This is a genomic window from Deinococcus maricopensis DSM 21211 (assembly GCF_000186385.1).
Taxonomy (GTDB): domain Bacteria; phylum Deinococcota; class Deinococci; order Deinococcales; family Deinococcaceae; genus Deinococcus_B; species Deinococcus_B maricopensis.
On record NC_014958.1, the window covers coordinates 3,113,538 to 3,171,208 of the forward strand.

Below are 57,671 nucleotides of genomic sequence, written 5' to 3' on the forward strand. Positions count from 1 at the left end.
GAGCCGCGTTTGCACACCGGGTACGGCGGGCACCCCGGATCGTTTACCGTCCCTACACGAAGTTCCGCGGCCTGGCCCGTCGGGTGAGGCGCGCAGCGCACGGCCCCCGGCGGGATGCCGGGGACCGTGCGCGGAAGTCAGGAGGTGGGGGCCGCGCGGGCGTTCAGGGGATGCGCGCCTGGAAGCAGGTGCGGCCCGCTTCGCCGACAGCGAGGGTCCCGAGAGCGACGTTCAGGCCCGCCGCGTCGAGCTGGCCGTTGTCGGCGTCGGCGAAGCTGGTGAGGTAGCTGGTGGTGCCGCCGCGCGTGAGCTGCACGCCGAAGCCTGCACCGCCCGCGGCTGCGTCGTACGCGCCGGGCAGCGCGGCGCTGCCGGTAGGGACCGGGTCGAGCACGGTGAAGTTCGGGAGGGCCGCGCCGCCCGCGTTGCGGAAGTCGATGCAGTACTCCAGCACGTCGTTCGGCTGGCCGGTGGCGGTCACGCCGAACGGGCCGGCGCGGGTGACGTTGCGGACCTGCTTGGTGAGCTGCGCGTACACGAGTTGCGCGCTGCTGCTGTCGGTGTTGTTGGCGGTGGTGCTTTCGCTCTGGGCGACGCTCACGGTGCCGGTGGTGGTGAGGGTGGTGACGCCGTTCGCGTTGATGAAGGTGGCGTTCGGGGCGGTGAGCGTGAGGGTGAGCGTGCGGGTTTCAGTGGGCGCGAGCGCGCCGAGCGTCCAGGTGACGGTGCCGCCGCTGACGCTGCCGCCAGCGCTGGCGCTCACGAAGGTGGTGCCGGCGGGCAGAGGCACAGTGACGGTCGTGCCGGTGACGTTGGTGCCGCCGTTCGTGACCACGAGCGTGTACGTGACCGGCTGTCCGGGCGAGGCGAATGCCGGGCCGGTGAGGCTGAGGGCCACGTCCGTGTTGGCGGGCACGCTGACGGTGATGGTGGCGGGCGCGCTGACCTGCCCGAGGTTGTCGCGGACGGTGTAGCCGGTGGTGAGGGTGCCGCTGGTGAAGCCGGCGGCGGGCGTGAAGGTGACCGTGCCGTCCGCGTTGGCGCTCAGGGTGCCGACGCCCGGGGTGGTGAGGGTTTTACCGTCCGGGCTGAGCGTGCTGCCCGCCGGGGGGTTCACGAACACGACGCTCGCCGGGTCGACCGTGCCGGGGGCCGTGTCAGTGTCGTTCGCGGTGACGCTGAACGTCACGGGCACGCCCGGGTTGGTGCTGGCCACGTCGTTCTGCGCGACGGGCGGGGCGTCCACCGGGATGGTGTACGTGGCGGGCGCGCTGGTGGCGCCGTTGTCGTCGGTGACGGTGAACTGGAAGGCGGCGTTGCCGCTGAAGGTGGCGGCCGGGTCGAAGGTGAGCTGCCCGGGCGCGCACGAGGTCGGGACGGTGGTGATGGGCGTTCCGCCGCATGCGAGGGTGCCGCTGCCGGCGGGCGGGAGGGTGGTGACCGTGAAGGTCGTGATGGTGCCGTCCGGGTCGGTGCCGCTCAGGCCGGGCGTGAGGGCGGTCGGGCCGGCGCTGGCCGGCAGCGTGGCGTTCGTGGCGGCGGTCGCGGTCGGCGTCTGGTTCGTGACGGTGACGGTGAGCGTCGCGGCGTTGCTGCGGTTCCCGGCCGTATCGGCGACGGTATACGTGGCCGTGGCCGTGCCCGCGAAGCCCGCGGCAGGCGCGAACGTGACGGTGCCGTTGGCGTTGGCGGTGAAGGTGCCGCCCGTGACGCTCAGCGTCGTCTGCTGCCCAGCGGTGCCGGGGTCGAGGTCGACGGTGGCGGGCGCGATGGGCAGCGTGCCGGGCGTATCGTTCGTCGCGCCGGGCAGCGTGACGGACGTGCCTTTGGGGGTGCTGGCGGCGTCGTTCGTGGCGGTCGGCGCGGTGATGCTGCTGACCGTGATGGTGAGCGTCGCGGGGTTGCTGATGGTGCCGGCGGCGTCGGTGACGGTGTAACTGACGGGCGTGGTGGTGCCCGTGAAGCCGAGCGCGGGCGTGAAGGTGACGCTGCCGTCCGGCTGGACCTGGTAGGTGCCCTGCGCGTTCGTGAGGGTCTTGCCGCCGTTCGTGACGGTGCTGCCGGCGGGGGCGTTCACGAACACGACGCTGCCGGGCTGCAGGCCGGTGCCGACGTCATTGTTCAAGACGGGCACGTTGACGCTCGCGCTCGGCGCAGTGCTGGCCGTGTCATTCACGGCGCGCGGGGTGACGGTCACGGTGATGGTGGCGGCGTTGCTGGTGAAGCCCTGGTTGTCCTGCACGGTGTACGTGCGCGTGACGATGCCGCTGAAGCCCGCGACGGGCGTGAACGTGACCTGCCCGGCGGTGTTGACGGTGAAGGTGCCCTGGTTCGGGACGGTGAAGGTCGTGTCGAGGGCGGCGGTGCTGGGGTTGAGGTCGACGGTGGCGGCATTGACCGTGCCGGGCGCCGTGTCGGTGTCGTTGGCGGTGACGCTAAACGTCACGGGGCTGCCGGCGGGCGTGCTGGCCGCGTCGTTGTTCGCGACGGGCGGCTGGTTCACGGGCGTGACGTTCGGGTCGTTCGCCGTGGCCGTACCGGGGTCGTCGGTGAGCGTGGTCTGCGTGCCGACGTCACTGTAGGTGGTCGTCCCCTGCGCGCTGACGCTGGTGGTGCCGGTGCCGACGACCACGCGGAAGCGCACGACGGCTTCGCGGTCCAGGACGCCGGGCGTCGTGTCGGGGCTGAGCACGCCAGCGGTCTGGCCAGGGGTGTTCACGCTGCCTGCCGTCGTGAACGGCATGGCGCCGCCCGCGTCGGTGACGGCGGTGCCGTTCAGGGTGGTGGTGCCAGGCACGTACGTCGTGCCGGCGGGGATGGCTTCCTGGAAGGTCGTCTGTCCAGCAGCGATGTTGCCGCTGTTGCGAATCACGACGGTGTATTCGAGGGTGTCGCCCGGGCGGACGTCGGTGCCGGTGCTGCCGGCGACTTTCGTGACGGTCTGCGTGGCCGTGACGGTGCGCGTGAAGGTCGGGTACGTGCACGACGCGAGGTCGGTGCTGCCGGGCGTGACGTCCGTGCCGATCTGCGTGACGGTGAGGTTCGCGAGGTCCACCTGAATCAGGCGGCCCGTGCCGCTGCGGCCGAAGATGCCGTTGGGCGTGGCGGCGAACCCGCCGAACACAGTGTTGATGACGGTGGCGTTCGTGATGCGCCCGAGGTACTGGGCGGTACTGGTGGACGCGAACAGTTCGTAGAGGTCCACGTACGTGGAGTTCGCGGCGGTGCTGAGCAGGTACAGCCGTCCGAGGCTGTCGACGATGAAGTCGCCGCTCCCGCCGAACGCGGGCGCGCCGGCTGAAGTGATGGTCAGGGTGCGCGGGCCGCTCGTGACGGGGTACGGCGCGGTGGTGCTGAAGGTGTAGAAGGACCCGGCGCCGTCCATGGCGTAGCCGGTGCCGTCCGGACCGATGGCCATGCGCACCAGGCGGCCGGCGGTGGCGCCGGCGGTGAAGGCGCCGCCCTGCGTCCATGTGCCGGTGGCGGGATCGAGGACCTGCAGGGTGCGGTCAGAGTCGCGCGCCGCGAAGAACCGTCCGCCGTACACGGCGAGCGTGGCGCTGGCGCTGGCGGTGGTGCCCTGGTCGGGGATGGTGCCGATCAGGCTGCCGACCGTGTTCGTTTCGGTGACGCTGCGCAGTTCGCGGCCGGTGCCGAACGTGCCGTACAGGGTACTGCACTGCACCGTCGCGGTGACGGTGGTGGAGGTGCTGGCGCTGTTGTTGGTGGTGCTGCTCTCGGTGAAGCCGCCGGGGGCGGTCACGGTGGCGGTGTTGGTGAGGCTGCCGGTGCTGGTGGCCGTGCCGGTGATGGTGAAGGTGACGTAGTTGGTGTCGGCGGTGGCGGCGCTGCCCGTGTCGGTCGTGAGGGCGCCGAGCGTGGCGCTGATGGTGTTGCCGGTGCCGCTGGTGGTGGCGCCGCACGAGGCGCTGCCGGTGGCCGCGCACGTCCACGTGACGTTCGTAAGGGCGGCGGGAACAGTGTCGGTGAAGGTGGCGCCCGTGACGTCGCTGCCGTTGTTCCACACGCGGACGGTGTACGTGACGGTGCCGTCGAGGTTCGCGGTGGCCGGGCCGGTCTGGCTGACGGCGAGGTCCACGGGCGTGCCGGTGTTCGTGAAGGTGCACGTGAGGTCGTCACCGAAGGTGGGCGTGACCGTGAAGCTCACGCCGGCACCGCCGGGCAGGGTGGTCGAGGATCCGCCTGTGGCGTTGGTGCAGGTCATGGTGCTGGCGTACGCCGACAGGGTGCTGCCGCTGCCCGCCGCGAGCGCTTCACTGAGGGTGTAGGTGGTGCCGCTCGCCACGGTGACCGCGCCGGTGGTGGCGGTGGTGTTCGTGCCGGTGGTGGTGGCGCTCGCGACCGTCGTGCCGCCGCTGCTGATCTGCACGGTGAACTGGTCGTTGGTGTTTACGCGCCCCGGCGCGGCGATGGTCTTGTTGAGCGTGAGGGTGGGCTGGCGGCGCACCGTGATCGTCGTGGGGCTCACGGCGGCCGTCTGCGTCTGGGGGACGCTGCCGGCGGGCGGCGCGGCGAACCCGGTCGCGCCTGTAACGGAGGGCGGGAAGGCGGTGGTGGCGTCCACGTTGTCGCTGAGGACGTTCGTGGCGCCGCTGCCACTGCCACTCGCCTGGTTGCTGAGGACGGTGTTGTCGCTGGTGACGGCGCCGACCACCACGGGGATGTCAACGCTGATGGTGCCGTTCGCGGGGAGCGTCTGCCCGGCGGCGAGCAGGGTGGTGTTCGCGCCGGTGCCGGTGTAGGCGGTATTGCGTGCGGCGGCGGTGACGGTGCCGTTGAGGCGGACGGTCTGCGCGCCAGCGGTGGTGGTCACGCCGCTCGGGAGGGCGTCGGTGATCTGAAAGCCGGTGCTGGCGGTGTTGCCGGTGTTCACGTACGTGACGGTGTACGTGACAGTGTCGCCGGGGGTGATGGCGCCGTTGCCGTCCGCGTCGGTGGTGAGGCGGGCGCTCTTGAAGCCGTTGACGTCCGTTTGCAGGACCACCGAGTCAGCGACGTAGAAGTCAAAGGCCGTGAGGCGCTCGCAGGTGGCGCCACTGCAGGCGGTGCCGCCAGTGTTCGCGCCGTACACGAGGCGGACGCTGGCGGCGTTCGTGTAGGTGGCGCTCGCCTTGTAGATCGGGTCGGTGCTGATGCCGCTGACGCCGGTGGTGCCGGACTGGTACGCGACCCCGCCGTCCACGGCCGCGCGTGAGGTGAGGGTGGTGCCGCTGGACAGGGCAGTCGTGGCGGGCGCCACGTACTCCACGAATTCCCGCAGAGGGTTGGCGGCGTCCGTGTCGAAGCTGGTCACGTGGAACGTGCCGGGCAGGGCGGCGTTGCCGGCGCCCACTGCGGGCACGGCAGCGCCGCGCGCGATGAAGTCGATGGTGAATTCCGCCCAGCCGGTGCCGGTGCCCGCCGACGAGACGTCCACGGTCGGCGAGAAGAAGTCCTGCGCGGACGCCGCCGGCGCCGTCCCCGTGAGGGTCGGCGCGGGGTTGTCGAGGTCGGAGTTCGGCGCGGCGACGCTGGAGTTGTTGATGGCCGCGTTCGTGAGCTTGCTGATGGTGATGATGGCGTCGCGCTGGTACGGGCCGGTGCCGGCACCCACGACGACGCTGTTGAAACGGCAGCGGCTGTTCAGGGCGGTGGCGCAGGTGCTGCCCGTGGTGACGTCCACGCCGCCGGCGAAGCTGAGGTTGAAGGTGACGGCGTGCGCGGGTGCCCACGTGAGGCCGAGCAGGGCCGCGAGGGTGAGCAGGGTGCGGATCAGGGCCGGGGTTGTCCGGGTCGCGGGGTGCACGGCGCTCCTTTCAGGGGGTGTGGGCATCATTTACCGACGCTTTCGTCGAGGGTGAGGTCGAGGCGCAGGTACGCGCCGGGGCGGGTGTAGGTGTTGCCGAGGCCGTCGAAGCCGAGCAGGTTGTACCCGACGGTGAACCACGTGCCGGGCAGGACGCGCGCGGTGCCTTCCACGCCGAAGCCGTATTGGGCGCTCTGCAGGCCGGGCTGCAGGAGCGCGCGGCCCCACGCGCCGACGCCGAGGTCATCGGTGACGTAGTACGTGGCGCCCAGGGTGGGCTGGTACGTGAAGCTGTTCGGGTCGTTCGGGCGGGCGCGCAGGTCCAGGCCGCCGCGCACGGCGTAGCGGGGTTGGTGGTACTCGGCGGCGGCGCCGGCGAGCAGTTCGGGCTGCCCGGCGCTGAGGCTGCCGGTCTGGTAGCGGGCGTACGCGAGGGCATTGAGGGGGCCGTTGCGGTACGCGGCGCCGAGCGCGAAGCGGGCGCCGACGCGTGCGCCGAACTCGGCGGTGCCGTCGGCGGTGAGGGTCAGGTTCCGGGTGAGGCTGCCAGTCACGCCGCCGCGCACGACGGTGGTGAGGGCGCCGGCGCGCCAAGCGAGGTCGGTGCCGAGCGTGGCGCTGAGCGTGTCGGACTTGTAGCGGAGGTCGGCGCCGCCGCTCGCTTCGAACGCGCCAGCGTTGAGGTCGCGGATCAGGGCGGCGCGCACGCCGACACTGAACTGGTTGTTCAGCGGCAATTCGGTGGTCACGCCGAAGCGGGCGCGGTTCCCGGCGCCGCTCGCGGTGGGCAGGTCGTACGCGACGCTGAAGTTCGTGTTGCCGAGGCGGCTGTCGAGGCTGACGGTGGCGGTGTGGCCGGTGCGCCAGTTGACAGTGTCGCGCACGGCGAGCGCGACACTGTCCGTGAGGGCCACGCGGGCGGTGAAGTCCGTGGTGGGGTCGAGGGTGCCGGTGATCGGCTGGGTGTGCACGACGTCCACGTCGAGGGGGTTGCGGTGGTAGCCGGCGGACACGATGGCGCCCAGGCCACTCTGCGTGCCGTAGGCGTACTTCAGGCCGGCGCCGACGCTGAACGGTTTCAGGCGCACCTCGGCGCGGGCGCTGACGTTGCCGCTGTACAGGCCCGGCTGGTCGCGGTGCTCGGCGTCGGCGATCAGGGCGACGTTTGGGGTGACACGCAGGCGCGCGGCGGCGTTCAGGGCCAGGCCGGGCGTGAAGGGGTTTAACCCGGCGTACGTAGCGCTCTGGTAGCGGGCGCGGGCGCTCGCGGTGAAGGCGTCCGTGCGGTAGTCGAGGTCGGCGCTGGCCTGCACGCCGCCTGCGTACGCGACGCGGACGTCGGCGTTGAGCGGGCCGGTGTTCACGGTGCCGCGCACGCCGGTGGTGAGCTGCCCGTCGAGACTGACGGCGGCAATACCGAGCGTGTAGCCGGCGCCCACCTGCTGGAGCTGCACACCGAACGCCAGGTCGCGGTTGCTACCGGCGTTGAGGAGGCGGTACGACACCTGCAGTTCCACGTCGTTGAGGTCCGCGTCGATCCGGTCGAGGGCGCGGGTGAGGGTCAGGACGCCCGTTTCCGTGTCGAGGGTGTAGTCGACGAGGCGCACGAGGGTGCGGCGCGCGAGTTCCTTGCCGGTGCCGCGTTCCAGCGTGACGACCTCGACGGTTTCACTGCCGGGCGCGACGGGGAAGCGCGTGAGGCGCGCGAGGCGCGTGCCGTTCGGCGTGAGGCGGTCGCGGACGCGGTCCTCGGGCACGAGCGCCACGAAGCCGGACACGCTGGGGTTGGTTTTGCTGCGCGCGGTGAGGGCCGTGAGGCGTTCGCCGAGCGGGAGGACCTCGATGGGCACGGTCGTCTGGCGGTACTGCACGCGGAACGCCGGGTGGTCGAAGTCGAACGCGAACGGGTCGAGGCCCTGCAGGGGGACCTGTTCGGTGCTGGCGTCACCGAACACGGGCGCGCGGGTGTTCGGGTCGCTGTCGGTGGGGAGGCCGTCCTTGTCGGCGGCGACGTACAGCTTCCCGCCCGCGAGGGGCGTTTCCAGGTACGCGCGCGCCTGCGTGCGCACGTCCACGCCGTCACCGGGGAAGCCGAGCGTGACGCTGACGACGCCCACGCCGACCCGCCCGTCATCGGGGCGGACGTCGAAGGTGCGGCGTTCCACGCGGCCCGCGATGAGCGTGTCGATGGTGAGGGTGGTGGGGGACGCCTGCGGCGCGAGGACCAGTTCGCCCTCGCCGTCCACGAGGCGCACCTGGTAGCCGGCCTCGCCGGGGTTCGCGTCGGGCGTGCGGGGCTCCAGGCTGGGGCGGAGCGTGAGGAACGGCTGGGCGGTGCCGACGCCGCGTTCGTCGAGCGCGCGGACGCGCAGGCGCAGCGGCGTGCTGCCGTCGGCGACGACGCTGACGGGCGTGATGTCCACGCGCGCGGTCGGGCCGGCGTACGTGACGGTGACGGTGTCGCGGCCGAGCGCGAGGGCGTTCTCGCCGACGCGCAGGGGCACGGCGACGTACGTGAGGCGTTGCGTGCCGCGCGCGGGGTCGTTGACGCGGCCGCCGAGGCGCGCTTCGGGGATGGGTTCGCCGTTGATGGTGGGCGTGAGTGTCGCGCCAATGGGGCCTTCCACGACGACGGTGACGCGGTCGCGGTCGCGGTACACAGTGCCGCTGAGCGGCAGTTTCAGCGCGCCGGCGTTCTCGGTGGCGGCGGGCGTGGCGGGGCGGGCGGTGGCACCCGCGTAATCCCCGGCGTCGAAGGTGCCCTGGAGGGTCTCGGCGCGCTCGCGGGGGTACAGGGCGCGCAGCGCCGGCTGTTGCAGGGCGGGCAGGGCGCCCGTGTGGGTGACGTCGTACGTGAGGGTGCCGCGGCGCTGCCCGGGCACCGTCCAGTACGCGCGGCCGGACGTGCCGATGATCGGGTCGGGCAGGGCGGCGCCGTTCAGGCGGCTGCTGCCGGGCACGTACGTCGCGCCGGTCGGGAAGGTGTGCGCGAGGATCAGCGTGGTCGCTTCGGCGGGGGCGTCGAAGGGCAGGCGGATCTCGCTGGTGCGGGTGGCGTCCGGTGCGGGGCGCGCGGCGGGCGTCGGTGTGGGCGTCGCGGCGACGGGCGCGGGCGGCGCCTGCACGGGGAGGGTGCCGGCGACGGCCTGCGGGGCGCCGCACCCTTCGGCGCGCAGGGTGGCGCTGAGGGGCACGTCGGTGGTGGCGCTCACGCGGGCGCGGTACGTGAACGCACGCGTTTCGCCGGGCGCGAGCGTGCCGGTGAAGCTGGTGGGCTCCAGGGGGGTGAGGCCGGGCGCGGGCGCGTCCGCGAGGGCGAACGGCACGGGCGCGCTGCCGGTGTTGGTGGCGCTGAGCGTGACCGTCACCTCGCTGCCGGGCGCGGCGGCGCTCAGGGGCGCGCGGCGCAGCTGGACGGTCGTGGCGTCCGCGCGGACGGTGACGTTCGCGGCGGCCTGTTTCGCCCAGGGGTCAAGGGTGGCGTTCGCGCTGAGCGGGCCTGGGCGCTGCGCGCGGACCTCCACGCGGGTGACGGCGGGCGTCGCGGCGCTCACGGTGGTGGGCGCCGCCGACTCGGCGGTGGGCGTGACGCCGTCTGGCAGGGCGAGGCGCAGGTTCACGGGGAGGTCGCCGGCGTACGCGGTGCGGGCGGTGGCGGTGAACGTGACGACGTCGCCGACGCACACCTCCTGCCGGTCCGCAGTGACGTTCAGGGTCACGTCCGGTTTCACCTGCACGCGCACCTGGCCGGTGCCGCCGCGCGGGACGGTCACGGTGGCGGCGCTCGCGGCGACGGTCGCGCCCGCCACGGGCGCGACGCGCACCGGGTACGTGCCGGCGTTCACGGCCTGCGTGGCGCTGCCGTCCACGTGCAGGGTCGCGTCGCCGACGCGCACGTCGGCGACGGTGGGGACCGCACCGCCCGGCAGGAGCAGTTCGGCGTCCACGCGCAGGGTGCCGGTGGTGTCTACGCGCGTGAGGGTGAGGTCGGCGGCGCTGCCCGCGCGGGTGAGCGTGAACGCGACGGTGTTGCTGTACTGCCGGGCGGTGGTGGGCTGGCGCAGCTCCACGCTGTACGCGCCGGGCGTGCTCGGCAGGGGGATCTCGACCCAGCCGAGCTGCGCACTGACCGGAATGGGCGTGGTGCGCCCGTCGGGGCCGCGCAGTCGCGCTTCGAGTTCGGTGGGGCCGTCACCGTCGTACAGGCGCAGGACGTCGCCGGCGCCGTCGGTGGTGACGTTCACGACCGGCACCCAGTCGCGCGCGTGGACGTTCACGGCCACGCGGTTAGCGCGCACCGCCGCCTGCACGCCGGTCAGGCGCAGTGCGAAGGTGTTCTTGCCGTTACCGGCGGTGACGGCTTCCAAGTGGTAGGTGCCGGCGGGGAGGTCCTGGTCGATCAGGGTGCGCCAGCTGTGCGCGCCGGCCGGGAAGGTGGCGCGCGTGACGACGTTGCCAGCAGCGTCAATGACGGCGAACGTCGTTTCGACGGGGCCGGCGTCGTAGCGTTCGTCGCCGAAGTACGTGTCGCTGCGGTAGTCCTGCGGGTCGAATTCGGCGCTGTACAGTTCCAGCCGGACGCGGCCGGCGATGGGGACGTCGAGGGTGAGTTGTTGGTCGCCGACGCTCCACAGCAGGCGGTTGCCGACGCTGGTGAGGGGCAGGCTGGTGCTGAGTTCCTGCGCGGACGCGGGAGCGCCCGCGAGGAGCAGCGCGGTGAGCAGGGTCAGGGCGGACTTCACGTCAGTACCTCCAGGAGACCGTCGGGTCGGTGGTGGCGGCGCGCGGCTCGCCGGTCCACGTGAAGCGGTAGGTGAGGGTGGTCTCCCCCGCGCTCAGGTCACGGGTGAGGGTGTTCTGGCCGCTCTGGAGGGTCGCGCCGGCGGGCAGGGGGTCTTGCAGCGTGAAGCCCGGCAGGGCCTGCGTGGCGCGCAGCGTGAGGCGCACGGTGTACACGCCGCTGGCGAACGTCAGGTCCTTCTGCACGGTGAGCGGTCCGGTCGTGAGGGTGGTGCGGCGCAGCGCCTCGATGTCGCCGGCGAGCGGCGCGAGCGGGAAGTCCACGGCGGTGAGGCCACGGGCGTACACGGTGCGTGTGCCGGGCAGGTCGCCGTCTTCGGGCAGGTCGAGCGGGGCGTACGGGACGCTGTTCGGGTCGAGGCGCAGGGCCTGCGCGCCGATGGGCACGCCGCGGAAGTGGTAGCGGCCGTCGCGGTCCGTGAGGGCGATGCGGCCCCCGGCGAGGATTACGCGGGCGCGTTCGAGGGGGAGGTCCACGTCCTGCTGGTACACGCCGTCGCGGTTGCGGTCGACGTAGACGACGCCCACGAGGTCCGTGAGGGGCGCGAAGCCCTGCGGGGTGAGGCGGGTGCGGGCGGTGGCGCGGTTGCTGGCGAGGCCGGTGGCGTTCCCGCCGGCACCCTGGACGACGACGGTGTTCACGAGGTCCTCGGTGGCCTCGGCGGTGACGCGCGTGGCGTACGTGAGGCGCACGTCGCTGCTGGCCGGCAGCGTGCCGACCCGCCAGATCAGGTCACGGCCGCGCACTTCCGGGTCGGGGAACGGCTGGCCCTGCAGGGTGGTCGTGCCGGGAATGTAGGTGAGTCCGGCGGGCAGGGTGTCGGTGATGATGGCGTCCGTGACGGCGGTGGTCGGGGAGGTGTTGCGGATGGTGAGGGTGTAGTTTAGGCGGTCGCCGTAGTTGGCGGTGGCGCTGTCCACGTCCTTCTGGAGGATCAGGCGCGCGCTCCACACGGGCGTGACGACTTCGTTGCTGGTCGTGGGCGCGGGCGTTTCGGCGCTGGTGAGCGTGAAGGTGTTGCGGAGGGCGGCGCCGTCGGGGGTGCCGGCGGCGACCTTCACCGCGAGTGTGAAGCTGACGGTGGTGTTCGCGCCGATGCTGGCGCGCGTCCAGGTGACGGTGCGGCCCGCGAGGGTGCCGCCGTCGCTGGCGCTCACGAACTGCACGGCCGGGTCGAGGTCATCGCGGACGGTGACGTTCGTGAGGGCGCGCGGGTACGGGTTGCGGACGGTGAGGGTGTACGTGACCGTGTCGCCCGCGCCGACGGTGCCGGTGGCGTCCGCAGTTTTGGTGAGTTCCGGCAGGCCGCTCACGACGTTCGGGAGCAGGTCGGTGGTGGCGTTCGTGGTGCCGCGCGCGCCGGTGGCGGTGATGGTCGCGCTGATGGGCGCGGCGGTGGTGGGGGTGTAGCACACGCGCACGGTGATGCTCGCGCCCGGCGCGAGGCGCACGGGCTGCGCGAGCGGCTGGCCGTCCGCGCCGAGCAGGGTCGTGGTGGCCGCGCCGGAAGTGAGGGCGACCTGGAGCGTGAAGTCGTCGGTGACGTCGCCGGTGTTCTGCAGGGTGTGGTCGAGGCAGGTGGCCTGCCCGACCAGCGCGAACGGGGCGGTGCTGGTGTCGGCGGACGTCCCTTCGGGCGCGGTGGGGTTGCCGACCGGGCCGAGGGCGACGGCGGGGCTGTACTGCACGCGCAGGTCCGCGGTGACGGGGACGTCCTGCGGGCCGCCCGTGAGGGTGGCGGTGTTGGTGATGGTGCGCCCCTCGGCGCTCGGCGCGGCGCGGAGGCTGAAGGTGAGGGTGGCGGTCGCGCCGGGCGCGAGGCTGGCGGTGCGCAGGCGGATGCCGGTCACGGGCGCCGTCTCGGTGGTGGTCCACGTGACGCCGTCCGACGTGAATTCGGCGGTGCCGCCCGTGGCGACCGCGCTGCCGGTCACGTAGGTGAGGCCCTGCGCCGCGAGCGGCCCGAGCGGGTCCGTGAAGGTCAGTTCGCGGGCCGCGCCGGTGCCGTCGTTGCGGGCGGTGAGGGTGACGGTGGTGGTCGCGCCGGGCGCGATGGTGGCGGGCGTGAAGGTCTTCGTGCCGCTCAGCGCGGGCGGCTCGCCGACGCTGACGCGCGCGACGTTGTTCGCGTCGCGGCTGGTGCCGTCCGTGCAGGCGGCGACGAGGTTCACGAATGCGTCGCCGCGCGCGGCGGTCGTGGTGTCCGCGATAAGCAGCAGGTTGGCGCTGGCGTCCGCGTCGAGGGTGACGGTGGTGACGTCGCTCTCGTTCGCGTCGGGCGTGCCGTTCCCGTTGGCGTCGACGACGACGCGTAGGGCGGGGGTGTGCGCGCTGCCGCTCTCGACGGTGCCGCTCACATTGAAGGTGCTGGGGGTGTTGCCGACGTTCACGGCGCGGTACGGGAACACGGCGCGTTCGCCGGGGAGCACGGTCGCGGCCTGACCGGGCGCGGCCACCGTGCCGTCCGGCGTGACGCTCACGGCACACACGGGCTGCACGGTGGCCTGCACGATGTTGGAGACGCTCACGACGGGCGGACCGCCGGGCGTGAAGGGATCGGCCTGCCCGCTGGCCTGGTTGGTGATGCTGGTGCCGGCGGGCGTGCCGACCGCGCCTGCGAGGGCGCTGAGCGCGAGCGCCAGCGTGGCGATGAAGTGGGGAACCCGGCTCACGTTGCCTCCTGTGGGGTCGGGGCTGGCCTGTGGGGAAGGGCGGCAGAAAACGGTATTGGGGCGTCTGGCATTGTGGAGTCTGTGTTATGGGGCGCCCCGCGGGGCGGGGCGCCGGGAAAAAGCCTGCGTTACTTCACGGTGACAGTGAACGTGACGTTGATCTGGGCGCCCTGCGGGAGGACGTCGCCGGCGTCCATGGTGGCGTTGCCGTTGCTGTCCACGCCGACGTCCACGCGGGTGACGCTGGTGGCGGGCAGCCCGGCGGGCAGGGTGGGGCTGGTCTGCCACGCGCCGCCGTTGAAGCGGTACAGGACCGTGCCGGGCGCGGTGGTGGTGGCGCCCACCGCCGCGAAGGTGGTGTACGTGAACAGGTTGGTGTTCGCGCCGTTCGTTTCCGTGAGCACGAAGTTGTTCACGGCGGTGTTGAAGCCGTTCACGGCGTTCACGGTGTACACGAGGTTCCCGCCGGGCTGCGCGCCGGAGGCGTTCACGCTCTTGCTGATGGCGACCACGCCGGTCGGGGCGATGCTGAGGGTGTCGTTGGGGTCGGTGCGGACGATGCCGCTGGTGACGCCCGTGGCGGTCTGCGTGACCGGCAGGGGCGTGTTGACGCCGCCGGTGTTGGTGGAGGCCGCGTTCGCGGGAACGTTCACGACGCCGTACACCTTCAGTTCGGTGCCGGGGTTAACGGTCGGCGTGATGAAGGCGCCGCTGCCGTCCTGCGTGAGCAGCGTGTCGGGCGCGCCGTCGCCGTTGGTGTCGAGGTAGTACTGGACGCTCACGGGGGTGCTGCCGCCACCCACGAGCGGCACGGTGACGGTGCCGGTCAGGCGGTAGCTTTCCGGGTACCCGCCGAGGTTGGCGAGGTCCATGGGATAGATGCCCTGGCTGTCGGTGATGTCGCCGGGCTGCAGCGTGCCGGGCGCGCCGGGCACGGTGATCTGGTCCACGATGGGCTGCGGGGACGTGCCGAGCGCGGGCGTGGCGTCGCCGAAGCTCAGAGCCGGCGGGAACACGCGGTCGATGGCGGTGTCCTCGGGGGTGGTGTCGGCGTCGCTGGTGGAGTCCACGCCGACCGTGACCACGATGGGCAGGGCGGGGCTGGTGATGGCCGTGGGGGTGTCGGTATCGGGGTACGTGACGACCACGCGGAAGTTCACGGTCTGGCCGGGCGCGACGTTCTGCAGCACCGGGAAGCCGTTCACGATGGGCAGCGGGTTGCCGGCCTCGTCGAGGAACGTGACGGTCACGCCGGCGGGCAGGTTGGTGGGGGGCAGCAGGTTGAAGCTGTCGGTCTGCGCGCTGCCGTTGGTGACGCTGTTCAGGAACGTCACGCGGTCATTGGCCGTGTCGGGGTCGGCGGGCGGGTACGCGTTCTGCTCGTCGCCGATCACTTCGATGCGGGTGGGCGCGGCGGGCACGAGCGGGTTGGGGTCGGTGTAGGTGGGGGGCGTGGCGGGGTTGGGCGGGGTGGGGTCCTGCTGGCCGGGCGTGGCGGGGTCGGCGTCGACGGGGTCCACGCTGGCGGTCGGCGTGAACACCAGCACGCGGTTGAAGTTGTCCGCGTCGGTGAGCAGGCCGGTGCCGGTGGTGGGGTTCGGGATGGGCGTGGTGGGGGTGGCGGTCCCGCCGGGCGTGAAGTTCGGGTCGTACTGGCCGCTCGCGTTGGGTGACGCGCCGAAGAACGTGCCGGGCGTGGCGTTCGCGGGGACGGTGTACACCTGCAGGATGCGCACGGTCTGGTCGGGTTGGAGCAGGCCGGTGTCGGGCACGCCGTTGCCGTCGGTGTCGGTGAGGGGCGTGTCGGTGCCGGGGGTGAACAGGCCGTCGGCGTTCACGTCGAGGTAGTACGTGGGGGCCTGCACGGTCGTGTCGGTGCGGTTGAGGGTCCGCAGGTCCACGAGGACGGGGGTGTTGCCGGTGTTGGTGACGGTGTACCCGAACGCCTGCTGGCTGCCGGGCAGGACGCCCACGCGGTCGTACTGCGGGATGGGCGCGTCCTGGTCGGGCTGGCCGGGCGTGCCGAGGTCGTTGGGCGTGACCGTGAAGTCCGGGCGGGGCAGCACGGTGGCCTGCACGGTGTTGGAGGTGGCGGTGCCGCTTGGGCCGCCGGGGTTGGCCGGGTCCGTGAAGGTCGCGGTGGCGGTGTTGGTGATGGTGGTGCCGGCGGGCGTGCCGGCAGCGAGGGCCTGGGCGGCGGCGAGTGCGACCATGAGGGCGAGGGTGCGGGTACGGTTCACGGGTCCTCCTGAGGGGCGAGTGGCGGGCAGCGGCGGGCGGAGTTACTTGACGGTGATGCGGTAGCTGAGCTGGACGCTCTGGCCGGCGGTGAGCGCGGGGAGCGTCCAGCGGACGTCGGTGTATTCGTTGGGGTTGACGGTGACTTCACGCGTGACGGACTGGCCGTTTTCGGTGACGGTGATGCGGCGCTTGAGCGGGGCCGTGCCGAACGTCTTGGCGTTGTCGAAGCTGAACTGCGCGGTGGCGCCTTCGGCGTTGCGGAGCGCGCCGGCGTATACGGCGTTCTTGGGGACGGGCAGGCGAACGACGGCGCCGCGCAGGGTGCGCGTGCTGGTGTTCGTGACGGTGAGCGTCTGCTGGACGAGCGCGCCGGGCAGCACGCTGCGGGGGTTGGGCGTGAGGCGCTCCTCGGTGCGGCCGTTCTGGGTGACGGTCGTGACCAGGCTGGTGCTGAGCACGAGCTTGAGCGGGGAGGGCGTCTGGGCGGCGGCGAACGCGAGCAGCAGGGGCAGCGTGGCGAGCAGGCGACGGTTCACGTGAACTCCTTGGCGTGAGTGGTGCGAGACGACGGGCTCAGCGGAATGGGGCACGGCCCTCAGAATTGAGGGTAGGCCCCTTCATCAACAACCGGTTTTTTGTCATGAAGTGGCTTGCATGGAGCAACGCTCAACGTCTCATGAGCTACGATGAAGGCTTCGGCGCAAAAAGCCCGCAAAAGCGTAGGAGGCACTACACTCCTCACGTCCTCATGTCTGACCAGTTGGCGGCCCCGTGAAGACACGTCTTCATCGCTTGACGCGGGCGCATCAGGCATCACAAAGTCCGCGCCGGGATTGCGGCATCCTGAAACGCAGACCCGGAGGTGCAAGCATGCGCGTCACCCGTTACAGCCGTTTCGAGGGCGAACTCGACCAGATCGAAAGCGCCGAACTGATGCAGATGATTCAGGAAGCCCTGCTCGGCCAGGGCCTGAACGACCCGTACGACCCGGACCCGGACGCGCGCCCCAGCATGGACGACCTGTTCGACGCGATCCTCGAAGCGCTCGTCGAGCGCAACATGATCCCCGAAGAACTGCTCGCCGAAGCCATGAACGCCGAAGGAGACATCCGTGAGACGACCCTCGGGCAGCAGATCGAACGGGCCATCGAACGCCTCCAGCAGGACGGCTTCATCCGCCGCGAAGGCGAGGAAGGCGGGCAGGGCGGTGCCGGCGCGAGCGGCGAAAGCCGCTTCCAACTGACCGACAAGAGCGTCGACTTCCTCGGCTACAACAGCCTTCGGGAACTCATGGGCGGTCTGGGCCGCAGCAGCGCCGGCAACCACGACACCCGCGACTACGCCAGCGGCATCGACGTGAGCGGCGAACTGAAGAACTACGAGTTCGGCGATACCCTGAACCTCGACACCACCGCCACGCTCAGCAACGTCATCACCAAAGGTTTCGAGAACGCCAGCGAAGACGACCTGGTGATCCGGCAGGCGGAGTACAGCAGCAGCGCCGCGACGGTCGTGCTGCTGGACTGCTCGCACAGCATGATCCTGTACGGCGAGGACCGCTTCACGCCGGCGAAGCAGGTCGCGCTCGCGCTCGCGCACCTGATCCGCACCAGCTACCCCGGCGACAGCCTGCGCTTCGTGCTGTTCCACGACTCCGCCGAGGAAGTGCCGCTCGGGCGCCTCGCGCAGGCGCAGATCGGCCCGTACCACACGAACACGGCCGGAGGCCTGCGACTCGCGCAGCAGCTGCTGAAACGCGAGAACAAGGACATGAAGCAGATCGTCATGATCACCGACGGCAAACCATCGGCACTGACCCTGCCGGATGGACGCATCTACAAGAACAGTTACGGCCTGGACCCGTACGTGCTGGGCGCGACGCTGCGGGAAGTCGCGAACTGCCGCCGCAGCGGCATTCAGATCAACACGTTCATGCTCGCGCGCGACGCGGAACTGATCGGGTTCGTGCGGCGCGTGACCGAGATGACGCGCGGCAAAGCGTACTTCACGACGCCGTACAACATCGGGCAGTACGTGCTGATGGACTACATGCAGAACAAGACCAAGGTTGTGAACTGACCCAGAGGCCAAGGGGGCCCCGACGCGCGTCGGGACCCCCTTGGCCTGCTGCGGTTACTGCAGCTGCAGTTGCGCCTGCAATTTCTTGCCGGTGGCTTTGGGGTCGTAACCGCACGCGAACGGCGTGGGGCGCACGATGCCGGGCGCGACCAGGTTGACTTCGCTCTGGAGGTACCAGCCGCCCGCGTTGGGGTTCTCGCCGGTGGCCTGCACAAGGCGCGAGGCGTTGAACTCCGGGGTGATGTTCAGGGTCTGTTTCCCCCCGGACTGAGCGTTCGCGTTCTTCTCGATTTCGCTGATCTGCTGGTGGATTTCGTCTTTGCAGTCCTCAATGAAGCGGTACTTGCTGATGCCGTTGCGTTCGGCATTGCTGTACAGCGGGTTGGCTTTGGTGATGGCGATGGTGCCGGCGGTCGCACCGACGAACGAGGCGAGCAGCACGAACCACAGGACGGGGCGGCCCCGGCCACCGCCGCTGCGTTGGGGTTTGGGTCTGGGGTCGGTCATGGCCCGTTCAGGATAACGCGCGCCGGGCTGGCGGTGCTGTAACCCCGGCAGTTTGCCCTTGCATTCCTATGGCCATAGACATACGATGCCATCAGGCAAAGGAAACCGATGCCGGAAGGGACGCCCATGGACCATAGCGACGCCAACCTCCTCAAAGGCCACCTCGACCTGCTGCTCCTCGCCACCCTCGAACGCGACCCCAAATACGGCGGCCAGATCATCGCCGACATCCAGGCGCAAACCAACGGCCACTTCACCCTCCGCGAAGGCAGCCTCTACCCCGCCCTGCACCGCCTCGAAAAACACGGCTGGATCGCCGGCACCTTCCAGACCCTCCCGCGCGGCGGCAGCCCCGTCAAGGTCTACCACCTCACCCCCACCGGCCAGCACGCCCTGCGCGACAAACGCGAACAGTACGAACGCTTCAGCGCCGCCGTGCGCGGCATCCTCGGAGGCCCCGCATGAACGCCGACACGTACATCCGCCGCGCCACCCTCACCCTCACCGGCCGCGCCCGCCGCGACGCCGCCACCGAACTCCGCGGCGCCATCGACGACAAACTCCACCGCTACGCCCTGCTCGGCCTGAACGAACACGACGCCCTCACCCGCACCCTCGCGGACCTCGGCGACCCCCGCGCCCTCAGCGCCCAGTACGCCCACGTGCACACCCTCCCCGCCGTCACCCGCGCCCTCGCGCTCGGCGCCCTCCTCACCGCCACCACGCTCACGCTTGGTGCCGTCGCCCAGAACACCGTCCTGCACCCGGTGCCCTACCAGAACCAAAACATCGACTGCGACTACAGTGACGCGGCCCTCGCGCAGCGGCCCGCCGCCGAAGCCGCCCGCATCCGCGCCGCCTTCCAGCAACAGGGCGGACGCGCCACCGTCGAAGCCACCTGCCGAACGTACCGCGAACACAGCCACCAGTACCTCCGCTTCACCGACGTCACCCGCGCCCTGCACGCCACCGGCCTGCACATCCAGCAGGACGCCACCAGCCTGACCATCCAGAACGCCACCGTGGCCGCCGAACGCTTCGGCGACGAAGCGTACCTCCACACCGACGCCCTTATCTTCGCCCTGCTGAACGGCACCGACCTCCCCATCAGCATCAGCGGCGACCGCACACCTACCCTGCAGGTCGGCCAGGCCACCCTCGTGCTCGGGACCCCCGATGCGCCCGTCTTCACCAGTGACCTCTACAGCATGGCCATCAGCACCACCCTGCAACGCGCGCTCCAGGCCGCCGGGCTCGACGCCGCTGCCCATTTCACCACCGCCAACGACGAAGGCGCCATGGGCGCCCCACCGCGACTCCAGGTTCAGACGCCCAAAGACGGCCAGTACGTCGTCATCACGGCATACGCTCAAGCCACGCCCGTCTGCCACTGCACCTTCACCGCCCGCGTCCGCACTGCACGGTCCAAGCAGTTCACGCTCCTCAGCGGCCCAACCGCCACCCAGCCCCACCGCGTGGTGAGCACCTTCACGGACCTCGTACGCGCGCAGCGCGCCGGTCAGCAGGCCCTGCTGGTTCTGCAACTCAACCCCAGCAGCGACCTACGCACCGTCATCAGCACCGCCGCGGACTATCCCCTGCCCGCCGCGCAGGTGAAACTCAGCGTTCAGCCGGCACCGCAACGTCCGGCGTGAACTCCCGCACGCGCTCCAGCAGATCCGTCGCCGTCAACTGCAACCGCACCGGCGTGACACTCACGCACCCATCCTGAATGGCGCCATAATCCGTGTCATCCGCGTACTCCGCCTTCGGCGTACCACTCACCCAGTAGTACTCCCGGCCTTCCGGGTCCTGCCGCGTCAGCACCGTGTCCTCATATCGGTGATCACTCAGACGCGTCACCCGCACCCCCCGGAACGGCGTCGGCGGGAAGTTCACGTTCAGCAACGTCCGCGGCGGCAGCCCCCCACACTCCAGGACCTGCCGCGTCAGGCGCGCCGCGTACTGCGCGCTCTCCTCAAACGCGTACTCCCCGCCCGGCCCGCTCAACTGACTGAACGCAATCGCCGGCAACCCCAAGGACACCCCCTCGATCGCTGCAGCGACCGTCCCCGAGTGCGTCAGGTCGTCTCCCAGGTTCGGCCCGAGGTTGATGCCGCTCACCACGATGTCCGGCCGGCCCCGAAGGTTCACACCCAGCACCACGCAGTCCGCCGGCGTGCCGTCCACCCGGAACGCCGGGATATCCCCGAACCCGGCCGCCTTCGTGTGCTTGAAGCGCAACGGTCGGCGGAACGTGATTCCATGCCCGACGCCACTCTGCTCGACATCGGGCGCCACGACCGTCACATCTGCGAACTCCGCGATCGCGAACGCCAGCGCCTTGATGCCCGGCGCAAAAATACCATCGTCGTTCGCAATCAGAACTTTGGGGCGTGCGGGAAGGTTCGACATGCGGTTCAGCCTACCGCAGCGTTGCCAGAAGCAGTGCAGAACTCAACGGTTGATTGGTTGTTGCACCGTCCTTGGGCTTACTTGTCGGGTAGGCCGAGGATCTTCGACAAACTGCTCAGGAGCTATCAGGTGTTGTTGAAGCTTCTGGCCACTTAAGTTGAGCTGCGTAACGCATTTAAATCTGCTCTATCGTATGCTCCCGAATTTATTTTCAGGAATCATCTCTGAGAGTAAATGTCGAATTTTGTGTTCATCGTTTTTCTGCGCAGCAGAACGTAATGCTTGCACGTTATCGATGATCTGATACTCGTTGACCTGCGCCAGTCGAGCACTGAATATTTCGCTGTGCGTCGTGGCGTCTGCGCCTTCGCTCGTGGTCAGTAACTCCTCATAAAGTTTCTCGCCCGGACGGATACCGCTGTAGACCACGTCGACATTCCACGCACCGCTCAGTCGGATCACGTCATGGGCCAGGTCCGCGATCTTGACTGGCTCACCCATATCCAGGACGTACACTTTTCCGTTTTCCGCCAGGCCACCTGCCTGCAAGACCAGCCGCGCGGCTTCTGGAATGGTCATGAAGTACCTCACCATCTCGGGGTGGGTGACGGTAATGGGTCCGCCAGCACGGATCTGCGCCATAAAGGTCGGCACGACACTCCCTCGGCTGCCCAGAACGTTCCCGAACCTCACCGAAACGAACGCCTGGGCGTCCCGCGCGCGCGCCGCCCCTGCGGAAACGACCATTTCGGCCACGCGCTTGGACGCTCCCATCACGCTGGTCGGGTTGACGGCCTTATCCGTCGAGATGTTCACCAGACGGCTCACACCGAACTCCAGGCACAGGTCGACGACGTTCTGCGTACCGATGACGTTGTTCAGGATGGCTTCGGAAGGCGCTTCCTCCATCAGAGGCACATGCTTGTGCGCTGCGGCGTGGAAGACGACTTCGGGGCGGTAGCGTTCGAATACGGCGCGGAGGCGCGCGGCGTCACGGACGTCCCCAATCAGGCCGACCTGCTCAATTTCGGGCCATGTCCGCAGCAGCTCCTGTTGAATCGAGAAGATGCTGTTTTCACCACGTCCGAACAGCAAAACGGTCGAGGGACCGAAAACGGCCAGTTGGCGGATGATCTCGGAACCGATACTGCCGCCCGCGCCGGTCACCAGAATCACCCGTCCTTTGAGGTAACTGGCGATTTCTGCGGTGTTGAGCCGGACGGGTGGGCGGCGCAGGAGATCTTCGAGGTTGACGTCGCGGATCTGGCTGATGGTGACGTCACTGCTGAGAATCTCGAACATGCCGGGAATAATGCGGTAGCGCAGACCGGTATCGCGCGCCAGACTGACCACGCGGCGGACGAACTGACCGTCCGCGGAGGGCACGGCAATGAGGATCTCCTGCGCCTGCTCGCGTTTGGCGACGGTGACAAGGTCGTCTATGGGGCCGAAAACTGGGAGGCCCACCACGCGCCCCCGGATTTTTCGGGGTTCGTCGTCCAAGAAACCGATGGGTTCGAGGCCCGCTTCCGGGTGGCGCTGCATCTCGCGCGCAATCAGGCTGCCGGCGTCGCCCGCGCCGACAATCAGGACCCGTTGGCGTTGAGGTGCCGCCTGCAGGCGGACGCGCTCGCTGGTCAAGCGTGCGACCAACCGGATTCCCCCCATCAAGAGCAGGCCGAGCACGCCGGCCATCACGGGCACACTCCGGGGAAGTTGGAGCCAGGTCTGAAGAATGAACCCTAGGGCGAACATCACCAGGGTGGCGAGAGTGACGGCGCGGCCCAGAAGCTGCAGGTCCAGGATGCCGACGCGCTGCCATGATTGCCGGTGGAGGCTGTAGTACGTTTCCAGAGCGGCCATGACCAGCAAGCTGAGCAGCAGGTACCCGAGGACGTTGCTGGGCACGCCGCGACTCAGGAGTTCCGGCTTGCGGAATCCGTAGGCCAGCAGTCCAGCGGCGCTCCAGAGGGCGAGATCGATCAGGAACTTACTGGTGGTCGGCTTCATTTGGTTCCGGTCCCTTGGATGATGGAGCGTAACGTCATGGTGACAATCCGGAGGTCCATGGTGAGGCTCAGGCTTTCAAGATATTCGGCGTCGCGCTTGACCTTTTCGGCATCTGTGAGGTCGTCGCGGCCGGTGACCTGAGCATACCCGGTGATGCCGGGCGCCAGCGCGTCGACGCCGGCGGCTTCACGGAGGGTCAGGACGGGGGTTTGCGTCATCAGGGCGGGGCGGGGTCCAATCAGGCTCATTTCGCCCTTGAGAACGTTCAGGAGTTGCGGCAGCTCATCCAGGCTGGTGCGTCGCAGGAATGCACCAATGCGGGTGATGGGGTTCAGGCCGGACCGCTCCATGTCTTCCGTGGAGAGGTTGGGCGTGCCGGTGCGCATGGTGCGGAACTTGTAGATGACGAAAGCGCGATGCTTGCGCCCCGCCCGTTCTTGGAGGAACAGGATCGGTCCGGGCGAATCGAGACGGATCAGCACGCCGATCAGCACGAGCAGCGGGCTGATCAGCAGCAGCACCAGGGCGGCCACCAGGCGTTCCATGGGTGAGCGGACGCGCAAGTAGAGCTTCTGCGTCCATGTCAGCTGCCGTGAAGTGCGCGGCGTCGGTGGGGTGCGCAGGCTCGCGCCGGTTCGACCGAGCGCCTGCCAGACGGGAAAGGGCGGGGTCCAGCCCAGAAGGTGCCGGGCCTTGTCACTGCTGACCTGCAGGGAACCCAGCAGGCGCGCGGTGACTGCCGGACGCCGAACCACCTGGCCAGCGAGACGCAGCAGGGCTGGTGGCACGGCCGGAAGCCAGGGTTGTCGCCCCTGGGCTTCCGCGAGACCGCGGGTCAGTTCCGCTGTCGAGAGGTCCTGACCGTCCGTGGCGAAAAACACCTGTCCCGGCGCGGCTGGATGACTGAGTGTCAGGATGATGAGGTCCACCAGGTTCTCGACGTACACCAGGCTTCGGCGGTTGCGAACGGCGCCGAGAGGCAGGGGGACGCCCCGGCCGGCGGCCCGCGCGAGGGCCATGAAGTTGGCTTTGACGCCCGGTCCGTAGACCAGCGGCGGGCGAAGCACCACCACCTGCAGGCCAGTGGCGGCAGAAAGTTCGAAGAGGGCCTGCTCCGCTTCCAATTTACTGACGCCGTAGGGGTCGACGGGCGCCGGAGGCGTCTGTTCCGTGAACGGTTCGGCGCTGGACTCGCCGTTCACCTTAACGGAGCTGAGGTACACGAAGCGCTGGAGGCCCTGCTGTGCTGCGGCAGCAGCGAGCGAGCGCGGCGCGTCCCGGTTCACGGCGCGGTAGGCCGCGAGGGGGTCCGGGTGCGTGTCGTTCATGACGTGTACGCGCGCAGCGAGGTAAATGACCCGGTCCACACCGACCAGGAGCGGTTCCCAGTTCAGCCCGGCTTGCGTGAGGTCGGGAAGCGGAACAAAGTGGACTCCTTCGGGGAGGCCGTCGGGACGACGGGCGGCGGCGTGCACACGCTCGCCGCGCCGCACGAGCTCCTGGCAGAGGGCGCGGCCCACGAACCCGCTGGCACCCACGACGAGGACTGCTCCTGTCATTTCGTGCTCCGGAGGGCCATCAGCGTCTCTTCGAGTTGCGTGAGCAGCTGCTCGCGCTCGAAGTGCGCCTCGAAATAGGCGCGCCCCTGTTGCCCCATCGTTTCGCGGGCTTCGCTGGGCAGCGCCTGAAGCGTCCGGACCGCCTCAGCCAGGGCGGCGCCGTCCTGCGGTGGGCAGGTCACCCCAGCGTGCGCTTCCCGGACGATCTCCGCGCCTTCACCGGCCAGGGACGCCAGGATCGGCCGTCCGCACGCAAGGTAGGACTGGATTTTCGCAGGAACCGTCAGCGCGAACAGATCGTCGCGGGTCAGGGACACCAGCAGGGCGTCTGCTTGCGCGAAGAACTGGGGCATCTCCTGCGCGGGGTGGCTTCCCAGGAAGTACACCCGGGTCAGCCCACGCTCTCTGGCCTGGGCTTCGAGTTGTTGACGAACGCTGCCGTCGCCCACGAAAACCCAGTTCACGTTCTGGTCCCGCAGGCGTTCGGCCGCGTCCAGAACAGTAAAGAGGTCCTGAGCGACACCCATGTTGCCCGCGAACATGACCGTAAAGCCTTCCGGGATGCCCTGCGCCTGTGCCCAGCGTGGGTCACGTGGGCGCGGTGCGTAGAAGCTCTCCGCGTACTGCGGGTAGTAGCTGATGCGTTCAGCGGGTACACCCAGACGCTGCACGCGCGGAATGAACGCGCGGGACGTCACCAGAATCTGGTCGCACGCCTTGTAGATGCCGCGCACCATCCACTCGACAGCCTTGAGAGCCACGGGGTTCTTCACGAACCCCGTGGCCGACAGGCTCTCCGGCCAGAGGTCCTGAATGTAGAACGCGATCGGCCGGCCACTCAGGCGTTTCAGGGTCATGGCCGGGAACCCCACTGTCATCGGGGAGGGTTCATAGACGAAGATGGCGTCGTACCGGTCACGTGCCAGGCGTGCGCCCAGCACGCTGCCGGACAGCGCGAACGACAGGTAGTTCAGCATCAACCTGGCGCCGCTGCCCTGTCCGCGGGCCAGCATGGGCACACGGAGGACGCGGATGCCTCCGAACTGCTCCTCGACCACCTGCCGTCCGGTGTACCCGTGCGTGAATCTGCCGGATGGGTAATTGGGGTGCCCGGTGAGGACCGTGATGCGGTGCCCGCGTTGGTGCAGGCCCTCCACGAGGTCATTGATTCGGAAGTTTTCTGGCCAGAAGTACTGCGTGACGATGAGCAGGTGCATTACATGTCTTTCCGCCAGACCACGCGGTTCACGTAGTCCGTGTAACTCAGGATCAGCCGCACGACCTTGTCGGAAACGTTCGGCATGGCGTAGTCCTCCACCAGCCGCAGCAACCGGTCGTCACCGCGAGGCTGGCGTTCCAGGATGGTCAGCCCCTGCAGGACGCGTTCCACCTGCAGCCCCGTCATCATGACGGCCGCCTCTTCCATTCCTTCAGGCCGCTCATGGGCCTCGCGGATGTTGAGGGCCGGGAAATTGAGGATGCTCGATTCCTCCGTGATCGTGCCCGAGTCTGAGAGCACCGCCCGGGCGTGCATCTGAAGGTGAACGTAGTCGTGGAAGCCGAGCGGCTTCAGCAACTCCACGTTTTCGTGGAAGCTCAGGCCAGCCGCATCAATGCGTTTCTGGGTGCGCGGGTGCGTGGAGACAATCACGCGCTGGCCGAAGTGGTCAGCCACGGCGTTCAGGGTCTCGTGGAGCCGGCGCAGGTTCTTGTCGGAATCGACGTTCTCTTCGCGGTGCGCACTCACCACGAAGTACGCTCCGGGATGCAGACCCAGCCGCGTCAGCACGTCAGATGCGTCGATCTGAGGGCGGTAGTGGTGCAGGACCTCGAACATCGGGCTGCCCGTCTTGATGACGCGCGCAGGATCCAGACCTTCGCGCAGCAGGTATTCGCGGGCAATCGAGCTGTACGTCAGGTTGATGTCGCTGGTGTGGTCGACGATCTTCCGGTTGGTTTCCTCCGGGACGCGCTGGTCGAAGCAGCGGTTCCCGGCCTCCATATGAAAGATGGGGATCTTGCGCCGTTTGGCGTTGATGGCCGCCAGGCAGCTGTTGGTGTCCCCGAGGATGAGCAGGGCGTCCGGCTGCTCCTGCGCCAGCACCGGATCCATGCGGATCAGGATCTGACCGATCGTTTCAGCGGCGCTGCTGCCCGCCGCTTCCAGGAAATGATCCGGTTGCCGCACACCCAGATCATTGAAGAAGACGCCGTTGAGTTCATAGTCGTAGTTCTGCCCCGTGTGAACCAGCACATGATCGGTGTACTCATCCAGACGAGCGAGCACTCGGGAAAGACGGATGATTTCCGGGCGGGTACCGACGACGGTCATGACTTTCAGGCGGCGGGTTGGGGGCAGGGTCATGCAGGCTCCACAAGTTCAGGGTAGGTGTCCGGGTGCTGAGGGTCGAAAAGCTCGTGGGTCCAGAACAACGTGGTCAGCACGCCGGAGCCGACGTTGGTGATGTTATGGGTGTGCAGCGTTGGGATGTCGATGTACACGGGGGTGTCCCCACGCACGCGGAAGGTCTGCACTTCAGCGCGGGTAACATGCCGGAGCTTGATTTCGGCTTCTCCGCCTGTAACCAGGAAACGCTCGATCTTGCGCGTGTGGTAGTGGTTGCCGCGGGTGATGCCCGGGTGCGTGGTCGACAAGAACGCCTGCCCGCCATTCGGACTCTTGATGGCTTCGAACAGGCTGCCGCGCGCATCCGTGTGGAGCGTCAGGGCCACAGGGTAACGCTGCGGGTACAAGTACGACCGGTACGTGTTGAACAGGTCCCGGTCGAAGTCCTGCCGTACGTCAGGGATGATGTGCGCTGCGTACAGGCTGTGGAACTGCTGCAGGCGGGCGAGCAGATCCCCGACGGTCAGCTGTTCTCCGGTGACACGCACGTCTCCGGTGGTCCCCTCCAGGATCAGGTGATGCAGTTGGCGCGCCACCTCCTGCGCATGAATCTGTTCGACGACAGCGTCCGCGTTGACGCTCGGGGATTCGCCGTTGGCCACCTGAAAGCAGAAGGTCGAAACGACCGAATTGTAAAACGGCTTCCCGCCCTCCCCGAAGACCCCCGGCAGGATCAGGTTGGTAAAGGGCGCTCCGGTTCGCTCTGCCCATGCGCGCAGCACGCTCGTCGCGTGACGCTTCGAGACCCCATATGCGCTGTCACGTTCAATATGCGTAGACGACGAAAACAGCAGGTGCGGTCGCGCACGCTCCGCGGTCAGAGCCGCGATCAATTGCTCGCAGAGCAGCACGTTGGTGCTGGCGATGTCCGCGTCCTCTCCCCTGTTCATCCCGGCGAGGTGAATGATGGCGTCGCACCCCCGCACGAAAGTCTGCAGTGTTTCAGCCGTGCCAAACACCTCGCGCCCGCCTGCCACCACCTCGGTGTCAGGCTGCCCCTTCAGATAAGCGTGGAGGTGAGTACCAAGCAGCCCACGCGCGCCCGTAATGCCGATGCGTTTCAACGTGCGCCCTGGAAGTTGGCCAGCTCACGTTGCACGTCCGGCAGGCTCAACAGCAGTTCCTCCACCTGCGCCACGCTGAGACGCTCGGTGTTGTGCGACGTGTAATCATCCACCAACGCCTCTTCCGGTTCGCCCTCCGTGAAGTACTTGGCGTAGTTGAGGTCGCGGTCGTCCATCGTGATCCGCAGGTAGTCACCCATGTCCTGCGACTTCACAAGTTCACCGGAAGTCGCGAGCGTCTCGAAGAGCTTTTCGGCGTGACGGGTGCCGATGATCTCGATGGGCACGTCCGAACGGAAGATGTTCTTGAGCGCCTGCGCCAGGTCCGCCACGGTGGAGGCGGGGGCCTTGCGAACGAAGATGTCGCCCTGCTGCGCGTGTTCGAAGGCAAACAGCACCAAGTCGATCGCGCTTCGCAGCGAAAGAAGGAAACGTGTCATGTTGGGGTCCGTGACGGTCAGAGGGCGCCCCTGCTTGATCTGCTCAATAAACAGTGGGATGACGGAACCGCGGGAGTACATCACGTTCCCGTAACGGACCGTGGAGATCATGGTGTCACCCTCGCCCAGTCGGCGGGCAGCAGCGGTCGCGACCTTTTCCATCAGGCCTTTGGTCATGCCCATGGCGTTCACCGGGAACACGGCCTTGTCCGTGCTCAGGCACACCAGGGAAGCCACGCGGTGGGCGATGGCCGCTTCGATCACGTTGTGGCTGCCCACGATGTTGGTCATGACCGCTTGCATGGGGAAGAACTCACACGACGGCACCTGCTTGAGCGCGGCCGCGTGGAAGACCAGATCGACCCCGGCCATGGCCTGATCAATGCTTTGTCGGTCCCGAATGTCCCCGATATAGAACTTGACTTTGGGGTTTTTCATGCGGACACGCATCTGTTCCTGCTTGAGCTCATCACGGCTGAAGACGCGGACCTCCGCGACGCCGGAGTCCTTGACCAATTGAAGCAGCTCATTTCCGAAAGAGCCGGTACCGCCCGTAATCAGAATGGTTTTACCTGTCAAATTTTGCATGTTGCTTCCTCTTGGAGAGTGGTCAGTTCAGTTGTGGGACGGTGCAGGGCGTGCGGGAAGAGGTGGAGGTTGCTGGCGCGGACGAGGGGATCATGGGCGGTGCGGCGCGCGTACGCCACGCAGCGGTCCCGGCGGGCCTGCAGGGCGTCGTCCGGGGTGGCCAGCAGGGCCTCGAGGGCGCGCAGGAACTGTTCAGGGTGGTGCAGGTCGCACACCCAGCCCACCCCCTCGGCGTCCAGGTCCTGCCACGGCGTCTGGTCACTCAGCACCACCGGGCAGCCGGCGCCCAGCGCCTCCAGAATCACGTGCCCGAAGTTCTCCCCCTGCGTCGGAAACAGGAACCCGTCGTACTGCCCGAACACCGTGTGGACCTCGGCGTGGTCGACCACGCCCCGGTAGGTGACCTGCACGTGCTCGGGCAGGTGCCGCATCGCTGCGCGGCAGGCTTCCCAGTACGCGCGGTCCTCCAGCGGGCCGTACACGTCGAGCGCCAACGGGGTGGGCCACTGCGCCAGCAGCTTCAGCAGGTACAGCAGGTTTTTCATGGGCGTGATGCGCGACAGGAACACCAAGCGCGGCACGGCGCCCCGCGTGAAGCGGGGCGCGCGGGTGTCGTCCACCGCGTCCGGAATATCTGGGGCGATCTGAACGTGGACGGGCCCGAGCTGTCGGCGGATGTCGCACTCCTCCAGGAAGGCGGACGCCTGGAAGACGTCCACGACTCGATCGAGGCGCAGGCGGCGGAAGAACGTCAGGTACAGCTGCTTCTTGGCGCGTTTGAGCTGCAGGGCGCCCGGGGAGAACTCGCCGCGTGGGGCGAGCACCACCTTCAGGGGGGGGCGCGTGCGGCGCAGGTACAGCAGCAGGCGGATCACCGTAGGCGAGAAGAAGCTGTTCAGGTACAGGTACTGCGCGCCCAGGTCCAGCGCGCGCTGCACGATGTGGGCGGCGGTGAAGTGCGCGTCGTCCAGGTAGAGGTTGTGGGAGTGGGGCGTCTGGATCAGGGTGTTGGGGGTGAGGTCGGCGTAGACCTGCCCGTCGATGTCCTTGTTGCGGGTGATGACGAGGAAGTCCAGCTCGCCGCTCAGGGCGGCGGTCATGTTCGCCAGGGTGGTGACGGGGCCGCCGGCGAGTCGGCCGGGCAGGTAGGCGTCCATGACGGCGGCGATCCGCCCGGGGGCCGGTGGGGTGTGCGGAGGTGGGGGCAGCGGGTGGGAGCTCGTCATGCGGCGTGCTCCAAGCTTACTGAGGCGGGCCCTTCACGCGACCTTCTGGTTTCGTTTAGACGCAGCGCCGCCACCACCAGCACCCACTGCAAAAGGCCTGTTCCACCCATGCTGAACATCGTCATCTCTCCAAGGTTGCTGCTCAGAAAATACGCAAGGAGCGGTAACCCCATGTAATTTCTGCTGCGTATTGCATAAACGGCCAAGGCAAAGAACATGAGAATCAAGGCCGTCGTACCTACGATCCCCTGTTCCTCAAGAGCAGCCGAGAGCCATACCCCTTTCTCGAGCGCAATTCCAATAGGGACATCGATGACCGGGACGTAAGTGATTTTTGCACTGGCAACATCAGATGGGACCCCAAATCCGATTCCCAGTACAGGATGTTCGCGGAAGTTCGCCAGGCTACGGTCCACCAGGAATCCGCGGGAAGTTTGTGCAGCATCCAGAAAATTGGACGCATTGGATCTCTTAAAGATGAAACTTTCCAGAGCAGCGCCGTTATGTGACCCAATGACCGTGCCAATAATGACAGTTAATGCCATTAAAAGGCGAAGTCCGAATTTTTTCGGGCTTCGGAAAATGACCACTAGCCATGTGGTGACTGCGGCGATCGCGAAGCTCAGTAATGCTGTCCGGGCTTCGGACAGGATGATGCTGCCCAGCAAACCACCTAATGTCAGAATGGATAAGACTGGCGGCAGGGCTGTCATACCTGTCCACCAGCGGTACAAGAGCCAAGTGGCGCCCAGAGCCATCCATATTCCGAAGACTTGAGGCTGATTAGTAAGCCCCTGAAAACCAAGACCGTTGACATTAAAGCCAATGGCTGGAACAAATAAAGCAGGAAGGCTAAATAATAGATAAAAGGGTATAAAACGATCCACCCTCCCAGCAAATCCTTTCCAGTCCACTCGTGGCGTGTTAAATAGATTCCAAACTGTTAAAGAAAAGAGTAAGGCTTTGAAGAAAGATATGGTTGGTAGAGCTGAAACCATAACAACATTAAAAAAGAGCAGTGCTCCACAAGCAAAAATTGTCCAACCCACCCACATATCTGTCAGCCTGAGTTTTGGCCAGAGCAGCAGTAAGCCCAGTAGCAGGGGCAGATACCGCAGAAAACCCATGATGTCCACTTGAAACACCGCAGGGTTAGCCAATGTCAGCAGGACTGTGCCCGCCAGCCCATCAGGGAGGCGTTTATTGCACAGCAGGATGACCAAACACACCACCGAGAGAAAAACCCCACCCGGAAAAATTGAGGCAGCCAGAGCGAGCGGCAGGAGCAGGTCGAGCAGCGACACACTTAGAGCAGCGCGACGTGGCGCAGCAAAAATCATAAATTCACTTTACTCGCCGCGGTCGGCATCCCTTTGGAAGGGATGCCGACCGCGTCAAGAAGGCGCTGAGCTGCCGCTTGGCCAGACCAGTGCATGCGGATGTGTTGAGCAATAGTTTCACGCTCCACCTCTGAGGGTGGTCCACTGACGATCTGCTTTTCGAGTGCAGCGCGCAGACTCGGTACGTCAGGGGCCACCACCTGACCACAATGCACGTTGCCCTGCAACATATCTTTCGCGCCGGTCAGCGTCGTACAGATAACTGGAGTTCCCTGAAAGAGAGCTTCATTGACGACAACGCCCCAGCCCTCGTCTGCTGTGTTAGGAAGGACCAAGGCAGTAGCGTTCGCCATGCGTTGTGCAATTGCATAGGGCGGTTCAAAATTCTCAAAAGTTACTCGATCAGCAATGCCGTTTTGAAGGGCTTGCGCCTCCCACCTTGCTCGCTCAGGGCCTTCTGTTATGAATGTCGCGTGCCAGGGAAGAAATCTGAGATGACTCAGGGTTTCCAGCAGGAGAGAACCCCCTTTATACGGTACAGACCGTCCCACAAACAGAAGTTCGACTTCCACCCGAGGTCGCTGAAGAGGAATCCGTGGAGGTTCCACAAAGTAGGCGAAAGGGGTAAGCAGATTGGGAGAATAACCAACGCGGCGGTACCATTGCACGCCGAGATCTCCTATAGCCAGAATGCGCTGGATATTGCTTCTATACCGTGCTCGCAGCAGATAGTGCTTGAGGAGCCTGAGATATTTGGCTTTGCCGTGGCCATTCCAGTCTCCGGCTTCTGCCATAACTACTACTTTTATGCCTTGCTCGCGGCATAGCTCGATGGCGATTGTTCCCGTCTTATTGCTACGAAGCCCGGAGAAAATATGTATGGAGGTGTCTCGCTGTTGCGAAATTAAAAGGTCGATCAATGCTGGAGAAGGCTGAGTGTAAACCGTAACGTTTTGGTAGTTCGGTGCATTCCAATGCATGTTACGTCGCTGTTCGGATAGCTCATTTTGATCAAGGACCAGTTCAACAGTGTGCCCGCCTGGGTGGCGCGATAAAGCGTCCAAAAGTGCATATTGATGTGGGCTGTGAAACTGCTGCCAGAAAACGAACCTCATGACCAATACTCTAAGGGCTGATGTGCCTACTCCGCTGACTGGCGGTTTTCCTGATGGTCAGCTGCTTGGCAGGGCCTGCTCAGACCAATAAGTATTATTAAGGAGAAATGTGTATTATGAAAAAAAATATTATGGTTCTCATACAGGACGCCACCCTCCTCAGAGGGACTGAGCGAGCAGCAATCTCGCTGGCAAACGCTCTCGCTGATTTCGGCCACACTGTGTCGGTGATCAGTGTCTTTTCAAACGACCAAACTCTGGCGTATCCTCTAAGCGACGGTGTAGAGGTACGCCACTTGGGTATCAAGCGCGAGGTTCAAGGGAGCCACTTAAAACGCGTCTTCAAGCTCATAGGGGTTATTAGGGCACTGCACCCACTCTTTCCTAGAAGAGCGATAGTGATTGCCTCGGAGGACATGCTTGCCCTCGCAGCGCTTTTTGCCAGGCAAAGCTCCTCATTACAGATAATTGCTTGGGAACATCTTCTCCATTGGGATACTGCACGTCTCGTCCTTCTCTTGCGCAAATTATTCTTTCGCTTTATGTCAGCCGTGGTCGTCCTTAATAGAGATGACATGACTTACTTTAAAGGCATAGGCGTCAAAAATGTTTATATCATCCCTAATATAAACTCTTTTCCCGATATTATCAAAACAAGCGCTGTTCATCGGCGCTTGATCGCTGTCGGAGCACATGTACAAGATAAAGGCTTCGCACGCCTTATACAGCATGCTGCGCCAGTACTTCGTAATTATCCGGATTGGAAACTCACCATTGTTGGTCGGGATGTCCCCGGTTCCGAGCTGACGGAAATCGTCAAGGCAGAAGGTGTACACAATCAAACTGAGCTTCTTGGCCCAACTCGTGATATTTCTGCAATTTATTTACAGTCTTCCATTTGCGTGGTCACTTCTTACCGAGAAAGTTTCAGCCTCGTTATTACAGAAGCCAAATCCCGGGGACTGCCCACTCTCGCTTACGATTGTCCAGCGGGGCCCCGAGAGTTGATCTCCGATGGGATTGACGGTTACCTCGTCAATGACGGCGACGTTCTTACTTTTAGAAACAGACTTCACACCCTAATATCTGATCAAAATCTACGCAATGAAATGAGTCAAGCAGCCGCTCTTTCCGCCGAAAACTATACGGCTAAGCAGGTATATCAGCTATGGAAACCACTGCTTTAAAAAACAAACACGTAATTTAAGCAAGAGAGCTAAAAGATCCATACCGTCATACGCCTGATTCAATAAATAATATTTTTAAATGACTCCGCAAAAAACACTTTAAATCCAGCTTGAATCTGTTATTAACACTTAAGCAACTGCCGTTGGTTTAGCGGCTTGTCGACGTCGCCAGAACCACCATGCAGCGACAGCCAAAGCAAAGAGGTCAAGGACGGCCAAAACGAGACTCCACCGTAGGGAAGGAGCAACCCAGAGGTGCACGCCTACAAGCACAACAGCGCCCAGAGTGACCAGCCATAACCGCCCCGGGAGTGCTATACCGACGTTCTGACGAAAAGCATAAACACTGCCGAACAAGTAAACGGCGTAAGCACCTACGTACGCCCATCCCACGGCTGTAAAATCGCCTGTTCGGGAGAAAAGCCACAGCAGGACGAGGTATATGACGCTCCACAGCAGTTCGAGCAGGAACATATACAACTTCGCCTGCCGTGCCAGCAACGTGAACCCGATGGCCCAGGCCGCCAGCTTGAAGATGTCACCCATGAATTGCTGTCTGGCCAGAAGGGCCGCTGGCCTGAACTCTGGACTGTAGAGCAGTGTGACAACGTACTCGCTGCAGAGTACCAAAAGGCAAATGGCCGGCAGGGCGAGCGTCACGGTGAGGGTGATCTGTTGACTGACCATCCGGGTCAGTTCAGCAGGACTGGACTGTTCAGCTGCTTTGCTGATGCGCGGAAAAAATTCTGTGGACATGGCCGTGAGCAGCACGCCCAGGTACAACATGGTGAGGGCCCAGGCGGCCTGGTACTGGCCGAGGGCGACGCTGCCGAACCTCTGTTCGATGTACCATCTGGCGCCGTATTGACCGAGGGTGGCCAGGCCGGCTCCCGCAGAGAACACCACCCCCAGACTGAGCATGGCGCGCAGTTGCGTCCGTAAGGCGTCTGCAGAGATGCCTGTAGCGGGGGCGCGGTGGGGGCGCTGCATCAGGACCGCCATGACCGTGGTGATGAGCAGCGGGGCGAGCAGGGCTGTGTAGAGCCCCCAGTTTGGCATCAGCCAGAGCACGAGCAAGGTACAGATGGTCCCCAGCACGGCGCCGAGACCATTGACCCACGCGATGGTGTGTAACTGTCCGAGGCCGTTGAGGACCGCGATCTGGCCTGCCGAAGTGATGGTGAGCATGACTGCGAGGGCGGTTGCCCAGCGGTCCGGGCCCGTCGGTGTAATGCCGAAGTATGGCGCCAGCATCGCCGTCAGAATGCCGGCGAGCACACCGAGGATGGCGGTGCCGACCGTCAGGCTGCGTTGCGCGGCACCAGCGTCCGGGGTGTGCTGCGTGACCGTCACGCGCTGAACGCCACTGGTGGAGAGGCCCAGTCCACCCAGCGTCGCGGCAGCTCCTGCGAGCGTCATGAGCAGACCAAGATGCCCGACACCCACCGCGCCGATCTCGAGCGCGAGCATCTTCTGCCGTACCATGCCGGCCACGATGGTGATCAGGGATGAGGAGAGCAGGACGGCGAGAACACGAACGATGTTTTTCAAGTCAACCCAGACGGCCAAAGGCGTTGACCGCTTCGATAACCTGGTCTTCTTGCTCTGCTGTCAGGTGTGGCCCGATCGGCAGGCTCAGGACGGAGCGGTGGATGCTTTCAGCAATGGGGAAGCGACCCTCCGGCCAGCCCAGGCTCGCGTACGCGCCTTGTCGGTGGGGTGGGATGGGGTAGTGGATCAGGGTCTGAATGCCCCGGTCCGCCAGAAACTGTTGCAGTTCGTCCCGGCGCTGATGCTGAATCACGTAGAGGTGCCAGACAGGTTCCGCGGCGGGATGAACGGCGGGCGTCTGGACGCCTTCCAGATGGGCGGTGTACTTTTCAGCCGTCGCGCGTCGCTGCTGATTCCAGTCGTCCAGGTGGCGCAGCTTGACGCGCAGGAATGCGGCCTGCAGTTCATCCAGGCGGCTGTTGACGCCGGCCACCTCGTGGATGTACTTGGTTTTGGAGCCGTAGTTCCGGAGGGCGCGCAGGCGTTCGGCAAGTTCATCGTCGTTCGTCGTGATGGCCCCGGCATCGCCCAGAGCGCCCAGGTTCTTGCCGGGGTAGAAGCTCCAGCAGGCCGCATTGGTGCGGGCGCCGACGCGCTGACCGGCGTAACGTGCGCCCTGTGCCTGCGCGGCGTCCTCGATGACAAACAGGCCGTGCCTTGCGGCCAACGCCTGAATTTCCGTCAGTTCGGCTGGCTGGCCATAGAGGTGGACGGGAACGATGGCCTTCGTTTTGTCAGTGATGGCGGCTTCGATCTGTTGGGCGGTGATGTTGTACGTGGATGGGTCAGGTTCCACGGGAACGATGGTGGCGCCTGCATAGGAGACGGCCAGCCACGTAGCGATGAACGTGTTACTCGGAACGATGACCTCGTCGCCCGCACCAACGCCCAGGGCCTTGAGCGTCAGGGTGATCGCGTCCAGGCCGTTGCCCACGCCGATGCAGTGCTGCGCGTCCACGTACGCGGCGTACTCCTGCTCAAAACGTTCGACTTCCGGTCCACCAATGTACCAGCCGCTCTTGATGACGCGCGCACTGGCCTCCATCAGGTCCGGTTGGATCAAAGCGTTGATTTTTTCAAGGTCAAGGAAAGGAATCTTCACTGTTTAATCTCCATAGGTCTGCCTGAATTCGTCGTAATCCCTGATGTAGTCCTCCTCGGAAAAGTGCATGGAGGCCAGCACGAAGCACACGGCACCTTCGGAAAAGTTGGTCAGGTCACGCCACAACCCTGGCGGTACGTAGAGTCCCTGATCAGGCCGGTCGAGGCGGAACGTCTTTTTCTGGCGGCCATCATCGAACTCGATTTCGAAGGAGCCAGCCAGGCAGATGAACACCTGCTGCAGGGCTTTGTGCGCATGTGCGCCGCGACTCTCTCCTGCGGTCACGTCATAAAGGTAGTAGCAGCGTTTGATGTCGAAGGGGATGTGTTCGCCCACCTCGACGAAGCTCACACTTCCGCGGTGGTCGGTGCGGCGGGGAATGGGGAAGGTATAGACCAAACTGAGGCTCATGCCTCGCTGTCCTCTGCCGGGCGACGCTCACGGATTTTCGCGGGCATGCCGAAGACCAGCGCGCCGTCAGGCACCACTTTCGTGACCACGGCGCCCGCCGCGACCGTGGCGTTTCTGCCGACCTTCACGTTCGGCAGCAGCATGGCTCCGCCACCAATAGACGCGCCGGCCTGAATGTGCGGCCCGATGATCTCGCCTGGGCGGTAGCTGCGAAGAGACATCTTGTTGTCGTTCATGGTGCCGACCATGGTGCTGATGAACACGTCATCTTCAACGACGGCGTTGCCCGTGACGTGCGTAAGGTCCATGACCTTCACACGGTCGCCTATCGTGGTGTTGTAGTTCACCGTAACGTACCGGCTGATGATGCAGGAGTTCCCCACGCGGCACTGCTCGCGAATCGACGCGCCGTCGCCGATCAGGGTGCCTTCCCCGATGGTAACGTCGTAAAAAATGACCGCATGCGGACCGATGGATGTGCCGGCACCGATGCGGATGTGGCGCTCGTAGACGGGCTGCCGGGCCGTCGCACCAGCACCTTTGGGTGGCTTCCCGATTACGGCGCCATGCCAGACTTCCACATCGTCCTCAAGGACCACGCCCGCACCGATAAACGCGTGCGGATGGATCACGACGTTTCGGCCGAGGCGCGCGCCTTCTTCTACGACGGCAAAAGGGCCGATGGTGGTTCCTTCGCCGATCTGGCTGCTCTCGACGTGGGCTTTGGGGGAGATCTGCGTATTTGCTTGGTTCATAGGTCCTCCAGTCAGGAACACTGACGTAGCACAGGGGGATGGCCTTACACCTGATGACTGACCAGGGACAGCAGGTATTCCCCGTACTGGTTCTTGGCCAGCGACCGGGCCTGCTCGGCCAGTTGTTCAGTCGAGATCCATCCACTGCGCCAGGCGATCTCTTCGGGGCTGGCGACCTTCAGCCCCTGACGTCGTTCAATCGTCTGAATGAACAGGCTGGCTTCCAGCATGCTTTCGTGGGTGCCTGTATCCAGCCAGGCGAAGCCACGGCGCATCCTTTGGACGCTCAGCAGCCCTTCGCGGAGGTAGGCGGCGTTCAACTCGGTGATTTCCAGTTCCCCACGAGCGGACGGCTTCAAGGTCCGCACGACATCAACCACGTGCGGATCGTAGTAGTACAGTCCGGTGATTGCAAAGTCCGACTTGGGCTGAGTGGGTTTTTCCTCCAGGGAGATCGCGCGTCCTTCGGGATCGAACTCCACGACGCCGTAGCGCTCAGGGTCGCTGACCTGATAGGCGAACACCGTGGCGCCGGTCCGCGTCCGGTCAGCCTGTTCCAGCAGGTCCACCAGGCCGTGACCGTAGAAGATGTTATCGCCGAGAATCAGGGCGCTGTGGTGCCCCCGGATGAAGTCTTCACCAATCAGAAACGCCTGAGCGAGCCCTTCGGGCTGTGGCTGCACGGCGTACTCCAGCTGCAGCCCCCACTGGCGTCCATCGCCGAGCAGTTGCTGGAACCGCGGCGTGTCCTGCGGCGTCGAGATGATCAGGATTTCCCGCATGCCGCCCAGCATCAGGGTCGTCAGCGGGTAGTAGATCATGGGCTTGTCGTAGATGGGCAGCAGTTGCTTGGAGACGGCCAGCGTGGCCGGGTACAACCGGGTACCGCTTCCACCAGCCAGGATGATGCCGCGCCGGTTCGTTTGCAGGCTCATGCCGTGTGTCCTGCCAGGCGGTCACGGTACTGGCGCTCGTAGTATTCCCGGAACGCGCCGCTGCGGATCGGTTCCCACCACCAGCGGTTCTCGGCGTACCAGCGGGCCGCTTCGGCGACGGCCTGTCGGGGGTGGAACGCTGGCGTCCAGCCCAGATTCCGCATTTTGCTGATGTTCATGGAGTAGCGCCGGTCGTGGCCTGGACGGTCCTGCACGTGGCGGATGAGGCTGGGGTTCCCGTTCAATTCCTGAAGGACGATGTCAACCATTTCCAGGTTGGTCATTTCCTCGCCAGTGCCGACGTTGTAGACCTCGCCGGGCTGACCACGAAGCAGGACGGCTTCGATCCCGGAGCAGTGGTCAATGACGTGGGTGTAGTCACGCATCTGCAGACCGTCTCCGTATACGGGCAGGGGTTCGCCCAACAGGACATTCGTGGAGAACAGCGGCACGGCTTTTTCCGGGTACTGAAAGGGACCGACGTTGTTGGAGCCCCGCGTAATCGTGACTGGCAGGCCATACGTGATGTGGTAGGCCTGCACCAGCTGGTCAGCGGCAGCTTTGCTCGCGGCGTAGGGGCTGCGGGGAAGCAGGGGATCTTCCTCCGTGCTCTGATGTTGGTCCTCGATATGCCCGTAGACCTCATCGGTGCTGATGTGGTGGAACCTGATTCCGAGTTCGCGGGCGACTTCGAGCAGGACGTGCGTGCCCCGAACATTGGTGTCCGTGAAAACCAGCGGACCCGCGATGCTCTGGTCAACATGGGTTTCAGCGGCGAAATTGACGATCAATTCGGTCTGATGTTCAAGACAGGCTCGGCGCACTGCGCTCATCTCAGCAATGTCGCCCTGCAAGAAACTGATCTGCTCGTTTTCCCACAAATCATGCAGGTTTTCTTTTCGGGCGGCGTAGGTCATCTTGTCGTATACCAGAAGGTGATCTTCTGGATGCCGAGTATGCCAGTAGCGAACGAAATTGCTGCCAATGAAGCCGCAGCCTCCTGTAACCATGATCTTCATTTCTTCACCCTTTCAATATCTGCGGAAGGCGTTTCATCAGCTGAGTTATATAACGCGATGCCTGGGAGGCTCGCCCTTGCCGAGCCTCCAACAGCCAATTGAGGGCCCATATTGACGCCCTCGGAGATTTCAGAATCAGAGGAAGCATCTTTTGCAGAGATATTCTCTTGCTTCGCCACTCCATCAAAGCCAGTCGCGCCTGGAAGCGGTCAATAGATTCCCGGAGGTCGGGCATCTCTTTTCGCATCAGCTCAACAGCGTTCCAGTTGTCGGCATTGTTGGAAAAGTTGGTAACGTTGTTTGAGTGTCTTCTGTAATAGGCGTATACTCCTGGGAAGTACAAGATACTGCCCGATGAGCTGCGCAGAATGTCGATAAAAAAGTACCAATCACTGGCGATTGGAATTTCTTCTCTAAATTTAACTTGTCGAGATTGGGTCATTTTTGCCATAGCACCAATAGGCAGAAAGAACATTCCATTTTCGATTAGGTCTTTTGAATAACCCTCTATGAAATGAGTCGTGAAGAAATATAAATGCTTTCTTGAAGAAGATTCGAACGCTTCAACTTGATGGTAACTCACAGAGCACTCTGGATGACAAAGCATGAATTCAAGTTGATGCTTTATTTTTCCAGGGGCAAGGATATCATCTCCACCCATGAAGCACAGATATTCTCCATCACATTCACTCAAAGCTACATTACAGTTTTGAGCGAGACCTACGTTCTTCTCAAGAAGAATTAATTTTAAACGGTCTGGATAGTCCCTCAATAGCTTTTGAAGTATTTCTGGAGTTTCGTCGCTCGAACCATCATCAGAAACGACAACTTCAATATTAGGGTAGTCTTGATGAAGAGCACTAAGAACGGCTTCTTCAATAAAGTCCGCCTGATTATAAGTAATAATTCCAATTGAAACTTTAGGTAGCTCTTTCATTTCCCTCCAGAACAAATGTGGATTCCCCACGTCTGATTCTGTTTATAATAATTTATATCTCCTAAAAAAATGCTTAATCTTTGCTTATAAAAAATTGTCGTGTTTAGCACCTCCAAGTGGACTCTGACCGTTCTCACGAGGGAACGAAGAGCCCGGTATAGTTCCCTCTATGCGCAGCGCCCCTGAAACGCTCTCTCCTCTTCCAGGTTGGATCAAGCCGTGGCTCGCTGCCCTTCCGGCGCTCTACTTCCTGTCACCCCTGGCCTTACTGGGCCTCTTTGCCCTACGGAATTTACCCCGACCCGTCCTGTGGCTGCTTATCTTCTACGCGCTCAGCCAACTTCTCCCCGCCCTTCTAACACCAGAACCCTTGTTGGCCCTGGCGCTCGCGAGCCTCAGGACACTGCTCCTTTTCGGGTTGCTTGGCCTTGGCCAACGACTACAGACCCCCAAACAACTCCGCCCCGCACTCATTGGCCTAAGCGCGGTGTATCTCACAGCCCTGCTCTTCAGCTCGCTCCAAGGCGTTGACCTTCTCACGACACGTCTTACCCATCCCTACATGACGTCCATCACTTTGGGGCTTGTCAGTGCGTACGGTATATGGCTCTGCATATTTCTGCCAGGACGATGGCTTTGGCGCCTCCCTATCGGGCTCCTTGCACTCACGGTCCTACTGCTGTCAGGCAGCCGAGGTCCCCTGCTGGTCATGGGTATAGGCCTGCTGACCGGGTTTCTGGTTAACCAGGGCCGAAAGTGGCTTGTCGGCACCCTGTTGGCGGGTGCCATCATCCTTGCTGGTGGAGTTTCCTTCCTTGGGCAGCGCACACAACTGGCCGCCCTTAACCGGCTGGAGCAGCTTGACCTCACTGGCCGGCAGTTCATCTGGCAGAACACACTCAGCATCATCCAGAACGCGCCACTGAGCGGCGTCGGCAGTTACCGACTCGGCCACTCTCTGGCGTCCCCCAGTGAGTGCTACACGTTTACCCGTCCAAACGAACGCAACGCATGCCCCGCATGGGCCCGCGCGCTCGGCCAGCCCTGGTTGATCGCCCACAACGCAACTCTTCAACAGTGGGCCGAGACTGGCCCCTTGGGCACACTTGGCCTGTTCCTCCTCCTGGGAGCCGCCCTCTGGATCAGTGTGACGCGCCGTGACCCTCTGGCCAGTGCGTTTCTGACCGGCGTCCTGCTCCTTAACGTGACGGACAACACCCTCCTCGTGCCTGGTCCCTTTATCGGCGAAATGTTCTGGATTGTTGTCGGCCTGCAACTCCGCCAGTTCCGCCTGCCCGACCTTGGCGGCGCTGGCATGACGGGCGCCGGCCTTCTACTCCTGCTGTCCATACCCATCATTGCCATGAGCCTGCCTGGACGTAACGAGCAGGCCGTTTCGCTGCAACTTCAGTTCTTTGCTGCGGACCCTCATCCTGCACGGGCCGATCCATACGGGATTGTGGCGCAATTTAAAGGCCGCCCGGGACGGTATACCGTCTCATTCAATACGTGCTTTGAGGGCTGCCGCGCATTACAAACAGCGGCCCTGACCGTCCAGGACAACCGGGGGGTCTTGGCTGTACCAGATTTAAAACTTAGCCCCATCCCTGAGCAACGCGTCGAGCTCAGGATCTACCCCGCTGAAGGCATCACCCTGCGGCCTATAGCCACATACAGTTGGCCGGTCAGCCTAACCTCCATTGCTGCCGCAGACCCGGACTGATCAGCGCGGAGTCCAGCTCACGCGGTTGAGGACCAGGTTCCGGTCCTCAGTCTCACGGGCGTACGGGTTGATGAACTGAAGGGTCACTAGTCCTGCACGGACAGGCACCTTGAAGACCCGCCACTCGGCCGAAGCCGTGAATTTTGCGAGGGTTTTCCCCTCCTGTCGCGCCTCAACAATGGGAAAGCTCCCATTACCCGGATGGCCCATCATTCTGAAGCTCAAGGCTCCTGCGCCACACGCCTGATACGCCACAGGTTCAGGCTGGAACAGCGCCAGCAGGTCGCTTTGCGGGACATACACGTTTTGCGGGTCGCTCAGAGGCTTGGCGGGCGTCAGCAGCTGACAACCCAGCACATTTGTACGGACTTCTCGAATTTCGACCGAGCGTACGTCAGCTCGGTAGTAATCATTCAAGTAAGCGAGTTGCAAGGCGCCTGCGTGCGGGACCTCTATCGTCACTGTTCTGCGCGTGGGTGCAAAATACCGTCCGAGTTGTTGTCCATCAAGCAGAACAGTCAACGCCGGAGCTCCCGGGCCACCATCAGGCTGCATGTCGACGACCAGTGTGCCACCCTGACAGACATGGGTGCCCAACGCCGAAGCTCCCTCCACAAACCAACCATCCGCCATACGTCGCAGTGCGCCTGGTTCGGAGAGGAACACGGGGTTCCACTCCGCAGAAGGAGTACACGAGGACTGTTCAAACGCCAGACGCGGTGGTGGCGGTGAACGCAGGATAAAGAAGGCAAGGGCCAGTAGCGCCAGGAATAACGCTACCGCCCCGCCCACAATAGACATCACGAATAATGGTGTCGACCGCATATGCTCCACCTTCAATAAGCGAGGGGGACCTCAAAACTCAACGCGGCGACGCAGAACCGACCGTCTCAGCCAGCAACGCTCAGGCCTTGACTCTGGTGTTTACAGAGTAGTTGTACGCATACCCATAGCTGTTGCCTTCGCGTGCGTTGGATTTGTTGATCACGAAGCCCAGGATATTCAGGCCTGCACGTTCGGCGCGGCGCAGAGCAGCGCGCACCGACTGGACGTTCGTCCGCCCGTATTCCGTTACCATCAATACCGCGTCGGTATGCGCGCCAATGACCAGACCGTCGGCGAGGGCCAATAACGGCGCGCTGTCGATGAGGACAATGTCATACTTCTTGCGCCACAGCGCCAGCGCCTCGGTGATGTCAGCCTGGTTGAATACACCCAGGCTGTCATGAACGCCTGGTCCAGCCGGGAGCATATCGACGCCGTCCTCCACCTGAATGACTTGCACATTCCGGGGGTTGGCGAGGGCTTCACGGGTGGTTCTGACGCCGTTCTCGCCCGTCAACTGATGCCAGCGCCCGCCCTCGTCGTACTTTTTCCAGACTGCCGCCTGTGTGCCGCGGCGCAAATCGGCGTCAATGATCAACACGCGCTGACCACTGGAAGCAAAACCGTCCGCCAGAGTGGCCGTCACGCTGCTTTTGCCCTCACCGGGCGCAGTGCTCGTCACCATGACAACGGGATGAGGTTTACTGGCCAGATTGGTGAGGAGGTTGACGCGCAGGAACCCGATGGCCTCATACAGGCCAGCCTGACGTGCAGCCCGCACAATGCCGGAGAAGACAATGTCACGCTGACGTAGTCGGGAAATTACCGCAAGGGTCGGAACGTTCAGCGCCAAGAGGTCGTCTTCGCTGCGGATCGTCCGGTCGAGGGTCGTCAGCAGCGCCACGATCCCCGTAGCGAGCAGCAGACTCAACAGACCCACCAGGACAGCGTTTCGCAGTGGCTTGGGGGCAACCGGAGCGAGGGGCTCCACGGCCGACGACAACGGGCTCAGAACCCCCGCCACCGAGTTCTGCAAGAGCTGAATCTGCGTTACGTTGCCCTGGATGTTGGCTCGACGCGTCAGGAGCGTTTGCCGTTCAATGGCGGGCAGGTCGTTGGCAGCTAATTGCTGGTCCACCTGAGCCAGCTGAGCCTGGAACCCTGCCCGTGACCGCTTCAGGCCTTCCAGGGCGCGGTTTCGGTCCCAAGTGAGGAGCGCGTCACTGCCCAGGTTCGCCAGTTCCTGCGCAGCTTTAGCAGTCCGGGCATGTGCACGCACAGTGTAAATACCGTTGCCACCTGGATCCAGCCGGGTGGAGAGGTTCACCGTCCCGAGGTTCTGCTGCCGGAGTTCACGGGCGAGAGCAGCGGTCAGCCGCGCACGTTCTTCGCTGGGAATGCCCGAGGCGCCGTTGATGGCCTGAATGAGCGGCTCAATCACCTGGATACTCTGGAGAGCCTGAGCGACCGCCCCTTCGGGGAGGGGTGGTGCCTTCACCACGGCGGCGGCCAGGGTGCCATCCTGGCTCTGGCTGTTCACGGCAATCAAGCTGGCACTGGCTTCATACACTGAAGGCTGTGAACGCGACCAGAAGAAGGTCGCCAGTGCCAGAAGGACGGAGACAGTCAGAATCCAGCCTAGGTAACGCCTTAGCCCACGCCACAGCACCGAAAGGTCGATTTCGGGCGTAATGTCTTGTCCAGTCATTGTTGATCTACCGCCTTCACATCACAATCGGAAAGTATCTTTTCAAAGGCAGACCCCCATCCAGAGGGCGTCACCACCAGGTGGCTTTGGCAAGCGCTCATCCGAGTCACTATAACTTCTGCTGAAGCAGTATTGGACTTTTTGTCGGTTAGGCATATGAGGGCGACGCGTTACAAGACCGACCATCGTCCGGTGCATGGCCATGGCCTTTGACGATTCATTACGTGGGACGTACTGGCTCATAACAAATTTGAGCTGTCGTCTCTGAAAAGATTCGTTTTCTATGGGACGTCGGGTTGATGGACGCAACACGCTGATCTGCTCCTACTCGCTATGACCATCCAGAGAATCTCCTTGAGCCAGCATCACAGCGGATGTGCTGAACTTTGTGGATGATGTGGAAAGCGTGGGTGGAGTGCGCAGTCATCGGCGTGTCGTTCGCGGTGCTGCTGGCGTTGGTGCCGGGAGAGCATGTGACGGCGCTGCGACTGGCGCTGGTGATCGGGCTGTGCACGGTGTGCGCGGCGCATGGTGTGGCGCGCGCGGTGTTACGTGGGGCGTTCGTGGTGCAGGCGGTGTTGTGGGTGGCGGTGTTGTTCACGCCGGTGGTGCCGCGGTTGGTGGCGGTATTGACGTTGCGTGAGGTGCCGGTGCAGGCGGACGCGATTGTGGTGTTGGCGGCGGGGGTGCATTGTGGGCCGGGGGTGTTGGGGTCGAGCAGTCTGGACCGGTTGTTGCGGGGGGTGGCGTTGTGGCGTGCGGGGTTCGCGCCGGTGTTGACGGTGAGCAATCCGTCGTTTGCGTTCGGGCCGGCGTCGTGCCCGCGGGTGGGGGATGTGGAGCGCGCGTGGTTGAGGGAGATGTTCGGTGAGGCGGGGCCGCGGGTGCTGACGCTGGCGGAGGTGACGACGACGCAGGATGAGGCGGCGCGGGCGGCGGCGTTGGCGCGGGCGCGGGGGTGGAGGACGGTGCTGCTGGTGACGAGTCCGTCGCATAGTGCGCGGGCGGCGTTGTTGTTTCGGGCGGCGATGCGGCGCGCGGGGTTGGGGACGCGGGTGGTGAGCGTACCGAGTGCGGAGAGCGCGTTTGATGTGGAGGGCCGCACGGTGCATGACCGAGTGTTAGGGTTGCGGGTGGTGCTGTATGAGGCGCTCTCGCGCGTGAAGGCGCGCGTTTCGGGGGGGTGAGGTGTGGTGGGACCCCGGCCGTGGGGGCGGCCGGGGTCCGTTGGGGTGGGGTTATTCGCGGGCGGCGAGGGCGGCGCCGATGACGCCGGCGTCGGTGCCGAGCAGGGCGCGGCGGATGTGGATGGGCGCGAAGGCGTAGGCGTCGGCGGCGGTTTGGACGCGTTCGAAGAAGTAGTCGCCGACCATGGCGACGCCGCCGCCGATGACGAAGACGTCGGGGTCGATGAGTTTGCCGAGGTCGGCGATGGTGACGCCGATGTAGTCCATGGCCTGTTCGACGACGCGGCGGGCGATTTTGTCGCCGCGTTGGGCGAGCGCGAAGGCTTCGGCGGTGGTGACGTCGCGTTTGAGGGCGTAGCTGGCGTCGCGGGCGATGGCGGTGCCGCTGGCGACCGCTTCGAGGCTGCCGTCGAGGCCGGCGCCGCTGACGGTGCCGCCGGGGTTCACGCGGATGTGGCCGAGTTCGCCGGCGATGCCGTTCGCGCCGCGCCAGACTTTGCCGTTGATGACGATGCCGCTGCCGATGCCGGTGCTGACGGTGATGAACACGCAGGAGCTGCTGCCGCGGGCGGCGCCAACGGTGGCTTCGGCGAGGGCGGCGGCTTTGGCGTCGTTCTCGAGGTGGATGGGCAGGCCGAGGCGCTCGTGCAGGCCGTCGGTGATGGGCACGTCGGTGAAGCCGTAGATGTTGGGGGCGAACAGGACGCGTTTGCGGTCGGGGCTGATGGGGCCGGGGACGCCGACGCCGATGCCGGCGACGTCGGTGTGGGTGCAGGTGAGGTCGCGGACTTGCTGGGCGATGGTGTCGAGGACGCTGACCCAGCCGGTGGTGGGGGTGGATTGGACGTGCTTCTCGATGAGTTCGTCGCCGCGCAGGACGCCGACGGCGATTTTGGTGCCGCCGACGTCGACGCCGATGGTGGTGGTGGTGGCGGTGGGGTGGGGGGCGGTGGGGGTGGCTGGGTGGGTCATGCGTCGTCTCCTTCGAGCAGCGCGGCGGCGCGCTGGTGTTGCACTTCGGGTACGTATAGGGTGACGTCGCCCATGTACCCGCCGGTTTCAATTTCAATGACGGGAGTGTACGTCACCCACTGGAATGGCGTGCGGATGACGCTGACGACGCCGTGTTCGCCGAGGAGCCGGCGGTAGCTTTCGGCGATGAGGCGCGGCCAGCCGCCGACGGCGACCCAGGTGTCTCCCTGGTATTGGACGCGGGTGCCGTCAGCGTCCGGCATGGGCAGGCTCCGCAGCGGGGTCGGCGTGTTCGAGCAGGAAGGCGCGCAGGGCGTCGGGGAGGGGTTGGGCGCGCATGGTGGCGAGGTCCACGTGGACCTGGACGGTGTTGGCTTCGGCGCAGACGACGTCGTCGGCGAGGACGCGGTAGTGGTACGTCCAGCTGGTGCGGCCGAGGCGGGTGGTGAGGAGCTGGACGGTGACGCGCTGGCCGAGTTTGATTTCGCGGCGGTAGTCGAGTTCGAGGTGCGCGACGACGGTGGGAGCGTGGACGCCGCGCGCCTGGGCGCGGGCGATGACCTGCACGCGGGCCGTTTCGAGGTACGTGACGTAGACGGCGTTGTTGAGGTGGCCGAGCTGGTCGGCGTCACTGTACCGCTGTTGGATGTCGACGTGTTGTGCGCGGTTCCAGTCCATGGGCTTTAGTGTACCGCTGACGCTCAGAGGGGCGTGGGGTCGTCTGGGTGGGGTGTTGCGCGGTTCTCTCACGCGCGAGCCGCTAGACTGGCGGGGCAGGCGCGAGGCTGCGGGCATTCATGAGGTCGTTTCGTTTTCCCAGTTGGCAGCAGTGGCGGCGTCTGCCGCTCGCGATGGTGATCGCGAGTGTGCTGGCGGGCCTGGGTATCGTGCAGATGACGTTCCTGATCGGGCATACGGCGTACCGGTCGGTGACGTGGTCGAGGGAGGCGCGGCAGGCGCGCGCGGACGTGAAGGTGCTCCGTGAGGACATTCGGGTGCTTACGGAGGTGCAAACGCACGCGAACGATCCGGTGTACCTGGGGGCGCTCGCGCGCTGTCTGGGATTTGTGGGAGCGGAGGAACGCGTGGTCGTGGATGAGAACGCGGTCGAGCCGAAAAGCGGGAACTGCGAGCCGGTGCGCTTGCCGTAGGCGCCGATCAACGCGGAGGGCCCGGACCGAGGTGGTCCGGGCCCTCCGCGTTGTGGGGTTCAGGCGTTCGTGCCGGGTTGGGGCTGGTCGGTGGCGTCCGTGCGGGGTGTGAAGGTGGCGCAGGCGGCGTGGGCGCCGTCCATGCTGACCTCGATCTGCCCGGCGGTGCAGCGTTGCGCTTCGTTGTAGCGGCAGTGTTCGGCGGTGCAGGTGCCGACGATGCTGGTGGTGTCGTTGGTCATGCGTGCACTGTAAAACAATCAGGTTTTCAAAGAAGTAAGCGGGCGCATATAAGATTAAGCGTGTCTTTTTGATCAATCTGAGCGTTTCAATCGGTTTTGTCCGGTTGTGCTCTTGCCACTCAGGGGCGCGCGTGAACAGGCACGGGGCGCCCCTCCTCGTACGGAGAGCGCGCCCCATGGGGTGCGCGGGCCTCAGGGGGCGCTGGCGTTCTGGCGGGGCACGAGGACGATGGCGTTCGGCACGGGTCGGCTCCACACGGTGTTCAGGTAGCCGCCGGCGACAAACACTGTGGCGCTGCTGCCGCTGTCGAGCCGGACCGCGTCGGTGACCCCCGCGGCCGCGAGTGCGCGCGCGAAGGCGTCGGGCGTGCCGCTCTCCAGGTACGCAATGGTGGGTTGCCCGCCATACACCGCGAACGCCACCTGCCGCGTCGCGCGCCAGATGCTGGCATTCGTGTTGAACCCTTCTGCCTGGGGGTTCAGGGCCACGCGTCCGCCGGCCACGAGGACCGGGCCGGCGCTGAGCGCCTCCCGCGTGCCCGTCCAGGCGGGTGCCTGCCAGGTGAGGGCGGCGCCGAGCGCCGCGCCGGGCGTGCGCGGCAGCTGCGGGTACTTGTCCGCGTTGTACGTGACGGTGAGGGTGCCCGCGGCGGGCACGAACGGCGTGTTGTACGCGTCGAGGACGCGCGTGCCGTCGAGGGTCAGGGTGGTGAGGCCCGGCCCGCCGACGCCGGTGCGGCCATCGCCGACGAACGCGGTCAGCAGCGCCGGGTTGCCTTTGGCGCTGACGGTGTTCACGGTGAGGGTACCGAACGCGCCGGTGAGGACGTAGCGGGGGCGAGGCACGCCGAAGCGGACGTTGCCGAGCGCGTCGAAGCCGATGGTGCCGCGCCGTTCCAGACTGGGGGCGAGCATCAGGCCGCCCTGCGCGACGAGGTCCACGGGGAGGTTGCTGGCCGGGTCGAAGTACCCCCCGTTCACGCCGGCGACGCCGCCGACGCGGCGGATGTGGTCCGCGAGGGGGCTGGCGGTGCCGAGCGGCGCGGTGACGACGCGCGGCACGAACCGGGCGGGGTCGAAGCTGAGGAGGTGCAGGGCGCCGACCTGGCGGCGGGTGACGCCGTCGGGAAGGTGCGTGTAGTCGGGGGGTGGGGGGACGTTCGGGTTGATGTTCGTGACGGTGTCCACGACCACGCGGAAGGGGTCCTGAAGCGTGAACAGTTCACTGGTGCCGCCGCGCGTTTCGAGGCGGACGCTCAGCCCGGTCGCGGTGAGGGCCACGCCGAGGGTGTCGCCGGATTCGAGTTTCTGCGTGGCGGGCTGGCCGGTCGTGCCGGGCAGGGTGACGGTCAGGCCCGTCTTGTCGCGCGTCACCTGGTAGGGGGTGGTGCCGCTGAACTCGAGCACGACGCGTTGCGTTTCGAGGTTGCGGTTCAGGGTGCGGCTGGAGCGGACGCTGGCGAGCTGCGCGCCTGCGGCGGGGGGTGGGGTGGGCGCGCTTGGTGTGGGTGTGGGCGTGCTCGTGACGGGCCGCGTGGGCGCCGGGGTGGTCGTGGGGGTGGGCATGCCGGGTACGGTGGCGGCCAGGTCGAGGACGTCGGGCGCGTCGGCGAGGACGGGCACGCCGAGGGCGCGCAGGACGTCGAGGGGGACGTGCAGGCTGCCGCCGAACAGTTCCGGGGCGCTCAGGCCGGTTGTGGCGGCGCGGGTGCCGCGCCAGCCGGCGGGGGTGTACTGGAGCGTGCGGGGGCCGAAGGTGAGCTGCAGGTCGTCGGGGGCGTTGTGGACGCTCACGCCGAGGCGGGCGAGGAACCACACCGGCAGGCCTTCACGGCCGGACGGCAGGGTCTTGGTTTCGATGATGGGGTGCAGCACTTCGCCCGCGATGGCGACGGGGCGGGCATGCGCGACGCTCATGGCGAGCGCGAGGAAGAGGGCGGCGCGGCGCTTCACGCCCGGCAGTGTAGAGGGCGCACATCAGTGCCTTGTGAGAAGTGTGCGCGCTTTGTGAAGTAGTTCGCTCGCCATGCATCCCGCTGCACTTTTCATGCAGTTATCACCCTATACTATGGACACGATGATTGAACCGTCACTCGCACTGTACGGCGAGGCATTCGAACGCGTGGAGCAGCACCTCGATGAGCTGCTGACGGCCACGGGCGTCCGGTACTGCCTGCTGGTTGACCGCAAGGGTTTCGTAATCTCGCACAAGGAGGCGCTGTGGGCGCCTCGTCCCCCCGCCCTTGACTCGGTCGCGACCCTGATTGCCAGCAACGCTGCGGCGACGGGCGCGCTGGCGAGCATGCTCGGCGAGCGCGCGTTCAACGAGCAGATCCACCAGGGTGAGAACGTCACCCTGTACGTGGAAGCGGCCGGCGACAACGCCCTGCTTGGCCTGATCTTCGACAACAGCGTTCCCCTCGGGCGCGTGAAGGTCTACACCAAGAAGAGCCTCGCGCAGATCACCGACCTGCTGAAAGTCGTTCAGGACGCCCCCGCCGTCAAGTTCGACGACGAGTTCGCCAGCAGTGCTGGTGCGCTGCTCGACGACCTGCTGGGCTAAGCCCCCCAGCTCCGCACGCCGCCTCCCGCCAGCAAAGGACCAACGTGAGCACCATCAACTTCGCGGCCCGCGAAATCAACTGCAAGATCGTCTACTACGGTCCCGGCATGTCCGGCAAGACCACCAACCTCAAACACGTCTTCACGAAGATCCCCGGGCACCTGCGCGGCGAAATGGTCAGCCTGGCCACCGAAGACGAGCGCACGCTGTTCTTCGACTTCCTGCCACTGGACCTCGGCAGCGTCCAGGGCTTCAAGACGCGCTTCCACCTGTACACCGTGCCCGGCCAGGTGTTCTACAACGCCAGCCGCAAGCTGATCCTGCGTGGCGTGGACGGCATCGTGTTCGTGGCGGACAGCGCCCCGAACCGCCTGCGTGCCAACGCGGAAAGCATGCGCAACCTGCGCGAGAACCTCATCGAGCACGGCATCGACGTGCGCGAAGTGCCGATGATCCTGCAGGTCAACAAACGCGACCTGCCCGACGCCCTGCCCATCGAGATGATCCGCGCCGTCGTCGACCCCAAACAGGAACTGATGATGTTCGAAGCGGTCGCCGACCAGGGCAAAGGCGTGTTCGAGGCGCTGAAAGCCGTCAGCAAGATGGTGCTCGACCGCCTCTCGCAGCCCAAGTAATCCCCTCGACCGTACAGAAGAGGCGCAGGCCGGGAGAACCCTGGCCTGCGCCTCTTTTACCGCCCGGCGGGACGCTATCATTGCGCGGATGCCCGATCCGCACCTGTTTGCCCTGCCCTGCGGCCTCACGCTCGTGTTCGAGGCGCGGTCCGGGCCGGGATTCGCGCTGGAATTGCGCGTGCCGGTCGGCGCGGCCCACGACCAGCACGGCCGCGAAGGCGCGGCGGGCGTGCTGGAAGAATGGCTGTTCAAGGGGGCGGACGGCCTGGACGCGCGCGGCCTCGCGGACGCCTTCGACGACCTGGGCGTGCGGCGCGGCGGGGGCGTGACCGCCGAGGCGACGCGTTTCACGCTCAGCGGCCTTGCCGGGGACCTCGGCGAGGCGCTCACGCTGCTCGCGCGCGTGCTGCGCGCACCGCACCTGCACGACGACGAGTTCGACGTGCTCGTGGACCTCGCGCAGCAGGACCTGGAAGGCTTGCAGGACAGCCCGGCGGACCGGCTCGCGCTCGCCATGCGCGCCGCGACGTTCGGCAACGGGTACGGGCACCCGGTGAGCGGCACGCCCGAAGGCCTGAGCGCCCTCACGCCCGACGACGTGCGCGACGTGTACGCCCGGTTCGGCGCGCACGGGGCGGTGCTGGCGCTCGTGGCGCCCCTCGCGCCCGAGGAGGCGCGCGCGCTCACACAGCGCATCTTTGGCGACTGGGCGCCCGGCAGCGGCGCGCGCGTACCCGTGGAGGTCCGTGAGGGCGTCCGCGCGCACATCCCCGACGACAGCGAACAGACGCACATGACCGTGTGCGCGCGCGGCATCGCGCCGCGCGACCCGGACTGGCTCGCGTGGCACCTCGCGCTGACGGTCCTGTCCGGCGGGAGCGCTAGTCGCCTGTTTCACGAGGTCCGCGAGGAACGCGGCCTCGCGTACAGCGTCTCGGCCGGCGCGCAGATCATCGGGGACGCCGCGGTGCTCGGCGCGTACGCGGGCACCACCCCGGACCGCGCGCAGGAGACCCTCGACGTGCTGCGCGCCGCGCTGGCCGGCCTGCGCGGCGGCGTCACGCCCGAGGAGTACATGCGCGCCCGCGAAGCGCTCGTGAGCAGCACCGTGTTCAGCTCCGAAAGCCTGCGCTCACGCGCCGCGAACCTCGCGCGCGACTGGTGGCTGTTCGGCGAGACGCGCACCCCGCAGCAGCTGCGCGCCCAAGTGGAAGCCGTAACGCTCCCGCAGGTGAACGCCTTCCTGGACCGCTACGACCTGGGGCCGCTCGGCGTGCTGACGCTCGGCCAGGAGGCCCTCGTATGACCCGCACCGGCCTGAAGTTCCTCACCGCCACCCTCCCGAACGGCCTGACCGTGCTGGGCGAACCCGACGTGGACGCGCAGACGATCGCCATGGGGTACTTCGTGAAGACCGGCGCGCGCGACGAGGACCCCCGCGACCTCGGCGCGTCGCACTTCCTGGAGCACATGCTGTTCAAGGGCAGCGCGCACGTGAGCGCCGCCGAACTGAACGCCCGCCTGGACGCCCTGGGCGGCAACGTCAACGCGTTCACCAGCGAGGAGGCGACCGTGTACCACGCCGCCGCGCTGCCGGAACGCGCGCCAGACCTGCTCGCGGCCCTCACGGAACTGATGACGCCCGCCATGCGCGAAAGCGACCTGGAACCAGAACGGGGCGTGATTCTCGAGGAGATCGCCATGTACGCGGACCAGCCGGGCGTGCGCGTGTTCGAGGCGCTGCGCGACGCGTACTGGCGCACCGCAGCAGGCGAGGCGCACCCGCTCGGGCATAACGTGCTCGGCACGAACGAGACGGTAGGCCGCCTGAATGCAGAGACGCTGCGCGCGCACTTCCAGGCGCGCTACGGCACGGGCCGCGTGACCCTGGTGGTCGTCGGGAAGTTCGACTGGAACGACCTACTGGCGCAGACCGAAGCCCTCACGCGCGCGTGGCCGCGCACGTCGTTCGAGCGGACGCTCGGCGGCCACGCGCCCCGCCCAGGCCTGCTGACCCTGCAGGACGACACCCTGAACCGCGCGCACTTCGCGGTGTGCACGCCCGGCCTCGCCGCGAACGACCCAGCGCGCGAGGCGGCGCTGGTGCTGGCGGACATCGTCGGCGGCGAGAACGGCCGCCTGTACTGGGCACTCGTGGACAGTGGCCTCGCGGACAGCGCGGACCTGTCGCACACGGAGTTCGAGGAGACGGGCGCGTTCGAGGGTGGCTGGTCGTGCGACCCGGACCGCGCCGCTGAAACGCTCGCGATCTTCCGGTCGGTGCTCGCGGACGTCCGCGAGCACGGCGTCACGGAAGCAGAGGTGCGCCGCGCCCGCAAGCGTCTCGCCGTGAGCACCCTGCTGCGCGGGGAAACACCGTCGAACCGGTTGTTCGCGCTCGGCATGGACCACCTGTACCTGGGGCGGGCGTTCACGCTGGCGGAAAGCGTCGCGCGGTGCGAAGCGGTCACGCCCGCGGACGTGCAGGGCGTCCTGAACCGCGACCCGTTCGGCACGGTGTTCGTGGCGGCGCTCGGGCCGGCAGAGACCGTCCGTCAGTTGCAGCTGCCCGCCTGAAGCGCCGCCGCTGAGCGCGCCGGGGCCTTGCGGTTCCGGCGCGCTCAGCGGCCGGAAGCGTCCGCCTGCTCCTGCAGCAGGTACTCCAGGCGTGTCTGGGCGTTCTCCTGACTGCCGTACAGGCTGCGCAGCAATTCGCCGCCCACACCGAAGCCCGGCGCTACGGTGCCTCAGGCTTCCGCGCCGTCGCCGCTCAGGTCCAGGGCGACGGGGAAGGACAGTTTTGCGACACCAGGGTCGGCTCGACGACCTCGCGGGGCAGGCGGCGGTGCCCGCACGCCGTGTGAATGGCGAGGAGCGTCACGCAGCCCCCGAACTCGGCGTGCAGGCGCTTCATAAACGGAATACCGCGTAACACGCAGCCGGGGCGCTCCAGTTTGAAGACTCACGCGGCGTTCTTCCTGGAGTGCTGAGGTGTTCAGGGGGATGCCGTACCGTGGGGGCATGACCCTCTGGCCCTCTATCGATACCTTCGTGCACGGCACGCCTGTGCCCTCGCCTGAGCAGGTGAATCGGCCCATGCTCGTCATGTTTTTCAACCTGGAGTGTGCGGGCTGCGTGTCGAGGGGCATCCCCTTCATGAAGCGCCTGCACGCGGAGTTCGGGGAGGCCGTACAGATGCTCGTGATTCACACGGCCCATGGGCACCGCCAGTTGCCCCGCCAGGACGTCGAGCCGACCCTGGTGCGTTTCGCGCAGTCTTTTGCCAAGCTCCCCTTTCCCGTGGCCCTGGACCTTGATGGCGAGATCGCGCAGGCGTGGAGGACCGAGGGCACGCCGCACTGGCTAGTCTTTGGTGCGGGCGGCGAGCTGCTGCGGAGCCTGTACGGCAGTCAGGAGAATGCCCAGACACGCCTGGAGTACCTTTTAGCAGAGCTGGCTACGTCTTCTTGATGTCGGTCAAAGTTGAGGCGGTGCGTGCAGGGATGACCTGAAGCATCATCCTGCTGGTGCTGGACACCATCCTACGTGCCAACCGCCCTGACTTACACCGATAGCAGTAAAGCGTACTCCTGATTAACCTACAGGCCTTCCCAGGAGGGAGCACACAAATTTTTCAGTTGTTTGCTACCCCAGCTGGAGAACGGCGTCTCTCTCCTTTGCTTCAGTTACGGCTGTGCCTTCACGATCTTCATGTTTCATAGTGCATGTGTATTTAACTTTCAATTTCATAATTCCTTTTTTATTATTAGGCAAGCTCTATTCATCTTCTTCCAAGCCTGCGAACCGTTAAGATTAAATATACTTTTAAAATAATGCACAATAGATTCTACTGCACTATAGTAATAAAACCCAGTTGTAGATAATTCGATTAACGCCATTCTTAATAATGAAAATGCATTCAGAAAATATCTATTACTACGTATATTTTCATGCATTAGATCAGAAAATAAAAATTTTGATTGATTTTTAAAGTATGATCTATTATCTATAAATTCCACATGAGTTAATTCATCTCGCATACAATTTATAGAGTCTGTCTCGATAAAAAACGGCACGCCAGAGATAAAGGTCCTGATTCATTTAATATATAAGTATTACTAATAACAAAATTTCTAACAACACCGAAACATTGAATTTTTATTTATTTTCGAAATCCATCCAAAAGATAACTCTGTTCTTTTCTTATCCCAAAGGCGCCCTTCAGACCTAGCAGCTCAATATTTGCCGTATAAGCGAAACCAACATTCACCATTAACTCATAAGAAAATGGGTGAACAATGCCATCAATCAAGTAGGTTACTCCCTAGGGTCTGTGCGCCTGAGCCCCGCAGGCCGGTGTTCGGGGTGGTTTCTACATCGGATTGCGCGTTCAATCACCGGATTTCGACGCGATGTTCTGTGGCTTCGCCCCTTCAAAGGACATCCCAGCCCTTCATCCGCGTTCAGGCGCACAGACCCTAACAGCCGTACTTCCAGGAACGATTTCAGGCGCAGGCATTTCCCCAATTGTGGGCCTCTTCGAAACCCATACATGTATGCCTGCTGCATCCCCTCCCGCCGTACACTCGCTGGCATTCTGCGGACGCCTTGAGTCACCACAATCTCTTGTGGGTCAGCCTCTCCCCTATCGGTACGCTGGAGCGTTCAAAAACTGTACGAGCGGCGGACGTGGGCGGGCGAAGGGACGTCACCATGCACGAAGTCCTGCGGGGCGGGCCAGGCAGCCGGGTGGAGCGTCATGGCTTCAATACAGCACGCGTTTGGTCGCGTGCGGGCAAGGCGGCGGTGAGTGTGGCAGTACGGGGCGGACGGCGTCAGGGGTGTGGAGCACCTGCAGGCGCGGTTCGTGCGGCACGCGTTCACGCTGTGCGTGGATGAAACGTACACGGTCGGGCCTGCCGGCGGCACTGGAGGTGGGGTTCGCGGATCAGGCGCACCTGACGCGAGCGGAAGTCACGCCTGCCGCGCACGCGCGGGCCGCGCGCTGCTGACGCGCACGCTCGTTCAAGACGGACGTGCGTGCGGGCGGGTACACTCTCGCGCATGAGTATGGGTGACTTGAAGTCCGGGGCGGCGTTTCGGGCGGGGTTCGTGGCGATGCTGCCGCTGTGGCTGGGGGTGGCGCCGTTCGCGGCGGCGTACGCGGTGACGGCGCGCGCGGGCGGCCTGAGTGTGCTGGAGACGATGCTGATGAGCCTGACGGTGTTCGCTGGGAGCGCGCAGGTGAGCGCGGCGGGGCTGTTCGGGCAGGGGGCGGGTGCGGTGGGGGTGCTGGGCACGACGTTGCTGCTGAACGTGCGGCACGTGCTGTATGGCCTGAGTCTCGGGCGGGAGCTGCCGATGACGGGGTGGCGGCGGGTGGTCGCGGCGCAGTTCCTGACGGACGAGGCGTACGGGATCGTGCTAGCGAGCGGCGTACGGCGCTTCGCGTTCCTGCTGGGCGCGGAGCTCAGCCTGTACGTCGTGTGGAATGTCTGCACGCTGCTGGGGGCGCTGGCGGGCGCGTGGGTGCCGGACCCGGAACGGCTGGGGGTGGGGTTCGTGTTTCCGCTGGCGTTCCTGGGGCTGCTGCTGCCGCTGCTGCGTTCGCGCATGACGGTGCTGGTCGCGGTCGTGGCGGGTGGGGCGGCGCTGGCGTTGTCACGGGTACTGCCGGGCGGCCTGACGACGCTGCTCGCGTCGGTGGGGGCGGCGCTGTTGGGGGCGCTGCTGGTGACGCGGGGGCGCGCGTGAGTGCCGTGTGGATCATCCTGGGCATGTGGGCCATTACGTTCGCGACGCGCTTTGTGGGCCTGCGCCTGAGTGGGTGGTCGCTCACGCCGTTCTGGCGGGCGTTTCTGGAGTTCGTGCCGCCGAGTGTGTTCGCGGCGCTGGTCGTGCCGAGCAGCGTGAACGCGCCGGACTGGCCGGTGCGGCTCGTGGCGCTCGCGCTGGCGGGCGTGGCGTTGTGGCGCACGGGGGCGTTGTGGGTGGGGCTCCTGGTGGGCATGGGCGCGTACTGGGCGCTGCGGGCCGTCCTGTAAAGGGGGGGCGGCCCACTGGGCCGCCCCCCGGCCACGTTGGCGTTACAGCTTCACGAACATGCCGGGTTTGAGGCCGATCATGCGGGCCATCATCCACACCTGACCCTTGTGGTGCGCTTCGTGCTGGATGATGAAGTCCACGAGGGCGCGCACGGGCATCTCCCGCCCGCCGAACGCGGGGATGACGCGCCGCAGGTCCTCGTCGGTCATGCCGCGCAGGGCCTGGACGGTCGCGTCGGTGGTGCGTTCGAGGTGCTGGCGGGCTTCCGCGAGGGTGGCGCTGGTCGGCGCGGGCTGGGGCGGTTGGCCGCGCATCATGCTGAACAGGCGCGCGCTGCTGCCGCTGAGGTGGTCGGCGAGGCCGATGAAGCTCATGCCGCCGTCCCACGCGGCGAAGCTGCCCTGATTGTCGGGGATCTGCGCGAGGAGGTCCTGGAGGGCCTGGCGGTGCATC

46 protein-coding genes (1 of these 46 only partly in view) are annotated in these 57,671 nt (G+C 65.4%); 14 read left to right on the forward strand and 32 right to left on the reverse strand.

What is annotated here, in order from left to right; translation table 11 throughout:
* Positions 1-163: 163 nt before the first annotated feature.
* The 5 genes from DEIMA_RS14815 to DEIMA_RS14835 all read right to left on the reverse strand — a co-directional run bounded on the left by DEIMA_RS14815 (position 164) and on the right by DEIMA_RS14835 (position 16,056).
* Entirely contained in the window at positions 164-5,806 is a 5,643-nt protein-coding gene (locus tag DEIMA_RS14815; protein ID WP_013558085.1) for a beta strand repeat-containing protein, read from the reverse strand.
* 26 nt (positions 5,807-5,832) lie between these two features.
* A complete protein-coding gene (locus DEIMA_RS14820; RefSeq protein WP_013558086.1) occupies positions 5,833-10,548 on the reverse strand; it encodes a DUF11 domain-containing protein in 4,716 nt (1,571 codons plus the stop codon).
* 1 nt (position 10,549) lies between these two features.
* A complete protein-coding gene (locus tag DEIMA_RS14825; protein ID WP_013558087.1) occupies positions 10,550-13,279 on the reverse strand; it encodes a DUF11 domain-containing protein in 2,730 nt (909 codons plus the stop codon).
* 128 nt (positions 13,280-13,407) lie between these two features.
* Positions 13,408-15,519: a hypothetical protein gene (locus tag DEIMA_RS18890; protein ID WP_013558088.1), complete on the reverse strand. Its 2,112-nt coding sequence runs from the start codon at positions 15,517-15,519 to the stop codon at positions 13,408-13,410.
* Between the two features lie 42 nt (positions 15,520-15,561).
* On the reverse strand, positions 15,562-16,056 hold the full coding sequence (locus tag DEIMA_RS14835) for a hypothetical protein (protein ID WP_013558089.1): 495 nt from the start codon (positions 16,054-16,056) through the stop codon (positions 15,562-15,564).
* Between the two features lie 334 nt (positions 16,057-16,390).
* Between DEIMA_RS14835 and DEIMA_RS14840 the strand changes: the two genes are divergently transcribed.
* On the forward strand, positions 16,391-17,599 hold the full coding sequence (locus DEIMA_RS14840; RefSeq protein WP_013558090.1) for a vWA domain-containing protein: 1,209 nt from the start codon (positions 16,391-16,393) through the stop codon (positions 17,597-17,599).
* Positions 17,600-17,653: 54 nt separating this feature from the next.
* Here the strand turns inward: DEIMA_RS14840 and DEIMA_RS17080 are convergent, their stop codons facing one another.
* Positions 17,654-18,106 (reverse strand): hypothetical protein, encoded by a 453-nt coding sequence (locus tag DEIMA_RS17080; RefSeq protein WP_013558091.1) that lies wholly within the window; start codon positions 18,104-18,106, stop codon positions 17,654-17,656.
* Between the two features lie 126 nt (positions 18,107-18,232).
* On the opposite strand from DEIMA_RS17080, the gene DEIMA_RS14850 reads away from it, so the two are divergent.
* On the forward strand, positions 18,233-18,571 hold the full coding sequence (locus DEIMA_RS14850; RefSeq protein WP_148234980.1) for a PadR family transcriptional regulator: 339 nt from the start codon (positions 18,233-18,235) through the stop codon (positions 18,569-18,571).
* Positions 18,568-19,761 carry a hypothetical protein gene (locus tag DEIMA_RS14855; RefSeq protein WP_013558093.1) on the forward strand — a complete coding sequence of 398 codons (1,194 nt, stop codon included), beginning with the start codon at positions 18,568-18,570 and terminating at the stop codon, positions 19,759-19,761. Before DEIMA_RS14850 ends, DEIMA_RS14855 begins: the two co-directional genes overlap by 4 nt.
* Here DEIMA_RS14855 and surE read toward each other — a convergent pair.
* The 10 genes from surE to DEIMA_RS17610 all read right to left on the reverse strand — a co-directional run bounded on the left by surE (position 19,727) and on the right by DEIMA_RS17610 (position 32,270).
* Complete coding sequence (gene surE, locus DEIMA_RS14860) at positions 19,727-20,521, reverse strand: 5'/3'-nucleotidase SurE (RefSeq protein WP_013558094.1); 795 nt, start codon at positions 20,519-20,521, stop codon at positions 19,727-19,729. The two genes, DEIMA_RS14855 and surE, sit on opposite strands and share 35 nt — an antisense overlap.
* Before the next feature lie 186 nt (positions 20,522-20,707).
* On the reverse strand, positions 20,708-22,531 hold the full coding sequence (locus DEIMA_RS14865; RefSeq protein ID WP_013558095.1) for a polysaccharide biosynthesis protein: 1,824 nt from the start codon (positions 22,529-22,531) through the stop codon (positions 20,708-20,710).
* Positions 22,528-24,090: a hybrid nucleoside-diphosphate sugar epimerase/sugar transferase gene (locus DEIMA_RS14870; RefSeq protein ID WP_013558096.1), complete on the reverse strand. Its 1,563-nt coding sequence runs from the start codon at positions 24,088-24,090 to the stop codon at positions 22,528-22,530. Before DEIMA_RS14870 ends, DEIMA_RS14865 begins: the two co-directional genes overlap by 4 nt.
* Positions 24,087-25,307: a glycosyltransferase family 4 protein gene (locus tag DEIMA_RS14875; protein WP_013558097.1), complete on the reverse strand. Its 1,221-nt coding sequence runs from the start codon at positions 25,305-25,307 to the stop codon at positions 24,087-24,089. The genes DEIMA_RS14870 and DEIMA_RS14875 overlap by 4 nt, the downstream gene beginning before the upstream one ends.
* Positions 25,307-26,455 (reverse strand): non-hydrolyzing UDP-N-acetylglucosamine 2-epimerase, encoded by a 1,149-nt coding sequence (wecB, locus tag DEIMA_RS14880; protein WP_013558098.1) that lies wholly within the window; start codon positions 26,453-26,455, stop codon positions 25,307-25,309. The genes DEIMA_RS14875 and wecB overlap by 1 nt, the downstream gene beginning before the upstream one ends.
* Positions 26,452-27,561, reverse strand: coding sequence for a polysaccharide biosynthesis C-terminal domain-containing protein (locus tag DEIMA_RS14885; RefSeq protein ID WP_013558099.1), 1,110 nt, complete (start codon positions 27,559-27,561; stop codon positions 26,452-26,454). Before DEIMA_RS14885 ends, wecB begins: the two co-directional genes overlap by 4 nt.
* On the reverse strand, positions 27,558-28,589 hold the full coding sequence (locus DEIMA_RS14890; RefSeq protein ID WP_013558100.1) for a polysaccharide biosynthesis protein: 1,032 nt from the start codon (positions 28,587-28,589) through the stop codon (positions 27,558-27,560). Before DEIMA_RS14890 ends, DEIMA_RS14885 begins: the two co-directional genes overlap by 4 nt.
* Entirely contained in the window at positions 28,577-29,815 is a 1,239-nt protein-coding gene (locus tag DEIMA_RS14895) for a glycosyltransferase (protein WP_013558101.1), read from the reverse strand. The genes DEIMA_RS14890 and DEIMA_RS14895 overlap by 13 nt, the downstream gene beginning before the upstream one ends.
* Positions 29,812-31,155 (reverse strand): O-antigen ligase family protein, encoded by a 1,344-nt coding sequence (locus DEIMA_RS17605; protein WP_013558102.1) that lies wholly within the window; start codon positions 31,153-31,155, stop codon positions 29,812-29,814. Before DEIMA_RS17605 ends, DEIMA_RS14895 begins: the two co-directional genes overlap by 4 nt.
* Positions 31,152-32,270 (reverse strand): glycosyltransferase family 4 protein, encoded by a 1,119-nt coding sequence (locus tag DEIMA_RS17610; RefSeq protein ID WP_013558103.1) that lies wholly within the window; start codon positions 32,268-32,270, stop codon positions 31,152-31,154. The genes DEIMA_RS17605 and DEIMA_RS17610 overlap by 4 nt, the downstream gene beginning before the upstream one ends.
* Before the next feature lie 116 nt (positions 32,271-32,386).
* Here DEIMA_RS17610 and DEIMA_RS17420 point away from each other — a divergent pair, with 116 nt between their 5' ends.
* On the forward strand, positions 32,387-33,457 hold the full coding sequence (locus DEIMA_RS17420) for a glycosyltransferase (protein ID WP_013558104.1): 1,071 nt from the start codon (positions 32,387-32,389) through the stop codon (positions 33,455-33,457).
* Positions 33,458-33,586: 129 nt separating this feature from the next.
* Here the strand turns inward: DEIMA_RS17420 and DEIMA_RS14900 are convergent, their stop codons facing one another.
* From DEIMA_RS14900 to DEIMA_RS17425, 7 genes are read right to left on the reverse strand one after another with little or no spacing between them, the layout of a single operon-like run.
* On the reverse strand, positions 33,587-35,008 hold the full coding sequence (locus DEIMA_RS14900) for an oligosaccharide flippase family protein (protein WP_013558105.1): 1,422 nt from the start codon (positions 35,006-35,008) through the stop codon (positions 33,587-33,589).
* Position 35,009: 1 nt separating this feature from the next.
* A complete protein-coding gene (locus tag DEIMA_RS14905; RefSeq protein WP_013558106.1) occupies positions 35,010-36,110 on the reverse strand; it encodes a DegT/DnrJ/EryC1/StrS family aminotransferase in 1,101 nt (366 codons plus the stop codon).
* Positions 36,111-36,113: 3 nt separating this feature from the next.
* The gene (locus tag DEIMA_RS14910) at positions 36,114-36,521 is read right to left on the reverse strand and encodes a sugar 3,4-ketoisomerase (RefSeq protein ID WP_013558107.1); all 408 of its coding nucleotides are present in this window, start codon (positions 36,519-36,521) and stop codon (positions 36,114-36,116) included.
* Positions 36,518-37,276: an N-acetyltransferase gene (locus DEIMA_RS14915; RefSeq protein WP_013558108.1), complete on the reverse strand. Its 759-nt coding sequence runs from the start codon at positions 37,274-37,276 to the stop codon at positions 36,518-36,520. Before DEIMA_RS14915 ends, DEIMA_RS14910 begins: the two co-directional genes overlap by 4 nt.
* 44 nt (positions 37,277-37,320) lie before the next feature.
* Positions 37,321-38,211, reverse strand: a complete 891-nt coding sequence (gene rfbA, locus DEIMA_RS14920) for a glucose-1-phosphate thymidylyltransferase RfbA (protein ID WP_013558109.1) — start codon at positions 38,209-38,211, stop codon at positions 37,321-37,323.
* The gene (rfbB, locus tag DEIMA_RS14925) at positions 38,208-39,230 is read right to left on the reverse strand and encodes a dTDP-glucose 4,6-dehydratase (RefSeq protein WP_013558110.1); all 1,023 of its coding nucleotides are present in this window, start codon (positions 39,228-39,230) and stop codon (positions 38,208-38,210) included. The genes rfbA and rfbB overlap by 4 nt, the downstream gene beginning before the upstream one ends.
* A gap of 4 nt (positions 39,231-39,234) precedes the next feature.
* On the reverse strand, positions 39,235-40,167 hold the full coding sequence (locus tag DEIMA_RS17425) for a glycosyltransferase family 2 protein (RefSeq protein WP_013558111.1): 933 nt from the start codon (positions 40,165-40,167) through the stop codon (positions 39,235-39,237).
* Between the two features lie 169 nt (positions 40,168-40,336).
* On the opposite strand from DEIMA_RS17425, the gene DEIMA_RS14930 reads away from it, so the two are divergent.
* Positions 40,337-41,890 (forward strand): O-antigen ligase family protein, encoded by a 1,554-nt coding sequence (locus tag DEIMA_RS14930; protein WP_013558112.1) that lies wholly within the window; start codon positions 40,337-40,339, stop codon positions 41,888-41,890.
* Here DEIMA_RS14930 and DEIMA_RS18015 read toward each other — a convergent pair whose 3' ends face one another.
* Entirely contained in the window at positions 41,891-42,694 is an 804-nt protein-coding gene (locus DEIMA_RS18015) for a hypothetical protein (protein WP_148234981.1), read from the reverse strand.
* Positions 42,695-42,794: 100 nt separating this feature from the next.
* Entirely contained in the window at positions 42,795-44,423 is a 1,629-nt protein-coding gene (locus DEIMA_RS14935; protein WP_013558114.1) for a nucleotide-binding protein, read from the reverse strand.
* Between the two features lie 392 nt (positions 44,424-44,815).
* On the opposite strand from DEIMA_RS14935, the gene DEIMA_RS14940 reads away from it, so the two are divergent.
* The gene (locus DEIMA_RS14940) at positions 44,816-45,610 is read left to right on the forward strand and encodes a YdcF family protein (RefSeq protein WP_245528328.1); all 795 of its coding nucleotides are present in this window, start codon (positions 44,816-44,818) and stop codon (positions 45,608-45,610) included.
* Between the two features lie 51 nt (positions 45,611-45,661).
* Here the strand turns inward: DEIMA_RS14940 and DEIMA_RS14945 are convergent, their stop codons facing one another.
* From DEIMA_RS14945 to DEIMA_RS14955, 3 genes are read right to left on the reverse strand one after another with little or no spacing between them, the layout of a single operon-like run.
* Positions 45,662-46,582 (reverse strand): ROK family protein, encoded by a 921-nt coding sequence (locus DEIMA_RS14945; protein ID WP_013558116.1) that lies wholly within the window; start codon positions 46,580-46,582, stop codon positions 45,662-45,664.
* Positions 46,579-46,845, reverse strand: coding sequence for a hypothetical protein (locus DEIMA_RS14950; protein WP_013558117.1), 267 nt, complete (start codon positions 46,843-46,845; stop codon positions 46,579-46,581). The genes DEIMA_RS14945 and DEIMA_RS14950 overlap by 4 nt, the downstream gene beginning before the upstream one ends.
* The gene (locus DEIMA_RS14955) at positions 46,832-47,260 is read right to left on the reverse strand and encodes an acyl-CoA thioesterase (RefSeq protein WP_013558118.1); all 429 of its coding nucleotides are present in this window, start codon (positions 47,258-47,260) and stop codon (positions 46,832-46,834) included. The genes DEIMA_RS14950 and DEIMA_RS14955 overlap by 14 nt, the downstream gene beginning before the upstream one ends.
* Positions 47,261-47,379: 119 nt before the next feature.
* Here DEIMA_RS14955 and DEIMA_RS14960 point away from each other — a divergent pair, with 119 nt between their 5' ends.
* Entirely contained in the window at positions 47,380-47,733 is a 354-nt protein-coding gene (locus DEIMA_RS14960) for a hypothetical protein (protein WP_013558119.1), read from the forward strand.
* A gap of 59 nt (positions 47,734-47,792) precedes the next feature.
* Here the strand turns inward: DEIMA_RS14960 and DEIMA_RS14965 are convergent, their stop codons facing one another.
* Together DEIMA_RS14965 and DEIMA_RS14970 are read right to left on the reverse strand one after the other, a co-directional pair.
* On the reverse strand, positions 47,793-47,975 hold the full coding sequence (locus tag DEIMA_RS14965; protein WP_013558120.1) for a DUF1540 domain-containing protein: 183 nt from the start codon (positions 47,973-47,975) through the stop codon (positions 47,793-47,795).
* A gap of 192 nt (positions 47,976-48,167) precedes the next feature.
* Entirely contained in the window at positions 48,168-49,928 is a 1,761-nt protein-coding gene (locus tag DEIMA_RS14970) for a phosphodiester glycosidase family protein (RefSeq protein WP_013558121.1), read from the reverse strand.
* Between the two features lie 124 nt (positions 49,929-50,052).
* On the opposite strand from DEIMA_RS14970, the gene mglB reads away from it, so the two are divergent.
* The 5 genes from mglB (at position 50,053) to DEIMA_RS15000 (ending at position 54,644) form a co-directional block, all read left to right on the forward strand.
* Positions 50,053-50,538 (forward strand): GTPase-activating protein MglB, encoded by a 486-nt coding sequence (mglB, locus tag DEIMA_RS14975; protein WP_043817459.1) that lies wholly within the window; start codon positions 50,053-50,055, stop codon positions 50,536-50,538.
* A 44-nt stretch (positions 50,539-50,582) separates the two neighbouring features.
* On the forward strand, positions 50,583-51,173 hold the full coding sequence (mglA, locus tag DEIMA_RS14980) for a GTPase MglA (protein ID WP_013558123.1): 591 nt from the start codon (positions 50,583-50,585) through the stop codon (positions 51,171-51,173).
* Between the two features lie 88 nt (positions 51,174-51,261).
* Positions 51,262-52,479, forward strand: a complete 1,218-nt coding sequence (locus tag DEIMA_RS14985; RefSeq protein WP_013558124.1) for a M16 family metallopeptidase — start codon at positions 51,262-51,264, stop codon at positions 52,477-52,479.
* Complete coding sequence (locus tag DEIMA_RS14990) at positions 52,476-53,750, forward strand: M16 family metallopeptidase (RefSeq protein ID WP_013558125.1); 1,275 nt, start codon at positions 52,476-52,478, stop codon at positions 53,748-53,750. Before DEIMA_RS14985 ends, DEIMA_RS14990 begins: the two co-directional genes overlap by 4 nt.
* Positions 53,751-54,194: 444 nt before the next feature.
* On the forward strand, positions 54,195-54,644 hold the full coding sequence (locus DEIMA_RS15000; protein ID WP_043816818.1) for a peroxiredoxin family protein: 450 nt from the start codon (positions 54,195-54,197) through the stop codon (positions 54,642-54,644).
* Positions 54,645-54,919: 275 nt separating this feature from the next.
* Here DEIMA_RS15000 and DEIMA_RS18985 read toward each other — a convergent pair whose 3' ends face one another.
* On the reverse strand, positions 54,920-55,213 hold the full coding sequence (locus tag DEIMA_RS18985) for a DUF8168 domain-containing protein (protein ID WP_483459008.1): 294 nt from the start codon (positions 55,211-55,213) through the stop codon (positions 54,920-54,922).
* A gap of 1,024 nt (positions 55,214-56,237) precedes the next feature.
* Between DEIMA_RS18985 and DEIMA_RS15010 the strand changes: the two genes are divergently transcribed.
* Together DEIMA_RS15010 and DEIMA_RS15015 are read left to right on the forward strand one after the other, a co-directional pair.
* On the forward strand, positions 56,238-56,927 hold the full coding sequence (locus tag DEIMA_RS15010) for an AzlC family ABC transporter permease (protein WP_013558127.1): 690 nt from the start codon (positions 56,238-56,240) through the stop codon (positions 56,925-56,927).
* Complete coding sequence (locus DEIMA_RS15015) at positions 56,924-57,217, forward strand: AzlD domain-containing protein (RefSeq protein ID WP_013558128.1); 294 nt, start codon at positions 56,924-56,926, stop codon at positions 57,215-57,217. The genes DEIMA_RS15010 and DEIMA_RS15015 overlap by 4 nt, the downstream gene beginning before the upstream one ends.
* A 42-nt stretch (positions 57,218-57,259) precedes the next feature.
* Here the strand turns inward: DEIMA_RS15015 and DEIMA_RS15020 are convergent, their stop codons facing one another.
* Positions 57,260-57,671 carry the 3' portion of a DinB family protein gene (locus DEIMA_RS15020; protein WP_013558129.1) on the reverse strand. The gene runs 32 nt beyond the window's last position, so the window shows 412 of its 444 coding nt (coding positions 33-444); its start codon lies beyond the right edge, outside the window; it ends in the stop codon at positions 57,260-57,262.

What these genes read in the sequence shown, in the direction of transcription:
- DEIMA_RS14840 (WP_013558090.1), top strand. Translation starts at nt 16,391, where the DNA reads ATGCGCGTCACCCGTTACAGCCGTTTCGAGGGCGAACTCGACCAGATC.
- DEIMA_RS17080 (WP_013558091.1), bottom strand. Translation starts at nt 18,106, where the DNA reads ATGACCGACCCCAGACCCAAACCCCAACGCAGCGGCGGTGGCCGGGGC.
- DEIMA_RS14850 (WP_148234980.1), top strand. Translation starts at nt 18,233, where the DNA reads ATGGACCATAGCGACGCCAACCTCCTCAAAGGCCACCTCGACCTGCTG.
- DEIMA_RS14855 (WP_013558093.1), top strand. Translation starts at nt 18,568, where the DNA reads ATGAACGCCGACACGTACATCCGCCGCGCCACCCTCACCCTCACCGGC.
- surE (WP_013558094.1), bottom strand. Translation starts at nt 20,521, where the DNA reads ATGTCGAACCTTCCCGCACGCCCCAAAGTTCTGATTGCGAACGACGAT.
- DEIMA_RS14865 (WP_013558095.1), bottom strand. Translation starts at nt 22,531, where the DNA reads ATGAAGCCGACCACCAGTAAGTTCCTGATCGATCTCGCCCTCTGGAGC.
- DEIMA_RS14870 (WP_013558096.1), bottom strand. Translation starts at nt 24,090, where the DNA reads ATGACAGGAGCAGTCCTCGTCGTGGGTGCCAGCGGGTTCGTGGGCCGC.
- DEIMA_RS14875 (WP_013558097.1), bottom strand. Translation starts at nt 25,307, where the DNA reads ATGCACCTGCTCATCGTCACGCAGTACTTCTGGCCAGAAAACTTCCGA.
- wecB (WP_013558098.1), bottom strand. Translation starts at nt 26,455, where the DNA reads ATGACCCTGCCCCCAACCCGCCGCCTGAAAGTCATGACCGTCGTCGGT.
- DEIMA_RS14890 (WP_013558100.1), bottom strand. Translation starts at nt 28,589, where the DNA reads ATGCAAAATTTGACAGGTAAAACCATTCTGATTACGGGCGGTACCGGC.
- DEIMA_RS14895 (WP_013558101.1), bottom strand. Translation starts at nt 29,815, where the DNA reads ATGACGAGCTCCCACCCGCTGCCCCCACCTCCGCACACCCCACCGGCC.
- DEIMA_RS17605 (WP_013558102.1), bottom strand. Translation starts at nt 31,155, where the DNA reads ATGATTTTTGCTGCGCCACGTCGCGCTGCTCTAAGTGTGTCGCTGCTC.
- DEIMA_RS17610 (WP_013558103.1), bottom strand. Translation starts at nt 32,270, where the DNA reads ATGAGGTTCGTTTTCTGGCAGCAGTTTCACAGCCCACATCAATATGCA.
- DEIMA_RS17420 (WP_013558104.1), top strand. Translation starts at nt 32,387, where the DNA reads ATGAAAAAAAATATTATGGTTCTCATACAGGACGCCACCCTCCTCAGA.
- DEIMA_RS14910 (WP_013558107.1), bottom strand. Translation starts at nt 36,521, where the DNA reads ATGAGCCTCAGTTTGGTCTATACCTTCCCCATTCCCCGCCGCACCGAC.
- DEIMA_RS14915 (WP_013558108.1), bottom strand. Translation starts at nt 37,276, where the DNA reads ATGAACCAAGCAAATACGCAGATCTCCCCCAAAGCCCACGTCGAGAGC.
- rfbA (WP_013558109.1), bottom strand. Translation starts at nt 38,211, where the DNA reads ATGAGCCTGCAAACGAACCGGCGCGGCATCATCCTGGCTGGTGGAAGC.
- rfbB (WP_013558110.1), bottom strand. Translation starts at nt 39,230, where the DNA reads ATGAAGATCATGGTTACAGGAGGCTGCGGCTTCATTGGCAGCAATTTC.
- DEIMA_RS17425 (WP_013558111.1), bottom strand. Translation starts at nt 40,167, where the DNA reads ATGAAAGAGCTACCTAAAGTTTCAATTGGAATTATTACTTATAATCAG.
- DEIMA_RS14930 (WP_013558112.1), top strand. Translation starts at nt 40,337, where the DNA reads ATGCGCAGCGCCCCTGAAACGCTCTCTCCTCTTCCAGGTTGGATCAAG.
- DEIMA_RS14935 (WP_013558114.1), bottom strand. Translation starts at nt 44,423, where the DNA reads ATGACTGGACAAGACATTACGCCCGAAATCGACCTTTCGGTGCTGTGG.
- DEIMA_RS14940 (WP_245528328.1), top strand. Translation starts at nt 44,816, where the DNA reads ATGATGTGGAAAGCGTGGGTGGAGTGCGCAGTCATCGGCGTGTCGTTC.
- DEIMA_RS14945 (WP_013558116.1), bottom strand. Translation starts at nt 46,582, where the DNA reads ATGACCCACCCAGCCACCCCCACCGCCCCCCACCCCACCGCCACCACC.
- DEIMA_RS14950 (WP_013558117.1), bottom strand. Translation starts at nt 46,845, where the DNA reads ATGCCGGACGCTGACGGCACCCGCGTCCAATACCAGGGAGACACCTGG.
- DEIMA_RS14955 (WP_013558118.1), bottom strand. Translation starts at nt 47,260, where the DNA reads ATGGACTGGAACCGCGCACAACACGTCGACATCCAACAGCGGTACAGT.
- DEIMA_RS14960 (WP_013558119.1), top strand. Translation starts at nt 47,380, where the DNA reads ATGAGGTCGTTTCGTTTTCCCAGTTGGCAGCAGTGGCGGCGTCTGCCG.
- DEIMA_RS14965 (WP_013558120.1), bottom strand. Translation starts at nt 47,975, where the DNA reads ATGACCAACGACACCACCAGCATCGTCGGCACCTGCACCGCCGAACAC.
- mglB (WP_043817459.1), top strand. Translation starts at nt 50,053, where the DNA reads ATGATTGAACCGTCACTCGCACTGTACGGCGAGGCATTCGAACGCGTG.
- DEIMA_RS14985 (WP_013558124.1), top strand. Translation starts at nt 51,262, where the DNA reads ATGCCCGATCCGCACCTGTTTGCCCTGCCCTGCGGCCTCACGCTCGTG.
- DEIMA_RS14990 (WP_013558125.1), top strand. Translation starts at nt 52,476, where the DNA reads ATGACCCGCACCGGCCTGAAGTTCCTCACCGCCACCCTCCCGAACGGC.
- DEIMA_RS15000 (WP_043816818.1), top strand. Translation starts at nt 54,195, where the DNA reads ATGACCCTCTGGCCCTCTATCGATACCTTCGTGCACGGCACGCCTGTG.
- DEIMA_RS18985 (WP_483459008.1), bottom strand. Translation starts at nt 55,213, where the DNA reads ATGCGAGATGAATTAACTCATGTGGAATTTATAGATAATAGATCATAC.
- DEIMA_RS15010 (WP_013558127.1), top strand. Translation starts at nt 56,238, where the DNA reads ATGAGTATGGGTGACTTGAAGTCCGGGGCGGCGTTTCGGGCGGGGTTC.